The sequence below is a fragment of the Streptomyces sp. NPDC058052 genome, from assembly GCF_042885515.1.
Classification (GTDB): domain Bacteria; phylum Actinomycetota; class Actinomycetes; order Streptomycetales; family Streptomycetaceae; genus Streptomyces.
The window spans coordinates 1-54,505 of the sequence record NZ_JBHVRX010000045.1 but is presented as its reverse complement, the minus strand read 5'-3'; the positions used below and the strand labels follow the sequence as shown (position 1 = coordinate 54,505).

The window sequence follows — 54,505 nt, the reverse complement described above, 5'->3', positions numbered from 1 at the left end:
GGGGCATACCGGCCGCGGGGCGCGGGGCCGGGGACGTACCCGGCTGCGGGCGGGGAGCCGGGGCCGACGCGGGGCGCGGGGCGGCGGCCGGGGCCGGGTGGGCGGCCGGGGGCGGGTCCGACTGCGGGCGCGGGGCCGGGGGCGTGTCCCGGTCCTGGCGGGGGGACCGGGCGGAGGCGGGCCGCCGCGGGGTGGCCGGCTCCGGGGCCGGCGGGGTGAGGTCGGTGGTGAGGGTCGAGAGGGCGCTCGTGGGGGGCCGGGGGGTCTCGGGGGCCGGAGGGAGGGTCTCGGTGACGCGGGGCGCGCGGGGGTTCTGTTCGCTGGTCATCCCGCCCCCTGCTCCTGCCGACAATGCCCGTCACTCTACGGGCTGTTCCCCGCCGCGCGGGAACCCAGGGGTACCCACCCCCCTGACGGTCTGGCAAGCTCGGGCCATGACTCCCCGTGCCGCCGACCGGGCCCGGTACGACCGGGCCACCGCCGCTCTGGACGCGCCGCTCGCGATCGTCGATCTGGAGGCGTTCGACGCCAACGCGGACGATCTGGTGCGGCGCGCGGGCGGCAAGCCGATCCGGGTGGCGAGCAAGTCGGTGCGGTGCCGGGCGCTGCTCGACCGGGTCCTGGCGCGGGACGGCTTCGCCGGGGTCATGTCGTTCACGCTCGCCGAGTCGCTGTGGCTGGCGCGGGCCGGGTTCGAGGACGTCCTGCTCGCCTATCCGTCGGCCGACCGCGCGGGCTTCGGGGAGCTGACCCGGGACCCGAAGCCGGCCGCCGCCGTGACCGTGATGGTCGACGACGTGGCGCAGCTGGACCTCATCGACGCGGCCCGGGCGGGCGGCACCGAGGAGGTACGGGTCTGCCTGGAGATGGACACCTCGCTGCGCCTGCTGGGCGGCCGGGTGCGGATCGGCGCGCGCCGGTCGCCGCTGCGGACGCCCGCGCAGCTGGCCGAGCTGGCCAGGTCGGTGGTGCGGCGTCCGGGGTTCCGGCTGGTGGGACTCATGGCGTACGAGGGGCATGTGGCGGGGGTCGGGGACGCGGTCACCGGCCGGCCGCTGCGCTCGCGGGCGGTGCGGGCGATGCAGGCGGTGGCCCGCCGGGAGCTGGCCGAGCGGCGGGCGGCCGTGGTCGGAGCCGTACGGGCGGTGGCGCCGGAGCTGGAGTTCGTGAACGGCGGCGGCACCGGCAGCGTGCAGCACACCGCCGCGGAGGCGGCCGTCACCGAGATCGCCGCCGGGTCCGGGCTCTACGTCCCCCGGCTCTTCGACGACTACTCCTCCTTCCGCGGCCGGCCGGCCGCGCTCTTCGCGCAGCCCGTGGTGCGGCGGCCGGGCGTCGGGATCGTCACCGTGCTCGGCGGCGGCTACCCGGCGTCCGGCGCGGCCGGCCGGGACCGGCTGCCCGTCCCGTATCTGCCGGAGGGGCTGCGCTACGAGCCGCAGGAGGGCCCGGGCGAGGTGCAGACCCCGCTGCTGGGCTCGCCGGCCGACGATCTGCGGATCGGCGACAAGGTGTGGTTCCGGCACGCGAAGGCCGGCGAGCTGTGCGAGCGGTTCGAGGCGCTGCACCTCGTGGAGGGGGACCGTGTCGTGGACACGGTCCCCACCTACCGGGGCGAGGGCCGCACCTTCCTCTGACTCCCTGTGACTCCCTAGAGGGGGGTCACGTAGGCGCCGGAGATGCCGCCGTCGACGAGGAAGTCGGCGGCGTTGACGAACGAGGAGTCGTCGCTGGCGAGGAAGGCGACGGCCGCCGCGATCTCGTCCGCCTCGGCGAACCGTCCGACCGGGATGTGGACGAGCCGGCGGGCGGCCCGCTCCGGGTCCTTGGCGAAGAGCTCCTGGAGCAGCGGGGTGTTGACCGGCCCGGGGCAGAGCGCGTTGACCCGGATGCCCTCGCGGGCGAACTGGACGCCGAGCTCCCGGGACATGGCGAGGACGCCGCCCTTGGAGGCGGTGTACGAGATCTGGCTGGTCGCCGCGCCCATGATCGCCACGAACGAGGCGGTGTTGATGATGGAGCCCCGGCCCTGGCGCCGCATGTACGGCAGGGCGGCCTTGCAGCACAGGTAGACGGAGGTGAGGTTGACGTCCTGGACGCGCTTCCACGCCTCCAGGCCGGTCTCCAGGATGGAGTCGTCGTCGGGCGGGGAGATGCCGGCGTTGTTGAAGGCGACGTCGACGGAACCGTAGGTCTCGAAGGCGACGCGGAAGAGCGCCTCGACCTCCTCCGGGTCGGTGACGTCGACCTTGACGAAGGTGCCGCCGACGGCCTCGGCGGCCGCCTTCCCGGCCCGCTCGTCGATGTCGCCGCAGACGACGTTCGCGCCCTCGGAGGCGAGGCGGCGGGCGGTGGCGAGGCCGATGCCGCTGCCGGCGCCGGTGATGACGGCGGTGCGGCCGACGAGCCGGCGGCAGACGATCTCTTCGCTGGTCGCGTTGTTGCTCACAGTGCGGGACCCTCCGTGCTGATGAAGACGTTCTTGGTCTCGGTGAAGGCGGTCAGGGCGTCGGGGCCGAGTTCACGGCCGAGTCCGGACTGGCGGAAGCCGCCGAACGGGGTCCAGTAGCGGACGCTGGAGTGGGAGTTGACGGAGAGGTTGCCGGCCCGGACGGCGCGGGAGGCGCGCAGGGCGCGGCCGACGTCGCGGGTCCAGATCGAGCCGGACAGGCCGTACGGCGTGGCGTTGGCGAGCCGGACGGCGTCGGCCTCGTCCTCGAAGGGGAGGACGACGGCGACGGGTCCGAAGATCTCCTCGACGGCGCAGGGGGCGTCCTCGGGGACGCCGGTGAGGACGGTCGGCGGGAACCAGAAGCCGGGGCCCTCGGGGGCCTTGCCGCGGATGGCCTCGGCGTCCTCGGGGACGTATCCGCGGACCCGGTCGAGCTGGGCGCGGGAGATCAGCGGCCCCATCCGGGTGCGCGGGTCGAGCGGGTCGCCGACGACGGTCTCCTCGATCGCCGGGGCGAGGAGTTCCATGAAGCGGTCGTACGCGCTCCGCTGGACGAGGATGCGGGTGCGGGCGCAGCAGTCCTGGCCGCTGTTGTCGAGGAAGGCCATGGGGGCGGCGGCCGCGGCGGCCTCGATGTCCGCGTCGGCGAAGACGATGTTGGGGCTCTTGCCGCCGAGTTCGAGGGTGAGGCGTTTCACCTGGTCGGCGGCGGCGGCCATGATCCGCTTGCCGGTGCGGGTGGAGCCGGTGAAGACGATCTTGGCGATGCCGGGGTGGGTCACGAGGGCGTCGCCGGCGACGGGGCCCTCGCCGGGGAGGACCTGGAGGAGGTGCTCGGGGAGTCCGGCCTCCAGGGCGAGTTCGGCGAGGCGCAGGGCGGTGAGCGGGGTGGTCTCGGCCGGTTTGAGGATCACGGCGTTGCCGGCGGCGAGGGCGGGTGCGGCGGCCCAGGCGGCGATCGGCATCGGGAAGTTCCAGGGCACGATGACGCCGACGACGCCGAGGGGTTCGAGGAGGGTGATGTCGAGGCCGCCGGGGACGGGGATCTGGCGTCCGTTCAGGCGCTCGACCCCTCCGGCCGCGTAGTCGAGGAGGTCGCGGACGTTCCCGGCCTCCCAGCGGGCGTTGCCGATCGTGTGGCCGGCCTCGCGGACCTCCAGGAGGGCGAGTTCCTCGCGGTGATCGTCGACGACGGAGGCGAAGCGGCGGAGCAGCCGGGCTCGGTCGGCGGGGGCCGCGGCGGCCCAGCCGGTCTGGGCGGCGGCGGCCCGGGTGACGGCGGCGTCGACGTCGGCGGGGCCGGCCGCGGGGACGGTGGCGACGACGTCCTCCGTCGCCGGGTTCAGTACCTGGAGCTCGGTGAGCAAGGGCTCGGTCCTCTCGGGGGTGTTCAGAGGCGTTCGAAGGAGCGGCGCAGTTCCCAGTCCGTGACCGCCGCGTCGAAGGCGGCGAGTTCGACGCGGGCCATGGTGCGGTAGTGGGCGACGACCTCGGGCCCGAACGCCTCCTTGGCGATCTCGCTGGTCTCCCAGAGTTCGGCGGCCTCGCGCAGGGTGGTGGGGACGTGGGCGTGGTCGGCGGTGTAGGCGTTCCCGGTGCAGGGCGGCGGGAGTTCGAGGCCCCGCTCGATGCCGTGGAGGCCGGCGGCGATCATCGCGGCGACGGCGAGGTAGGGGTTGACGTCGCCGCCGGGGACCCGGTTCTCGAAGCGGGTGGAGGGGCCGTGGCCGACGACGCGGAGGGCACAGGTGCGGTTGTCGTGGCCCCAGGCGACGGCGGTGGGGGCGAAGGAGCCGGGCTGGAAGCGTTTGTAGGAGTTGATGTTGGGGGCGAGGAGGAGGGAGAGGTCGCGGAGGGAGGCGAGCTGCCCGGCGAGGAAGTGCCGCATCACCGGGGACATGCCGTGCGGGTCGTCGCCGGCCATCACGTTGCGGCCGTCGGCGTCCTGGAGGGAGAGGTGGATGTGGCAGGAGTTGCCCTCGCGCGCGTCGTACTTGGCCATGAAGGTGAGCGAGACGCCTTCCTGGGCGGCGATCTCCTTCGCGCCGGTCTTGTAGACGGCGTGCTGGTCGCAGGTGACGAGGGCCTCGTCGTAGCGGAAGACGATCTCGTGCTGGCCGGGGTTGCACTCGCCCTTGGCGGACTCGACGGTGAGGCCGGCGGCGGCCATCTCGTTGCGGATGCGGCGCAGCAGGGGTTCGACGCGGCCGCCGCCGAGGATCGAGTAGTCGATGTTGTACTGGTTGGCCGGTGTGAGGCCCCGGTATCCGGAGTCCCACGCCTGCTCGTAGGTGTCCTTGAAGACGATGAACTCCAGCTCGGTGCCGACGTGGGCGGTGAGGCCGTGGGCGGCGAGCCGGTCCAGCTGCCGGCGGAGGATCTGGCGGGGCGCGGCGACGACGGGCGAGCCGTCGGCCCAGGTCAGGTCGGCGGTGACCAGGGCGGTGGCCTCGTTCCAGGGGACGCGGCGGAGGGTGGCGAGGTCGGGGCGCATGGCGAAGTCGCCATAGCCGCGGTCCCAGGAGGACATCGCGTAGCCGTCGACGGTGTTCATCTCGGTGTCGACGGCGAGGAGGTAGTTGCACCCCTCGGTGCCGTGGGCGAGGACCTCGTCGAGGAAGAAGGGGGCGGCGAAGCGCTTCCCCTGGAGCCGGCCCTGCATGTCCGGGAAGGCCAGGACGACGGTGTCGATCGCGCCGTCCGTCACGAGGGAGCGCAGTTCCTCGACGGTCAGCGGGGGTGTGCGGTCTGCCACGGGACGACTCTCCTCGTTCGGCCTGCCGGGAGTCATAAGGTATGGGGCGAGACCATTGCTTGGGAAGTGTCAGGGGAAGGGGCGACCAGAAGTGATCCGTACGAGTGAACCGGCCGGTCCCGGCGACCGGTTGACGCCGGTGCTGCGACCGGTCCGGGCCGGCAACGGCTTCGAGGAGGCTCTGGAGCAGATCCTCCAGGTGGTCCGGCTGGGCCTGGTCCCGGACGGCGAACGGCTGCCCGCCGAACGGGAGCTGGCCGAGCGGATGGGGATCAGCCGGGTGACGCTGCGCGAGGTCCTGAAGGTGCTCCAGGAGCAGGGCCTGGTGGAGAGCCGGCGCGGCCGGTACGGCGGCACGTTCGTGCTGCCCCGGCCGCAGGACCCCGACGAGGCGGAGCTGCGCCGGCGCGTCGCCGCGGTCGACATGGAGGACGCGCTGCGCTTCCGGGAGGTCCTGGAGGTGGGCGCGGCCGGCCTGTGCGCGGCGCACGGTCTGGACGCGGCGGGCGGGGAGCGGCTGCGGGCGGCGCTGGCGGCCACCCACGACGCGCCGCTGGCCGACTACCGCCGCCAGGACACGCTGCTCCACCTCACGCTGGCCGAACTCTCCGGCTCGCCCAGCCTGACGGCCCAGTACGCGGCGGTCCGCGCGACCGTCAACGACCTGCTGGACTGCATCCCGCTGCTCGTCCGCAACCTGGAGCACTCCCAGCACCAGCACACGGCCCTGGTGGAGGCGGTCCTGGAGGGGGACGCGGACGCGGCGCGCGAGGTGACGCGGGAGCACTGCGCGGGGACGGCGGCGCTGCTGCGCGGCTTCCTGGCGTGAAAGGTATGTCCGCGGTCCATTGAGGGGCGCGGCGGCCTAGAGTCGGCGGCATGTTCCACGCGTCCCGCGCGCACGGCGGGCATCGCACGCACCGCAGCTACCGCACGCACCGCACGTACCAGGAGGCAGCCCCGTGACCGAGCCGCTCATCGGCGTGACGACCTATCTCGACCGGGCCCGCTGGAGGGCCTGGGACATGCCGGCGGCGCTGCTGCCCGCGCGGTACCCGCGGTACGTGCGGGAGGGCGGCGGGCTCGTGGTGATGCTGCCGCCGGACGAGCCGGCCGCGGCGGCGGCGGTGCTGGCCCGGCTGGACGGCCTGGTGGTGGCGGGCGGGGCGGATGTGGAGCCCGTGCGGTACGGGGCGGAGCCCGACCCGCGGACCGGCCCGCCGGCGCGGGAGCGGGACGCCTGGGAGCTGGCGCTGATCGACGCGGCGCTCGCCTCCGGCACCCCGCTGCTCGGCATCTGCCGGGGGATGCAGCTGCTCAACGTGGCGCTGGGCGGCACGCTGACGCAGCACCTCGACGGGCACGTGGAGGCGGAGGGGGTGATGGGGCGGCACCCGGTGACGCCGGTGCCGGGGACGCTCTACGCCTCGCTCGTCCCCGAACCGGCCGACGTACCGACCTATCACCACCAGGCCGTCGACCGGCTTGGCGCGGGACTCGTGCCCTCGGCGTACGCGGAGGACGGCACGGTGGAGGCGGTGGAACTGGCGGAGCCGGCCTGGGCCCTCGGGGTGCAGTGGCACCCGGAGATGGGCGAGGACCCGAGGGTCGTACGGGGACTCGTCCGGGCGGCGGCGGGCGTACGGGTGTGAGACGGGGGCGCGGGGCGGGCGTACGGGTGTGAGACGGGGGCGCGGGGCGGCCGGGGTGGGCGGTCCGGCCGCCCCGCGGTTCGGGGGCCGCGGTCAGGCGGCGGGGAGGGTGGCCGCGACCGTGCGCCGGCCGAGGACCACGTAGAGGAGGGTGGCGACGGCCATGCCGACGGGCAGCGAGAGGTCCATGCCGAGGGCGGAGGCGACCGGGCCCGTGTAGACGCTGTCGACGCACAGGGCGCCGGCCGCGGCTCCGCCGAGCAGGGCGGTCACGCCGGCCGGGTTGACGCCGCGGGTGTACCAGAAGGGGCTGCCGGGGGTCTCGTCGGAGAGGGCGGCCACGTCGTAGCGGTTGCGGCGGAGCAGGATGTCCGTGGCGTAGACGCACATCATCGGGCCGGTGAGGACCGTGATCACCTGGAGGGCGTTGCTGACGGTGTCCAGGAAGTTGGAGACCAGCAGCCCGTACAGGGTGAGGGCGACGGCGACGGCCCCGTCGAAGAGGACGCTGACCGTGCGGCGGACGCGCAGGCCCACGGCCTGGAGGGCGAGGCCGGCGCTGTACGCGGTGAGGGCGTTGATGGCGATGGTGCCGAGGACCAGGGAGAGCAGGAAGACCGGCACGAACCAGCCCGGCAGGATCCCCTGGAGCGCCGTCTGCGGGTCCGACATGTCGACGGCGGTGGCGGCGAGGGCACCGAGCGAACAGACGGCGACGCTGGGCAGGAAGGCGCCGAGCGCGTTCCACAGCACGATCGCGCGCGGGGAGCTCTCGCGGGGCAGGTAGCGGGAGAAGTCGGCGCTCGTGGTGTACGAGAGCGGGCCCGAGGCGATCATCGTGAGGCCCGCCAGCAGCACCGCCCACAAGGGGGCGCCGGAGAGCGGCTCGGCGGGCGCGTACGAGAAGTCGGCGTGCCGGACGACGGCCACGGCGACGACGGCGAACGCCCCGCTGAGGACCAGGGTGATCGGCAGGTACAGCTTGATGATCAGGGCGTGGCCGTAGACGCTGATCGCCAGCGTGAGGGCGGCGATGACCACGATGACCGCGACCTTCACCGGGGTGTTCGCCGGGATGCCGGTCTTCTCGACCAGGGCGAAGGCGGCGGTCGCGGCGGCGGCCAGGTTGAGCGCGAAGTAGCAGACGGAGACCAGCCAGCCGCCGACCGCGTTGTTCACGCGGTTGCCGAGGACGCCGTAGAGCGTGCGCGTGATGACCTCGCTGGGCGCGCCCGCGGCCGGCCCCGAGGTGGCGAGGACACCGCTGAGGACCCAGAAGAGGTTGCCGACGACGATCACGCCGATCGCCTGCCAGAGCGTGAGGCCCATGAAGACCAGTGCGCCGCCGATGACGAGGCTGAGGTAGTTGACGTTCGCCGCGGCCCAGACGGTGAACAGCTCGCGGGGGTGCCCGTGGCGTTCGCTGTCGGGGATGTGGTCGATGCCATGGGCCTCGATGCGGCTGGGCCCGTCGCCCGCCGGCAGGGGTGCCGGCCCGCGCTCTGTCCCGGAGCGCGGGTCGGGGATCGTGGAAGCCATGCGGCCCTCCGGTGCGTGATTGCCCACCTGGTTGCTTATTGGTCGCACACTCAATAGCATCCCCGGTATGTCGTCAAGCGTCCAGCGCAAGCGAATTCGGAAATCACCCGAGGCCCGGCGGGCGGAGATCGTGGCGACGGCCGCCCGGATCGCCCTGACCGAAGGGCTGGAGTGCGTCACCCTGCGGCGCGTCGCCGAGGAGCTCGCCGTCCGGCCCGGCCTGATCAGCCACTACTTCCCCTCGGCCGAGGACCTGGTGGCCGAGGCGTTCTCGGTCGCGGCCCTCGGCGAGCTCGACTCGCTGCTGCCGGCCGAGCGCCCGGACGGCACCCCGGCGCAGTACCTGGCCCGGTACTTCGCCCTGTCGTCCGGCGACGCCTACGACGACATCAGCCGCCTCTGGATCAACGCCCGGCACCTGAGCCGCTACCGGCCCGTCCTGCGCGACCGGGTCACCCGAATGGAGCTGGCCTCCGACGACCGGCTGGAGGAGCTGATCCGCGACGGCGTCGACCGCGGCGAGTTCCGCACCGACGACCCCCGGGCCGCCGCCATCCAGGTCCTGGTCGTCCTGGACGGCCTCGGCGCCCACGCCAACTCCGACCGCACCGACCGCCCCCCGTCCGTCACCCGCCTCGCCCTCAGCACCGCCGAACGCGCCCTCGACCTCCCCCACGGAACCCTCGACGCCCCCGGCGCCACGGGGATCCTGCCGCTCACCTTCTCCCCCACGGAGGCGGCCGAAGCGGCGGTACCGCGCCTGGCCGCGGCCGCGGCGGCGGCGACCGCCGGGGACGGAGCGACCGCCGGGGACGCGGCGACCGCCGAAGCCTGACGGCGGAGGCCGTCCGGCCGCGCGGGCGGGAGCGCCTGGCGCGCACGCCCTCGGGCCGGCGGACGTCCGGCCGACGCGTACGCGTCACGCATGCCGTACGCGACACGCATGCCGTACGCGACACGCGTGCCGTACGCGCCGGGCATGCCGTACGCGTGGGGCGTGGCGGACCCGTCCGGCGTGGCGGACCCGTCCGGCGTGGCACACCCGTCCGGCGTGGCACACCCGTCGGGCGTGGACGCCCGCGTCGGACATCGGGGCCGGCCTCGGACCTCGGCGCCCGCCACGCGCCGGCGCCCGGGCGCCGGCGTGCGTCCACGCGTCGCCATGCGTCCACGCGTGGCCGTGCGTCCAGGCGTGGCCGTGCGTCCAGGCGTGGCGCGCGCCCGCACCGCCCGTCCCGTGATCACCCTTCTCGTACCACCACCGCAAGGAGTCCCACCGTGTCCACCCGACTCGTCCTCCACTCCGCCCGTCTGCTCGACCCCGCCACCGGGGCCTTCCTCGCGGCGAGCGCGCTCGCCGTGGGCACGGACGGACGGATCTCCGCGCTCGGCGACGACCGCGAGGTGCGGGAGCTCGCCGGGCCGGCGACCACCGTCGTCGACCTGAAGGGCGCCGTCGTCACCCCCGGTCTCGTGGACGGGCACATCCACCCCGTGAGCGGCGCCGAGCTGACCGGCGGCCTCGACCTCTCCGGCTGCGCCGACCTCGCCGGCGTACGGGAGGCCCTGGCGCGCGAGGTACGCGGCCTCGGCCGGGGCGACTGGCTGTTCGCCTGGGGTCTCGACCCGAACGTCTTCGGCGACGAGCCGGTCGGGGTCGCCCCCTTCGACACCGTCCTCGACGGGGTGCCCGCCTTCCTGCTGCTCTTCGACGCGCACTCCGCGCTCGCCTCGCGCCGTGCCCTCGAACTCGCCGGCGTCGACGGCCCGCGCACCTTCGACCAGGCGTCCGCCGAGATCGTGTGCGACGCCGACGGGCGCCCCACCGGACTGCTCCAGGAGGACGCCGCCTGCGAGCTGGTCGAACGCGTCGCCCCGCAGCCCACCCGCGCGGAGCGCCTGGAGCGGCTCGCCGGGGCGCTGGACGCGATGGCGGCGGCCGGCCTGACCGGCGGGCACGTCATGGACGCCAACGGCGACAGCCTCGACCTCTTCACCGAACTGGACGCCGCCGGCCGGCTGCCGCTGCGGCTCCGGGTGGCCCCCTGGTGCCAGCCCGGCACCGACGCGCCCGGCGTGGCCGAGCTGATCGCCCTCCAGGGGCGCGGCGGCGCGCTCTGGCAGGTCGCCGGCGTGAAGCTCTTCATGGACGGCACCATCGACAACGGCACCGCGTGGCTGGAGAAGCCCGACTGCCACGGCGAGTCCACCCACGCCTTCTGGCCGGACCCGGAGGCGTACACGGAGATCATCGGCGCGCTGCACCGGGCCGCGGTGCCGACAGCGACCCACGCCATCGGCGACGCCGCCGTCCGGCACGTCCTCGACGCCGTCGAGAAGGCGCGGGCGGGCGGCGGCGACCCGGCCGTACGGCACCGGGTCGAGCACATCGAGACGGTCCCGGACGACACCCTCGGCCGCTTCGCGGAGCTGGGCGTCATCGCCTCCATGCAGCCCACCCACTGCTGCGACTTCACCCGCGCCGACCACACCGACAACTGGTCCCGCCGGCTCGGCGAGGAGCGGGCCGGGCGCGCCTGGCGCTGCCGCGACCTGGTGGACTCCGGGGCGACCGTGGTGCTGGGCTCGGACTGGCCGATCGCGCCGTTCCCGCCGCTGGGCGTGCTGGCGGGCGCCGTGCACCGCCGCCCCGGCCGGGACCTGACGCAGCCGCCGCACGGCCCCGAGCAGGCGCTGACGCCGCTGGAGGCGCTGCGCGGCCTGACGACGGGCGCGGCGCACGCGGCGGGCGAGGAGCGGATCTCCGGCCGGCTCGCGCTCGGCCACCGCGCCGACCTGACGGTCCTCGCGGCCGACCCGCTCACCACGCCGGCCACGGAGCTCCCGGACGTCCCGGTCCTGCTGACGGCGGTCGACGGCCGCATCACGCACCGGGCGCCGCAGCTGTAGGACACCCGCCGCCCTCAGCCGCCCGGCCGCGCCCTCGTCAGGGAGAGGAGGTCGCGGGCCGGGCCCGTGGGGCGGTGGCCCGTCGGCCAGACGGCCCGCAGGTCGCGGGCGAGCCGCGCGCCCTCGACCGGCACCGCGACCAGGCGGTGCGAGGACAGCTCCTCGGCGATCGCGAGCTCGCTGAGGACCGCCGGGCCCGCGCCGCTGACCGCCGCCGCCTTCACGGCGGTGGTGGAGGCCAGTTCGAGCAGCGGGCGGGCGAGCCCGCCGTGCCCGGCGAGGGCCGCGTCGAGGACCTGCCGGGTGCCCGAACCGTGCTCGCGCAGCACCAGCGGAGTCGCGGCCAGCTCGGCCGGGTCGATCGGGGCGCGGCGGCGGGCCCACGGGTGGGAGGGCGCGGTCACGACCGCGAGCCGGTCGTGGGCGACGACGGTCCCGTCGAGCCCGTCCGGCACCGCGAGCCCCTCCACGAACCCGAGGTCCGCCTCCCCCGCGAGCAGCCGCTCCGCGACCACCGCCGAGTTCCCCGCCTGGAGCGACACCGCGGTGTCCGGCCGCTCGGCGCGCAGCGCGATCAGCCAGCCCGGCAGCAGGTACTCGGCGATCGTCATGGACGCCACCACCCGCAGCCGCGAGTCCCGGCGCCCCCGCAGCGCCTGCACCCCCGCGTCGAACGCCTCCGCGGACTCCACGATCCGCCGCGCCCAGTCGGTGACCAGCGCACCCGCGTCGGTGAGCCGGGAACCGCGCGGGGAGCGGTCCACGAGCGCCACGCCGAGCTGGCGCTCCATGGAACGGATCCGGCTGCTGGCCGCCGGCTGGGTGATGCCGACCTCCCGGGCCGCGGCCCCGAGGCTGCCGTGCCGGGCGACGGCGAGGAGCAGTTCCAGGGCGCCGAGGTCGGGGACGCGGTGCGACAGGTGCGCGGTCACGGCCTCACCCGCGGCGCCCGCTCCCGTACCTCCGCCGGCCCCCGTACCGCCGCCACCCGCTCCCCCGCCCCCGCCGGCGGCCGTGATCGCCGCCGCGGCCGTCGTGGTCCCGGCTCTCCCGGCTCTCCCGGCCCGCCAGGCTCCCCCGCCCGTGCCGCCCCGCTCCGCCCCCGTGCCGCCGTCCCGCTCCCTGCTCATAAAGCCAGCTTATGACGTCATAGCCCCATGATCCCTGGTGGGGGCGGTGACCTGCGGCGACGGTGGAGTCATGGCAAGCCTCGCACCCTCCCGCCCCCTCCTCGGCGCCACCACCCCCCGCGCCCGAGCGACCCGGTCGGTCCGTCACCTCGGACCCAACTGGTACGCCTCCGTGATGGGCACCTCCGTCGTCGGCACCGCGGGCGCCGCGCTCCCCGTCACCGTGCCCGGTCTCCGTACCGTCTGCACCGCCGTCTGGGCGCTCTCCCTCGCGATGCTGCTGACCCTGCTCACCGCCCGGGCCGCGCACTGGCTGCGCCACCGCGACCAGGCCCGCGCCCATCTCCTCGACCCGGCCGTGGCCCCCTTCTACGGCTGTCTGTCGATGGCGCTGCTCGCCGTCGGCGGCGGCACCCTGACGCTCGGCAGGGACTGGATCGGCCTCCCCGCAGCCGTCGCCCTCGACACCGTCCTGTTCACCGCGGGCACGGTGGTGGGACTGGCCGCGGCCGTCGCCGTGCCGTACCTGATGGTGGTCCGGCACAGGATCGAGCAGGCGTCCCCCGTCTGGCTGCTGCCCGTCGTCGCGCCGATGGTCTCCGCCGCGCTCGGCCCGCTGCTCCTCCCCCACCTGCCCGAGGGGCAGGCCCGGCAGACCCTGCTGATCGCCTGCTACGCGATGTTCGGCATCAGCCTGCTCGCCACCCTGGTGATGCTGCCGCTGGTCTTCGGCCGGCTCGTCCTCGACGGCCCGCTGCCGCTCGCGCTCACCCCGACGCTCTTCCTCGTCCTCGGCCCGCTCGGCCAGTCGACCACCGCCGCCAACGCCTTCGCCGACGCCGCCGCCGGGGTGCTCCCCGACCCGTACGCGCACGGCTTCGCCGCCTTCGCCGTCCTCTACGGCGTGCCGGTCATGGGCTTCGCGCTGCTGTGGCTGGCGCTGGCCGGGGCGATGGTGGTGCGGGCCCGGCGTGCGGGCATGGGCTTCGCGATGACCTGGTGGGCCTTCACCTTCCCGGTCGGCACCTGCGTCACCGGCGCCGAGGGACTCGCCCGCCACACCGGCCTGGACGCCTTCCGCTGGCTCGCGATCGCCCTGTACGCGTTCCTCGCCGTCGCCTGGCTGGTGGCCGGCGTCCACACCGTGCGCGGCCTGGTCAGCGGAGCGCTGCTCGCAGGTCCCGCGCCAGCACCCGCGCCGCCGGCGCCAGCGACGGCCCGTACCAGGTGAGCATCCGCCCGTCGACGAGCGCGGCCGCGGCCCCGGGGAACGCCTCGGGGCCGTCGTCCGCGGTGAAGCGGTACGGCTCGTCCGGGAGGACCACCAGCGCGGGCCGGGCCCCGGTCAGCTCGGCGAGCGGCACCCGCGGATAGCGCTCGGGATGGTCCGCGTACAGGTTGCGGACGCCGAGGCGGGCGAGCAGGTCGCCGGCGAAGGTGTCCCGCCCCAGCACCATCCAGGGCCGCCGCCAGACCGGTACGACGGCGGTGATCCCGTCCGCCACCGGCTCCACGGCCGCCCACGCCTCCTCCGCCTCCGCCAGCCAGCGCGGACGGCGGGGCGCGCCGCAGGCGGCGAGGACCTCCCCGAGGGCGGTGAACCCCTGGTCGAGGGTGCGGATCTCGGTGACGAGCACCTCGGCGCCGGCGTCGCGCAGCGCGTCGAGGTCGACGGCCCGGTTCTCCTCCTCGTTGGCGAGGACGAGGTCGGGGCGGAGCGCGAGCACCGCGGGCACGTCGGGGTTCTTGGTGCCGCCGATCCGGGCGACACCGAGCCCGGCCGGGTGGCTGCACCAGTCGGTGGCGCCGACCAGCAGCCCCGGCGCGGTGACGGCGACCGCCTCGGTGAGCGACGGCACCAGCGAGACGACCCGCGGCGTCCGCCCCCTGAGCCGCGTCACTCCTCCTCGACCTCGACGTGGTCGGCGACGGCGACGACGAGGAGGCGGGTGCCCGGTTCGGTGGCCCGCCAGCGGTGCCGGACGCCGCCGGAGAGGTACAGGGAGTCGCCGCGGACCAGCCGGTGGGCGCGGCCCTCGGCCTCGACCTCGGCGGCGCCGTCGGCGACGTACAGCAACTCGTCGTTGCGGTGCTGGAATTCGCGGCCCGCGTCCTGCTCGCCGGTGAACTCCAGGGCGTGCAGCTGGTGCCGGCCGCGCACCAGGCGCCGCACGCCATCCGGCATCGCGGCGGTGCCCTCGCCGGCGCGGACGACGTCGACGGTGCGGGCGGCCTCGGCGACGGCGAGGAGTTCGGCGGCGGTGGTCTGGAGGGCCTCGGCGACCAGTTCCAGGGAGCGGCGGCTGGGGCGCGCCCGCTCGTTCTCGATCTGGCTGAGGAAGGGCACGGAGAGGCCGCTGCGGGAGGCGACGACGGCCAGGGTGAGCTGGAGGGCCCGGCGGCGCCTCTTGACGGCCGCGCCCACGCGGGGTGCTTCCTTCTCGTCCATGGCGGCTCCCTCCCTCTGCTGGTGCCTCGTCGCGAACCGGCCGGTTACCTGCACCTTACGCAGCTTTGGGCCGGGGTTTCGCGTCGTGACGGAAAGGCTGCCGAAAGGGGTGGCCGCCGATCACGTTCGGCGACCACCCCTGTCCGGCGGGTGAGGTCCGGTGTCACTGCGGGGCGAGCCGCTCCGCGAGTCCGGGCTGTCCGTCCAGCCAGGTGCGGACGGCCTGCTGCTCCTTGCCCTTGCCGGTGTCCTGGATCTCCTTCTCCAGGCCGGTCAGCTGCTCCTCGGTGAGCTCGAAGTCCTTCAGCCAGGCGCCCACCTCGGGGTTGTCCTCGCTGAAGCCCTTGCGGGCCAGGGTGTGCACGCCGTCGCCCTCGCCCCAGACGCCCTTCGGGTCCGCGAGCTTGGTCAGGTCGTGGGCCGAGTAGGCCCAGTGGGGCGACCAGAGGGTGACGACGACCGGTTCCTCGCGCTCGTAGGCGCGCTTCAGCTCGGCGAGCATGCCGGGCGTGGAGCCGTCCACGACCTCGTACTCGCCCTCCAGGCCGTACTCCTTCAGGACCTTGTCCTTGAGGATGCCCATCATTCCGGCGCTGGGCTCGATGCCGACGATGCGGCCCTTGAAGCGGTCGCCCTTGCCCTTGAGGTCGGCGAGGGACTTCACATCCTTCACGTACGAGGGGACGGACAGCTCCAGCGAGGTCGGGCCGTACCAGGAACCGAGGTCCTCCAGCTTGTTCCCGTACTTCTCCAGGTACTGGGCGTGGGTGACGGGCAGCCAGGCGTCGGTCTGGAAGTCGAGCTGTCCGCCGGCCAGACCGGTGTAGAGCGCGCCGGCCTCCAGCTGCTTGGTCTCGACCTCGTAGCCGCGGCGCTCCAGGAGCTCCTTCCACAGGTAGGTGGAGGCGATGCCCTCGTCCCACGGGATGTAGCCGATGCTGATCTTCTTGCCGTGGCCGGCGCCCGCGCCGGAGGCCGTCGTCGAGGTGGAGCCGGAGCCGCCGAGGAAGCCGGAGCCGCCCGCGACGAGCGCGAGGACGACGATGCCGACGAGCGCGGTGACGGGCTGCGGGCGGTGTGCCCACAGCTGCGCGGTGCGGCGCCTGGCGGTGGCCGCGCGGGCCTTCGCGAGGGCCCGGCGGCCGAGCGGGGAGACCTGGCGGCCCAGGGCGCCGGTCATGCGGTCGAGGTACATGGCGAGGACGACGATGGAGACGCCGGCCTCGAAGCCGAGGCCGATGTCGACGTTGCCGATGGCCCGGTAGACGGCGCCGCCGAGCCCGCCGCCGCCGACCATGCCGGCGATGACGACCATGGACAGGCCCAGCATGATGACCTGGTTGACGCCGGCCATGATGGTCGGCACGGCGAGCGGCAGCTGCACCCGCAGCAGGGTGTTGCGCGGGGTGGTGCCGAACGCCTCGGCGGCCTCGACGAGTTCGGAGTCGACCTGCCGGATGCCCAGCTCGGTCATGCGGACGCCGGGCGGCAGCGCGAAGACGATGGTGGCGATGATGCCGGGGACGACGCCGACGCCGAAGAAGATGATGCCGGGGATGAGGTAGACCATCGCCGGCATGGTCTGCATGAAGTCGAGGACGGGCCGCAGCACGGTGCTGACCGTCTTCGACCGGGCCGCCCAGATGCCGAGCGGGACGGCGATCACCAGGGTGACGAGGGTGGCGACGAGGACCAGCGAGAGCGTCGCCATCGCCTCGTCCCACAGCTGGACGGCGTCGACGAGCGCGAACCCGGCGAAGGCGAGCAGGCCGGCGGCGAGGCCGCGCAGCCACCAGGCGACGACGGCGAGGATGCCGGCGAGCAGCAGTGGCTGCGGCGCCGACAGGACGGCGTCGATGCCGTCGTACAGGCCGGTGATGCCGCCGCTGACGGCGTCGAACAGCCAGGAGAACTGCGCCTGGAGCCAGTCGACGGAGCTGTCGACCCAGGAGCCGAGGGGAAGCCTAGGCATGGACGGTCACCTCCTCGGCGGTCAGCCCGCCGAGCACGGCGAGCAGCTTCTCCTTCTGTACGACTCCGAGGGCGGAGCCGCCGGGTTCCCGGACGGTCACCGGGTGCGGGCCCGCGGCGGCGAGGGCGCACAGGTCGGCGAGGGGGGTGTCGGGGCCCGCGACCGGGGCGTCCGGGGAGACCGGCCCCTCGGGGTCGGTCATGACCGCGGAGGCGGTGAGCACCCGGGAGCGGTCGACGTCCTGGATGAAGGAGGCCACGTAGTCGTCGGCGGGCCGGACGAGGATGTCCTCGGCGGTGCCGAGCTGCACGATCCGGCCGCCGCGCATGACGGCGATGCGGTCGCCGAGGCGCATGGCCTCGTTGAGGTCGTGGGTGATGAACACGATGGTCTTCTTCAGCTTCTTCTGGAGCACGAGGAGCTGGTCCTGCATGTCGCGGCGGATCAGCGGGTCGAGGGCGCTGAAGGACTCGTCCATGAGCAGCAGGTCGGCGTCGGTGGCGAGCGCGCGGGCCAGGCCCACGCGCTGCTGCATGCCGCCGGAGAGCTCGTCGGGCCAGGACTGCTCCCAGCCGGCCAGGCCGCACAGGGCGAGCGCCTCGGTGGCGCGGGTCTCGCGCTCGGCGCGCGGGACGCCCTGGACCTCCAGGCCGTAGCCGGCGTTCTCCAGGACGGTGCGGTGCGGGAAGAGCGCGAAGTGCTGGAAGACCATGCTGATGCGGCGGGAGCGGACCTCGCGCAGCGCGCGGGGGGAGAGCGCGGTGAGGTCGTCGCCGTCGTGGAGGACGCGGCCCGCGGTCGGTTCGAGCAGGCCGTTGAGCATGCGCAGGAGGGTCGACTTGCCGGAACCCGAGAGGCCCATGACCACGAAGATCTGACCCGGTTCGACGACGAAGGACGCGTCGACGACGGCTGCGGTGACGCCGTCCTCGCGCAGCGCGTCGCGGTCGGCGCCCGCCACGAGGGCGCGGACCGCGTCGGATTCGTCGGCGGGGCGTCTGCCGAACACCTTGAACAGGTGGTCGGCCTGGAGCCTGGACACATTCACCTCACGGGTAGCAGGGAAGAACGGCCCGCCACCCCCGCGACCGGGCCGTGGAGCGCGGCGGTGTCTGCCCGCCCACCCGTCGCGTACGGGGCCCACTGCTCGGGGCCCCTTACCGGGTCCGCTCCGGGCTCGCGCCTGCCCCGGCCCCCGGGAGGCAAACGCGAAGGTGACGGGGGTCACGGCGGCGCGGGAGCGGGGTGGGGGATGGCCGCCGGGGGGCGCGGGAGCGGGGTGGGGAGCGGGGGGTGCGGGATGGCCGCCGGGGGGCGCGGGGACTCCGGGACGGGACCCGGTGCGGGCGGCTCCGCCCCGCTGTCGGTGGGGTGCGGCATGATCGGGGTGTGACGCGACGCCTGATGCTCCTGGACACCGCCAGCCTCTACTTCCGCGCGTACTTCGGCGTGCCGGACTCGGTCCGGGCCCCGGACGGGACGCCGGTCAACGCCGTGCGGGGGCTGCTCGACTTCATCGGCCGGCTGGTGCAGGACCACCGGCCGGACGACCTCGTGGCCTGCTGGGACGACGACTGGCGGCCGCAGTGGCGGGTGGACCTGATCCCCTCGTACAAGGCGCACCGGGTGGCCGTGGAGACGGCGACCGGGCCGGACGAGGAGGAGGTCCCGGACACGCTCTCCCCGCAGGTCCCGGTGATCGAGGAGGTCCTCGCGGCGCTCGGCATCGCCCGGATCGGCGCGGCGGGGTACGAGGCGGACGACGTGATCGGCACCCTGTCGGAGCGGGCGAAGGGCCCGGTGGACATCGTCACCGGCGACCGGGACCTCTTCCAGCTGGTCGACGACGAGCGGGCGGTCCGCGTCCTGTACCCGCGCAAGGGCGTCGGCGACTGCGACCTGGTGGACACGGACCTGATCCGCGCGAAGTACGGGGTCCGCCCCGACCAGTACGCCGACTTCGCCGCCCTCCGCGGCGACGCCAGCGACGGCCTGCCCGGCGTGAAGGGCATCGGCGAGAAGACGGCCGCCCAGCTGATCACCGAGTACGGAGACCTCGCGGGCGTCCGGGCGGCCGCCGAGGACCGCACCTCGAAGCTCACCCCCGCCAAGCGGCGCGGGATCGTGGAGGCGGCCGCCTATCTGGACGTCGCGCCGACGGTGGTCCGGGTGGCGCGGGACGTGGCGCTGCCGGAGTTCGACCCGGCGCTCCCGGCCGCGCCGCGGGACCCGGCGGCGCTGGAGGCCCTGGCGGTCCGCTGGAACCTCGGCGGGGCGGTGTACCGGCTGCTGCCGGTGCTCGCGGGCGGCCACACCGGGACGTGACCGGCCGGGGGATGCTAACTTAGGCATACCTAAGTCTCAGGTGTGCCGCACGGCACCACCCCCAGGCAGTCAGGAGAGTCCGCCGTGGCAGAGCAGCCGGCCCGCAAGGCCCCCCGGGCCACCGAAGCGCACGTGGTGCGCACCGAGCGGATCACCCCGCACATGGTGCGGGTCGTCCTCGGCGGCCCCGGCCTGGACGGCTTCGACGCCGGTGCCTGGACGGACCACTACGTGAAGCTGCTCTTCGCCCCCGAGGGGGTGACCTACCCGGAGCCGTTCGACATGGAGCGGATCCGGGCCGAGCGGCCCCGCGAGGAGTGGCCGACCACCCGCACGTACACCGTGCGCGCCTGGGACCCGGTCCACCACGAGCTGACCCTGGACTTCGTGGTCCACGGCGACGAGGGGCTGGCGGGCCCGTGGGCGGCCCGCGCGCGGGTCGGCGAGACGGTGCGGTTCCTCGGCCCCGGCGGCGGCTACACCCCGGACCCGGCGGCGGACTGGCACCTCCTCGTCGGCGACGAGAGCGCCCTGCCGGCGATCGCCGTGGCCCTGGAGCGGCTGCCCGCGGGAGCGAAGGTGCACGCCTTCGTCGAGATCGAGGACGCGTCCGACGAGCAGAAGTTCGCCACCGAGGCGGGCGTCGAGGTGACCTGGCTGCACCGCTCCGGCCGCCCGGTCGGCGAGGCGCTCGTCGAGGCCGTGCGGGCCCTGGACTTCCCGGCGGGCGACGTCCACGCGTTCGTCCACGGCGAGGCCGGTTTCGTGAAGGAACTCCGCCGCCATCTGCGCATGGAGCGCCAGGTGGAGCGCGAGCGGCTCTCCATCTCGGGCTACTGGCGCCTGGGCAAGACGGACGAGGGATGGCGCGCGATCAAGCGCGAGTGGAACGAGCAGGTGGAGCGGGAGCAGGAGCCCTCGCAGGCCGCCTGAACGACCTGAAGCACCCGGGAGGGGGCGGGAGCCGGCACGGCTCCCGCCCCCTCCTCCGTGTCACTCGGCCCGCTCCCCCTTGCCCCCGAAATGGCGGGCCGAGGCGTCGATCTGGGCGAGGCGGCGGAGCGCGGCGAAGAGCGCGTCGCCGAGGACCGTGCCGACGGCGACGCTCTCGACCAGCTCCTCGCGGGCCACGTGGCGCGCGACGTACTCCAGGTCGGCCCCGGCGACCCGCTCGGCCGCGTCCGCGTAGGCGCCGAGCACCTCGCCGAACCGCTCGTGGCCGACGGACTCCAGGGCGGCGAGGGCGATCGCCAGCGCCTCGGCCGCCGGACTGCCCGGATAGCAGCGCCACTCCCGCTCCTGGATGAGCGCGTCGACCCGCTTGCGCGCCTCGACCAGCCCGCCGCCGTCCTCACCCTCCTCCGGGGGCGCGCCGCCGTAGCCGGGCACCATCCGCTCGGCGGCCTCGCCGAGCAGCTCGTGGACGGGCCGGTCGGGGTCGTCGACGGCGGCGATCACCTCGCGCACGGCCGCCACGGACAGCCCGCCCACGTCGATCAGGGCGCGGATCAGGCGGAGCCGCCGCACATGCGTCTCCTCGTACGTGGCCTGGTTCGGGCTCGTCAGCCGGCCGGCCGGGAGCAGCCCCTCCCGTACGTAGAACTTGATCGTGGGGATCGACACCCCGGTCCTGCGGCTCAACTCACCGATGCGCACCGCGCGTTCACCTTTCCACTGCCTTCCCGGCCTTGCCGGACACCCCTCCATCATAGATAGTGGCACTATCAGATAGCGGCAAGCGCCACTATCCATACTGCTTCCGGGGGGATCCGTATGTCCACGCGCGCACCCATGCCCGACTCCACCGCCACCTCCCCGCCCCCGAACGGCCGGCTGCACCGGCCCCTCCTCTGGTTCGCCGCCGCGATGGCCGTCTTCGCCCTCGTCAGCGCGGGCGGGATCCTGCTCGACGACCGGACCCTGGTCGGCGCCCCGATCTGGTCCAAGCCCTTCAAGTTCGCCGTGTCGTTCGTCGCCTACGGCCTGTCGCTCGCCTGGATGCTGAGCCTGCTGCCGCGCGGCAGGCGCGCCGGCTGGTGGGCCGGCACGGTCGTGACGGCCGCCAGCACCCTGGAGATGGTGCTGATCACCCTCCAGGTCGTCCGTGGCAGGCAGAGCCACTTCAACCAGGAGACCCCCTTCGACGCCGCGGTCTTCCAGGCCATGGGCCTCACCGTCGTCATCCTCTGGCTGGCCGCCCTGGCCATCGCCGTCCTCCTGCTCCGCGCCCGCTTCCTCGACCGCGCCACCGCCTGGGCGGTCCGCCTCGCCTCGCTGATCGCCCTCGCCGGCGCCGCCGTCGGCTTCCTCATGGTCCAGCCCACCCCCGCACAGCGCGCCGCCACCGACCCGTCGATCGTCGGCGCCCACAGCGTCGGCGTCCCCGACGGCGGCCCCGGCCTCCCGGTCACCGGCTGGGCCGCCACCGGCGGCGACCTCCGCATCGCCCACTTCTTCGGCATGCACGCCCTCCAGCTGCTCCCCCTGGTCCTCCTCGCCCTCACCGCCCTGGCCCCCCGCTTCCCCCGCCTCGCCGACTCCCTGCTCCGCCTCCGCCTCGTCCTCACCGCCTCGGCCGCCTACGCGGCCGGCTTCGCCCTCCTCACCTGGCAGGCCCTCCGCGGCCAGCCCCTCCTCCACCCCGACGCCACGACGCTCACCGCGGCGGCCGCGATCGCGCTCGTCACGGTGGCGGGAGCCGCCCTCTCCCTCCGGGGGGCTCCCCCCTCCCCCTCCCCCACCCACCCCTCCCTCCCCCACCCCACCCCCGACCCCACGCGCCGGCCGCCTACCCTGGCGCCATGACCTCAGCCGACCTCGCCCTGGGCGCCGTCCTCGGATCCGCCGTCGGCGACGCCCTGGGCGCGCCCTTCGAGTTCGGCCCGCCCGGCGCGTTCCGCGCCCGATTCCCGGACGGTGCCGGGAAGTTGTGCGGGGGCGGCGGCTGGGATCCGGGCGAGGCCACGGACGACACCCAGATGGCCGTGCTCGTCGGGGAGTCGCTGCTCGAACAGGGCGGTCTCGACCTGCCGGACGTGTTCGACCGCTTCCGGCGCTGGGCGGCGGCCGACCCCAAGGACATCGGCCTCCTGACGGAGCGGGTCCTGCTGGGCGGCGAAGCGTGGGACCTGGCCGCGGCCCTGGACTTCCAGGTGGAGGGCCGCGGCGCCGGCAACGGCTGTCTGATGCGGGCCTCCACGTCCGCCGTCCGCTTCGCTCCCCTGGGCCGTGCGGCCACCATGGAGGCGGGCCGCCGGCTCGCCGCCCTCACCCACGGGGACCGGGCGGCCTGGGAGGGCACCGCCCTCCTGCACGAGCTGGTCCGCGTGGCCCTGCTCGGCGAGGACCCGCTCGCGGCGATCCCGGAGGCCCTGGCCCAGGTGGACCCGCGTCACCGGGAACGCTGGGCGGTCGCCCTGGCACCCGGCTGGCGGCCGGAGGACGCGACGGAGTTCAACGGGGCCGTCTGGCCCTGCCTCGGCTCCGCCGTGTGGGCGCTGCGGACCACCGGGACCTTCGAGGAGGCCCTGGTGGCCGCCGTGGACCTCGGCGGGGACACGGACACGGTGGCGGCCGTCACCGGCTTGCTGGCGGGCGCCGTCCACGGTGCCGGGGCGATCCCGGACCGCTGGACGGCGACGCTGCACGTCCCGCTCCCCGGCTTCGGCGACCGCGTCCTCGACGCGGACGACCTGCGTGCGCTGGCGCGCGCCCTCGCCGCCGCGTGACCGCCGGGGTCAGCCGCGCGCGGTGATGCCGTTCACCCCCGCCTCCGGGAGCGGACCGTGGCCGCCACCTCGCGGTCCGGCTGGAGGGTGAGGCTCGGGACGGGGCGTATCTCCTCGGACTCCACGTCCAGGTCGTAGCGGCGGGCGAGGACGGCGAGGACGAGGACGGCCTCGACGAGGGCGAAGCGGGTGCCGAGGCAGACGCGGGGGCCGCCGCCGAAGGGGTACCAGGCGTATTCGGGGATCTTCTCCGCCGGCCCGGCCTCGTCGTCGGTGAGCCAGCGCTCGGGGCGGAACGTGTCGGCGTCCCCGTACCAGCGGGGGTCGCGGTGGGTGGCCCACTGGCTGGACCAGACGCGGGTGCCGGGCGGGATCGGGGTGCCGCCCAGGGTGGCGCCCTCCTTGGCGATGCCGGTGAGGAGCCAGATCGTGGGGTAGAGGCGGAGGGTCTCCTTGATGACGGCCTGGGTGTAGGTGAGGGAGGCGTAGTCGTCGTAGCCGGGCTCGTGGTCGCTGAGGACCCGGTCCAGCTCCTCGGTGAGGGCGCGCCGGACCTTCTCGTTGCGGGAGAGGAGGTACCAGGCCCAGACGAGGGTGGAGCTGGTGGTCTCGTGGCCGCCGATGTAGAGGGTGACGGTCTCGTCGCGGATCTCGCGGTCGGAGAGGTGGGCGCCGGTCTCGTCCCGGGCAGTGAGGAGCCTGCTGAGAAGGTCGGGGCGGTCCTCCCCGCCGTCGCGGTGGGCGGCGACGAGGCGGGAGACCTCGGCGTCGATGACGGCGGTGGCCCGCTTGATGCGGGCGCGCCCGGGGGTGGGGATCCAGTCGGGCAGGAGGGCTCCGATGCCGCTGAGTTCGGCACCGATCTCCTGCTGGGCGACGTCCATGGCGCGGCCGATGGCTTCGGCGTCGGCGGCGGTGTCCGCGCCGAAGATCGTGCGGACGGCGATGAGCTGGGTGAGGGCGGCCATCTCCTTCTTGATGTCGACGCGCTGTCCGTCGGTCCAGCGGTCGGCGAGGGCGACGGTGCACTCCGCCATGGTGGCCGCGTAGGAGCGGACCTGCTTGGGGCGGACGGAGGGCTGGACCAGGGAGCGCCTGCGGCGCCAGTCGCGGCCCTTGGCGACGACCACGCCGTTGCCGAGGAGGGTGCGGATGGCGATGCCCAGGTCGGGCTGGTCGAAGGTGTTCTCGACCTCGGTGAGGAGTTCTCCGATGGTGTCCGGGTGGGCGATGAAGAGGGCGGGGCTGGGGCCGAAGCGCCAGCGGACGAAGTCGCCCCGCCGCCGGAGCTGTTCGAAGAAGGCGAGGGGGTCCTTGCCGAAGGCGGGCAGGTTGCCGAGGAGCGGTACTCCGCGTGGTCCTTCGGCGATGGTGATCCCGGCCTCGGCGCCGGCGTGCGTGGTCACGTAGGTCCCCTCCCCAACTCGCTGTGTCGGTGTGCGAGTCCATGCAAGCGGAAGGCTCCCCTGGGGCGCCACCCCTGTGGACGACGCCCTGTGGACAACGTGCGGAGGGCGGAGAGAAGGGCCCGTGGTGGATCCACCACGGGCCCTTCTCCTGGTGCTTGAGGGGGCGTCAGCCCACCGAGCTGTACGCCACGACGCCGCGCAGGAGCCCGTCCACGGCCTTGCGCGCGTTCTTCGCGACCGTGCTGTTCTCCTTCGGTGCCGCGGCGGCGATCTGTCCGAGGACGTCGATGACCTGCTTGCACCAGCGGACGAAGTCGCCGGCGGGCATCTCCGCCTCGCGCAGGACCTCGTCGAGGCTCTTGTCGGAGGCCCACTGGTAGGCGGCCCAGGCGAAGCCGAGGTCGGGTTCGCGCTGGCCGACGCCCTCCGCCTGGTTGATCTTGAACTCTTCCTCCAGGGCGTCGAGCCGGCCCCAGATGCGGACCATCTCGCCGAGCGCCGCCTTGGCCTGGCCGCCGGGCACCTTCGGTGCGACGGCGTCGTCGGCCTGCCGGGCCTCGTAGACGAGGGCGGAGACGCAGGCGGCGAGTTCGGCGGGGGCGAGCCCCTCCCAGACGCCTTCGCGGAGGCATTCGCTGGCGAGCAGGTCGAGTTCGCCGTAGAGGCGGGCGAGCCGCTTGCCGTTCTCGGTGACCTCGTCGGCGCGGAGGTAGTCGAGTTCGGTGAGGAGTGCGACGATCCGGTCGAAGGTGCGGGCGATGGTGTTGGTCCGGCCCTCGATGCGCCGCTCCAGCTGCTTGGTGTCGCGCTGGAGGCGGTGGTAGCGCTCGGCCCAGCGGGCGTGGTCCTCGCGCTCGTCGCAGCCGTGGCAGGGGTGGGCGCGGATGGCGGTGCGCAGGCGGGCGATCTCGCGGTCGTCGGCCGCGCCGGAGCGCTGCTTGCGCTGCCGGTCGGGGTTGATGTGCCCGGCCTTGGAGCGCAGGGCGGAGGCGAGGTCGCGGCGGGACTGCGGGGAGCGGGGGTTGAAGGTCTTGGGGATGCGCATCCGCTCCAGGGCTTCCACCGGGACGGGGAAGTCGATGGAGGCGAGGCGCTTGACCTGCCGCTCGGCGGTGAGGACGAGGGGCCGGGGCCCGTCGTGGTGCTCGAAGCCGCGGTGGCCGTTGGTGCGGCCGGCGGGGATGCCGGGGTCGAGGACGAGGGCGAGGCCCGCGAACTTGCCGGTGGGGACGTGGATGACGTCTCCGGGCTTCAGCTTCTCCAGGGAGGCGGCGGCCTGGGCGCGGCGCTGGGCGGCGCCCTGCTTGGCCAGGTCCGTCTCGCGGTCCTTGAGGTCGCGGCGGAGGCGCGCGTACTCCTCGAAGTCGCCGAGGTGGCAGGTCATGCCTTCGCGGTAGCCCTCCAGCCCCTCCTCGTTGCGCTGGACCTGGCGGGAGATGCCGACGACGGAGCGGTCGGCCTGGAACTGGGCGAAGGAGGTCTCCAGGAGTTCCCGGGAGCGGTGGCGGCCGAACTGGTCGACCAGGTTGACCGCCATGTTGTAGGAGGGCCGGAAGCTGGAGCGCAGCGGGTAGGTGCGGGTGCCGGCGAGGCCGGCGAGGTGGTCGGGGTCGAGTCCGCGCTGCCAGAGGACGACGGCGTGGCCCTCGACGTCGATGCCACGGCGGCCGGCGCGGCCGGTGAGCTGGGTGTACTCGCCGGGGGTGATGTCGGCGTGCTGCTCGCCGTTCCACTTGACGAGCTTCTCCAGGACGACCGTCCGGGCGGGCATGTTGATGCCGAGGGCGAGTGTCTCGGTGGCGAAGACGGCCTTGACGAGGCCGCGGACGAAGAGCTCCTCGACGACTTCCTTGAAGGTGGGGAGCATGCCGGCGTGGTGGGCGGCGATGCCGCGCTCCAGGGCTTCGAGCCACTCGTAGTAGCCGAGGACGTGGAGGTCCTCGTCGGGGATGGCGGCGGTGCGGGCCTCGACGATCTCGCGGACGCGGAGGCGGGCGGCGTCGTCGTTGAGCCGCAGGCCGGCGTAGAGGCACTGCTGGACGGCGGCCTCGCAGCCGGCGCGGCTGAAGATGAAGGTGATGGCGGGGAGGAGGCCCTCGTTGTCGAGGCGGTCGATGACCTCGGGGCGGCCGGGGGTCCAGATGCGGGAGCGCTGGCGGCGCTCGCGCTCGCGGTCGGCCTCGCGGACCATCTTGCCGCGGCGGCGCTCGCGGGGGTTGTAGGTGCGCGTGTTCTCGGTCCGGGCGAGGCGGAGGAGGTCGGGGTTGAGCTCGCGGCGGGAGGCGCCGCGGCCGCCGTGGTCGGTCTCCTCCTCGAAGAGGTCGTACATCCGCCGGCCGGCGAGGACGTGCTGCCAGAGGGGGACGGGGCGGCTCTCGGAGACGATGACCTCGGTGTCGCCGCGGACGGTGTCGAGCCAGTCGCCGAACTCCTCGGCGTTGGACACGGTGGCGGAGAGGGAGACGAGGGTGACCGATTCGGGGAGGTGGATGATCACTTCCTCCCAGACGGCGCCGCGGAAGCGGTCGGAGAGGTAGTGGACCTCGTCCATGACGACGTAGCCGAGGCCGGAGAGGGCCTGGGACCCCGCGTAGAGCATGTTGCGGAGGACCTCGGTGGTCATGACGACGATGGGGGCGTCGCCGTTGACGCTGTTGTCGCCGGTGAGGAGGCCGACCTTGTCGGGGCCGTACCGCTTGGCGAGGTCGGCGTACTTCTGGTTCGACAGCGCCTTGATGGGGGTCGTGTAGAAGCACTTGCGGCCCTGGGTGAGGGCGAGGTGGACGGCGAACTCGCCGACGATGGTCTTGCCGGAGCCCGTGGGGGCGGCGACGAGCACGCCCTTGCCCGCTTCGAGAGCCCGGCACGCCTCGATCTGGAAGGGGTCCAGTCCGAACTCGTACATCTCTCGGAAGGGGGCCAGTGCGGTGGCCTGCTCTGCGTTGCGCGCGAGGGCTGCCGCGTACGCCTCGGCTGGGGTGAGGTCCTCTGTCATCTTGTCATCGAGCCTACCCGCCCCCTCTGACAGTGACGCGATCTTTATCGAGGGGATCCCGGCGGGGGTGTCAGGGGGCCAGGACGGTGAGGGCTCCGGGTACGGCGTCGGCGGTGAGGGGCAGCGGTCCGAGCGGTTCGCCGTCCGCGTAGCCGGTGGTGGCGGGGGCGTCGAGGGTGATCGAGCGGACGCGGTACGTGGTGACGGCGGGGTGGTCGAGGTGGGTGCCGCGGTAGACGCGGGGGAAGACCTTGAGGAGGGTGGTGCGGGTGACGTCGCCGACGACGGTGACGTCGAGGAGACCGTCGTCGGTGCGGGCGCCGGCGCAGATCCGCATGCCGCCGCCGTAGGAGGTGCCGTTGCCGACGGCGACGAGGGTGGCGTCGGTCTCGACGGTCAGTCCGTCGAGGACGAGCCGGTAGGGGACGGGGCGGAAGGCGGCGAGTTCGGCGAGGATCGCGAGGTCGTAGCGGAAGCGGCCGGCGGGGAGCCGCATGCGGTTGCCGCGGTCGTTGACGCGGGAGTCGAAGCCGGAGGCGAGGACGGTGCCGTACCAGCGGGGTCCGGCGGGGGTCGTGACGCGTCCGAGGTCGAGGGGGCGGGTGGCGCCGTCCCGGAGGAGCGTGGCGGTGAGGCGGGCGGCGGCGGCCGGGTCGCGGACGGGGAGGCCGAGGGTGCGGGCGAAGTCGTTGCCGGTGCCGACGGCGATGACGCCGAAGGGGGTGGTGGTGCCGGCGACGGCCTGGAGGGCGAGGGAGACCATGCCGTCGCCGCCGACGGCGACGAGGGCGCCGGTGCCGTCGGCGACGGCCTCGCGGGCGCGGCGCAGGGCGTCGGCGGGGTCGGTGCCGAGGAGGGTGCGGACGGTGTGGCCGGCGGCGCGGAGGGCGTCCGCGGCGGGGCGGGCGGCGTGGGTGCCGCTGCCTCGGCCGGCGGTGGGATTGACGAAGAGCGTGATGTCGCTGGACATGGCGAAGGTCCCCCCGGACGGAGTCTGGGGGGACCTTACAAGACCTGGCTGCCGGTGTGACCGCCGGTACGGCGGTGGGCGGGGTCAGGTGATGTCGTCGTAGCCGCCGGTGCGGTGGGCGCGGGCTCCGTCGGTGTCGCCGGTGGCCTGCTCGGGCAGGGCGCGGGCGGCGGGGACGGGGTCGAGGCTGCCGACCGGTTCGGGGGCGAGGTCGAGGACGGACGCCTCGTCGTCGGAGAGCGCGGCGTCGGGGTTGCGGCGGGCCCTGCGGCGGTCGTTGAGGATCGAGATGCCGACCGCGATGAAGTACAGGAGGATGATCGGTCCGGCGAGGGCGATCATGCCGAGGGGGTCGGTCGAGGGGGTCGCGACGGCGCCGAAGACGAAGGTGCCCATGACCATGGCGCGCCACCAGCCGGCCATGCGCTTGCCGGTGACCACGCCGGTGAGGTTGAGCATGATCAGCAGCAGGGGCAGTTCGAAGGCGAGGCCGAAGACGAGCACCATCCTGGTGGTGAAGTCCAGGAGGTCGTCGAGGGAGAGGAAGTTCGACGCGACGTCGGGCGTGATGCTGATGAGGACGCGCACGCTGACGGGCATGATCAGGTACGCCGTGTAGGCGCCGGCCACGAAGAGGGGGACGGCGACGGCGGCGAACCAGTAGGTGTACTTCTTCTCGCTCTTGTGGAGGCCGGGCGCGATGAAGGCCCAGAGCTGGTAGAGCCAGACCGGGCAGGAGACGATGAGGCCGGCCAGCATGATCACCTTCACCGTGGAGGTGAAGGGGGAGAGCATGGTCTGGTAGGCGATGACGACGCAGCGTCCGCCGGTGTTCTCGGACAGGGAGGTGTCCGGGGGGCACTTCGGTACGGGGGACGACAGAAGGTCCATCAGCTGCTGGCTGAAGAACGTCGCCACCACGGAGGCGACGACGATCGCCAGCATCGCCTTGGCGAGGCGGTTGCGCAGCTCACGGAGGTGATCGGCGAGTGGCATCCGCCCCTCGGGATCCTTCTCCTTCTTCATGCGGGCAGACTTGGGCAACCCACGTCCTCATCTCGTGCGGGCAGGCCGCGGTGCGGCGTACGTGCGGGGCGGACGGGTCAGCGCTGGGTGGAGTCCGACGCCTCGGTCACGGGGCGGCCGCCGGTCACGTCGCCGGGGGCGGCCTTGATGGTGCGCTGGGCGGAGGCGGTCTGCTCGGCCGGCGCCTCGGCGGGAGCGGCGGCGGACTCCTGGTTCTCCGACTTCATGGCCTTGGCCTCGCTCTTCAGGATGCGGGCCGACTTGCCCAGGGAGCGCGCCATCTCCGGGAGCTTCTTGGCGCCGAAGAGCAGCACGACGACCAGCAGGATGAGGCTGATCTCAAGGGGACCGATCTGACGGAACATGGCTGTGGTCTCTCTTCTCACCGAGGCGGCATGGGTGCGTGCCCGGCCGGTCGGACATGCGTCCGGCCACCGCGCTGTCTGCGATCGTAACCCGCAGGAGTAAACGTCGGGCAATGCCCGTGCATACTCCCGATTGCGTCCGGGGAGCCCTGATCAGGCCGGATCTTGGCAGCGTACGGCAGTCGGATCAGGGCAGGGAACGGCCGGTTCGGGCCAGTCCGGTGGCCGCGGTCTCCAGGTCGTCGGCGGCGCGCTGGATGCGCTCTGTGGTGACGGCCACTTGGCGGCCGAGGCGCCGGACCTCCAGGAAGACCTTGACGGCGAGGACGCCGAGGACGGCGAGGCCGAGGAAGCCGAGGGCGATCGCGAGCATGGGCCAGAGCATGGGCCGAGCCTAGCCCTTGGGGGGTGGGGTGCCGGTCAGGCGGTGGTGTGGAGGCGGAGGGTGCGGACGCCGCCGCCGGTCAGGAGTTCGACGATGCGTTCGCCGGCGGGCTTGCGGACGGCGCTGCCGCATTCGGGGCAGGTGAAGGAGTAGAAGGTGGTGCGGCGGCTGGCTCCGATGGCCAGGCGGAGGGCTCCGGCGGTGAGTTCGAAGCGGCAGCGGCAGTCGGGGCAGGCGGCTTTGAAGAGGACAGGGACCACTGAAACCGACATGTCAGAAATCACAGACATATCCTTCTACTCTCCTCGCCTCTGATCCGCTGCACCTTCAGGAAACCCGCCCCGTCCGGCCCCTCCCCCGTCGAGGGGACGGGCCGTCCGCTCCCGTACGGGGACGGCTCACACGCCCTCGTACGCGGCGAGCGCGGCCGTCGCCGCCTCCCGGGCGCTGTCCGCGAGAACGGCCGGCGAGACGATCCGCCCGTCGCTGCCGAGCCGCAGCGCGAGCCGCTTCAGCGAGGCCGGGTCGGGGGTGCGCAGGGTGATCCGCAGCCCGCCGCCGGGCAGCTCGTCGGCGCGGTCGTGCGGGTAGTACTCGGCGACCCAGCGGCCGCCGGGGCCGACCTCGACCACCACTTCGGGGTCGTCGGCGGAGGGCTGGACCAGCCCCTCGGAGAGGTCCCTCAGCTCCAGCTCCGGCGGCGCGGCGGCCTCTTCCAGGATCCGGATCTCGGCGACCCGGTCCAGGCGGAAGGTGCGGCGCGCCTCGGAGAGCCGGCACCACGCCTCCATGTAGGTGTGGCCGACGGCGAAGAGGCGGATGGGGTCGACCTCCCGCTCGGTGAGCTCGTCGCGGGCGGGTGAGTAGTAGCGCACCCAGAGCCGCTTGCGCTCGGAGATGGCCCGGTCGACCTCGGCGAAGACGCCGCCCTCGGACTCGAAGGTGACCGAGAGGCGGGCGCTGGCGCCGGCGGCCTCGCCCGCGGCGGCCTCCAGCTTGGCGGTGGCGCGGACCAGCGCGTCCCGGTCGCCCTCGCGGAGTCCGGGCAGGGTGGCGACGGCGCGGGCGGCGACGAGCAGCGCGGTGGCCTCGTCGGCGGCGAGCCGCAGGGGCTCGGCGACGTCGTCCGGGTTGTGCCACCAGATCCGGTCGCCGTCGGTGTCGATGTCGAGCAGGTCGCCGCCCCGGAAGCTGGTGCCGCACATGGGCAGCACGTCGAGGTCGGAGATCAGCTCGTCCTCGGTGATGCCGAAGGCGCGCGCCACGTCGGCGACGTGGGCGCCGGGGCGCTCGCGGAGGTAGGTGACGAGGGAGAGCATCCGCCTCGTCTGGTCGATCGCGTTGGCAGCCATGCGGTTCGTCTCCCCCTCAGCCCTTGGCGACGGCGCGCAGCCGCTCCACCACGTCGGCCCGCAGGTCGGCCGGTTCCAGTACGACGACGTCGGGGCCGAACTCGACGAGCCAGGCGTCGAGGCCGTGCCCGTACGGGATCTCCAGCTCGTCCCAGCCGTCGGCGCCCTCGCGCACCTCGACGGCTCGGGCCCGCAGCGGGTAGCCGCAGCCGGCCCGGAGCCGGATCCGGGCGGAGCGGGTGGCGGTCTCGCCCGCCCAGCTCTCCACGGTCTCGCGGACGGTGACGGCGTCGGGCACGGGCGCGGTGAAGGCGCCGGCCCGGGAGCGGACCTTGCCGGTGATGCGGGAGAGGCGGAAGACGCGCTCGGCGCCGCGGTCGCGGTCCCAGCCTGCCAGGTACCAGTGGCCGCGCCAGCACTCCAGCGTCCAGGGCTCGACCTGGCGGGGCTCGGGGCGGGCGGCGTTGGCCTTGCGGTACTCGAAGGAGACGGGGCGCCGGTCGCGGCAGGCGAGCATCAGCGGCTCGAAGGCGGCCTCGTGGACCGGGATGCGGGGTTCGAGGGCACTGGGCTGGATCTCGTACGTGTCCTCGGCCTCGGGCATGCCGGCGGCGCGGAGCTTCTGGAGGGCGCCGCTGGCGGCTCCGGCGAGGCGGGCCTGCTGCCAGACCCGGGCGGCGAGGCCGAGCGCGGCGGCCTCCTCGGCGTCCAGGGTGATGGGCGGGAGGCGGTTGGAGTCGCGGCGGGCGAGGTAGCCGGTCTCGCCGTCGAGGTTCTCGACGGTCTCGATGACCAGGCCGAGCTCGCGGAGGTCGTCCTTGTCCCGCTCGAACATGCGGTTGAACGCCTCGTCCCCGCTGGCCTCCATGTACGCCTCGATGGAGCCGCGCAGTTCGCGCTTGCTCAGCGCGCGGCGCGTCCCGAGCAGGCACAGCGCGAGATTCATGAGCCGCTCGGCCTTGGCAATCGCCATGGACGCCCTGCACCCTCTTCCCCGGTTCCGTTCTCGGACGTCCGACCGTACCGCCCCGGGGTGTCCGGACAAAAGCCGAGGGCCCCCGCCGTGGAGGCGGGGGCCCTCGTCAGGTGCGTGGAGCCGGGTCAGGGCTTCTTCACGGCGACCAGGTCGCAGACGAAGATCAGCGTCTCGCCGGGGGCGATCTTGGCGCCGGCGCCGCGGTCGCCGTAGGCGAGGTGCGCGGGGATGATCAGCTGGCGGCGGCCGCCGACCTTCATGCCCTGGACGCCCTTGTCCCAGCCCTGGATGACCTGGCCGACACCGAGCTGGAAGGGCAGCGCCTCGCCGCGGTTCCAGGAGGAGTCGAACTCCTCGCCGGTGCTGAAGGAGACACCGACGTAGTGGACCTTGACCAGGTCACCGGCTTCGGCGGTCTCGCCGTCGCCCGGCCAGATGTCCTTGATCTCCAGGTCGGCCGGCGGCTCGCCGCCCGGGAAGTCGACCTCGGGCTTCTCGATGCTCACTGCAGTGTGCTCCTCATACGGGTGGAACCGCGCGGACGATGGCCCGCGCGACCCGGACAACCTACCTCGCGGCGGGCCGGATCGCGCGGGAACCGGCTACTGCTTGGCGAGGATGTCCACCGTGAAGACAAGGGTGGAGTTGGCCGGGATCTTGCCCTGGGCCTTGTCGCCGTAGCCGTCGGCCGGCGGGACGACGAGCAGCACGCGGCTGCCGACCTTCTTGCCCTCCAGGCCCTTGGTCCAGCCCGGGATGACGTTGGCGAGCGGGAAGGAGGCCGCGGCGCCGCGCTCGTAGGAGCTGTCGAACGGCGTGCCGTTCCAGAGCACGCCCTGGTACTGGACGGTCAGGGTGTCGGTGGCCTTGACCGCCTCGCCCTTGCCCTCGATGACGTAGTTGGAGACGAGCGTCTTCGGCGCGTCGGCCTTCGGCACGGTCAGCGAGGGGGCCTTGCCGTCGGTGTTGGTGCCGACCTTGGGCAGGTCCTTGTTCTCCTGGGCGACGACGGTGCCCTCGGCGGACTTCGGGATGACGGTCGCCTTCAGGATGTCGACGACGAAGACGAGGGTGGCGTTGCCCTTGATGGCGGGAGGGGAACCCTGCTCGCCGTAGGCGAGCTCCGGCGGGATGCCGATCTCCAGGCGGCTGCCGACCTTCTGGCCCTTCAGGCCCTGGTCCCAGCCCTTGATGACCTCTCCGGCACCGAGGGTGACGGTGAACGGCTCGCCGCGGTCGAAGCTGTTGTCGAAGGGGGTCGTCGAGTCCCACGCCTGACCGAGGTAGTTCACCTGCAGGACGTCGCCGTCCTTGGTGACCGGGCCGTCTCCCTCGCTGATGACGTTGACCTTGAGGTCCTTGGGCGGGTCGCCCTCGCCCTTCGAGAGGGTCGGCTTCTCGCCGAACTTCTCGCCCGCGGTGATGGCGGGCAGCCCGTTGGTCATCGAGGCGTTATCGGAGCCCTTGGTCTCGCTGCCGCACGCCGCTGTGACCAGCAGCAGCGGGACGACGAGAAGGCCGGCAAGTCGGCGCACGTGTTCCTCAGATCTCAGACGGCACAGTAGTTGTCCCGACACTCTAGGGGACCGGGCTGTGACGTCCAGGGCCCCGCGCGTCGCACGCGCGGGGCCCCGACCTGCTCTTCCGATCGTCCTACATGCCGGCGATCAGCTTCTCCACCCGGTCGTCGACCGAGCGGAACGGGTCCTTGCACAGGACCGTGCGCTGCGCCTGGTCGTTGAGCTTGAGGTGGACCCAGTCGACGGTGAAGTCCCGGCGCTGCTCCTGGGCGCGGCGGATGAAGTCGCCGCGGAGCCGGGCCCGGGTGGTCTGCGGGGGCACGGACTTGCCCTCGAAGATCTTCACGTCGTTGCAGATCCGCGCCGCCTGCCCGTTCTTCTGGAGCAGGTAGTAGAGCCCGCGGCGGCGGTGGATGTCGTGGTAGGCGAGGTCTATCTGGGCGACCCGCGGGTTCGACATGGTCATGTTGTGCTTGGCCCGGTAGCGCTCGATGAGCTTGTACTTCATCACCCAGTCGATCTCCGTCTGGATGCGGTCCAGCTCCTCCTGCTCGATCGCGTCGAGCGTGCGGCCCCACAGTTCGAGGACCTGGGCGACCGTCCCGGAGCGGATGCCGCGGCGGTCGACGAAGTCGGACGCCTTCTCGAAGTACTCGCGCTGCACCTCCAGCGCGGACGCCTCGCGGCCGCTGGCCAGGCGCACCTTGCGCTGGCCGGTGATGTCGTGGCTGACCTCGCGGATGGCCCGGATCGGGTTCTCCAGGGTCAGGTCGCGCATCACCGTGCCGGCCTCGATCATGCGCAGCACGAGGTCGGTGGCGCCGACCTTGAGCAGCATGGTCGTCTCCGACATGTTCGAGTCGCCGACGATGACGTGGAGGCGCCGGTAGCGCTCGGCGTCGGCGTGCGGCTCGTCCCGGGTGTTGATGATGGGCCGGGAGCGGGTGGTGGCGGAGCTGACGCCCTCCCAGATGTGCTCGGCGCGCTGGGAGACGCAGTAGACGGCGCCGCGCGGGGTCTGGAGCACCTTGCCCGCGCCGCAGATCAGCTGACGCGTCACCAGGAACGGGATGAGGATGTCCGCGAGACGGGAGAACTCTCCGTGGCGGGCGACGAGATAGTTCTCGTGGCAGCCGTAGGAGTTTCCGGCGGAGTCGGTGTTGTTCTTGAAGAGATAGACGTCGCCCGCGATTCCCTCCTCGTGCAGGCGGCGTTCGGCGTCCACGAGAAGACCTTCGAGAATGCGCTCGCCGGCCTTGTCGTGGGTGACGAGTTCGATCACGTCGTCGCATTCCGGTGTGGCGTATTCCGGATGCGAACCCACGTCGAGGTACAGGCGGGCGCCGTTCCGCAGGAAGACGTTGCTGCTGCGGCCCCATGACACGACTCGGCGGAAGAGGTACCGCGCCACTTCGTCAGGAGACAGTCGGCGCTGTCCCCTGAACGTGCACGTGACGCCGTACTCGTTCTCCAGCCCGAAAATGCGGCGGTCCATGTCTGAACATTACGCCTGACGGCCTGTGCTGAAACCGGGTTGGACGTTCCCGTTTCGATCATTTTCCGATCAGAGGGCGTTCTTTTCCGTGTGTACCGGGGCGGCGGCGCCCCCGCTCGCGGCGTGTCGCGTCCGGCGGCCGGGCGCGTCGGGGTCGTTCAGCACCCGGCCGGTGGCGAGCAGCACCAGCAGGGCGACCACGCCGCCGGCGCCGGCCACCGCGAACCCGGCCACGGTCCCGGCGAGTTCGACGGCGGGCCCGGCGGCGGCCGAGCCGAGGGCGGCGCCGACGCCGAAGGTGGTGACCAGCCAGGAGAACGCCTCGGTGACGGTGCCGGCCGGGGCGTGCCGGTCCACCACGATGAAGGCGCAGGCCAGCACGGGGGCGAGGAAGACGCCGGCGAGGGCCGAGAGGGCGGCCATGGCGATCGGGCCGGGGGTGAGCGTCAGGGGCAGGTAGCAGAGCGCGAGGAGCGCCACGAGGACGCGCAGCCGGCGCTCGGGCGCGCCCGCCCACTGCCGGGCGCCGTAGAGCACGCCGCCGAGGAGGGCGCCGAGGCCGAGGGCGGCCATCAGCCAGCCGTAGACGGACGGGGTGCCGCGGTCGTCGGCGTAGGCGACGGCGGCGACGGTGATGGAGCCGAGGGCGAGGCCGACGAAGAAGAACGAGCCGAGCAGGGCGAGCAGCCCGGGCGAGCGCAGCGCGCCGAGCCAGTGGGCCTCGCGGGGTGCGGAGCGCCAGGCGCGGGAGGGCGCGGAGAGGACCACCGAGAGGGCGCCGAGGACGCCGATGAGGTTGATGACGAGGAGGGCGGCGGCGGGCGACCACAGGGCGACGAGGAGGGTCACCAGGAGCGGGCCGATGGTGAACATGACCTCCTGGGCGACCGCGTCGAGGGCGTAGGCGCGGTGGACCCGGTCCTCGCGGCCGAGGACGCTCGGCCAGAGGGCCCGCAGGCCGCCCTCCAGGGGCGGGGTGAAGAGTCCGGCGATCGCGACGGCGGCGTAGGCGAGGGGGAGGTTGCCGATGCCGGCGAGGGCGAAGAGGGCCATGCCGAGGGCGGAGAGGAGGGCGGCGGGCAGCTGGACGCGCGGCTGGCCCTTGAGGTCGACCGCGCGGCCGAGGAGCGGCTGTCCGACGGCGTTGGCGAGGCCGTACGCGGCGACGAGGCCGCCCGCGAGGGTGTAGCCGCCGCCCTGGTCGCGGACGAAGAGGGTCATGGCGATGGGGCCGGTGCCGTTGGGCAGCCTGCCGACCAGGGTGCCGGTGAGCAGGCGGAGCGCGTGCGGCGCCCGCAGGATGTCGCGGTAGCCGCCGTGTGCCGTGGCCTCGGTGGCCATGCGGGTCTCCCCTCCGTCGGCTCCCGCCGAGGTTTTACGTATAACTTCTGCCGTCATACGTACCATGGCGGCGTGACGCGGGTCCACCCCGCGGCCCGCGCACCACCGACCAGCGCCCCACCGACAGCGTCCGACGCGGAGGCCCCGTGCAGACCCCCGAACCCCCCGGCGGACCCCGTCCGACCAGCAGGGACGTCGCCCGGGTGGCGGGCGTCTCGCAGGCCACCGTCTCCCTCGTCCTCGGCGACAAGTGGCGGGGCCGTGTGTCGGAACGCACGGCCGGCACCGTCCGGGACGCGGCCCGCGCGCTCGGCTACCGGCCCAACCTCGCGGCCCGCAATCTCCGCCTCGGCCGCACCCGGACCGCCCTGCTCGTCGTGCCGGCCCTCACCAACGAGTTCTTCGCCCACGTGTACACCGGCGCGGCGGCCGTCGCCGCCGACCACGGCTTCGGCGTCGTGCTCTACCCCTCCCCCGACGGCGTCGGCCCCGCCCGCGACCCCTTCGCCTCGGCCCAGGCGGCCCTGGACGGCGTGCTGGCCTCCTCGATGGCCACCGACGCCCTGGAGGCGTTCCGCGGCAGCGACCTGCCGCTCGTGATGCTCGACAGCGACCCGGCGGGCCCCGGCGCCGCCGCCCACGTCAACCTGGACGTCGCCGAGGGCATGCGGCTGGTCACCGCCCATCTCCTCGCCCTCGGCCACCGCAGCTTCCTGCACCTGGCGTCGGCGGCCCCCTCCTGGACCTTCGACGTGCGTGCCGCGGCGCTCGCGCACGCCCTCGCGGGCGCGGAGGTACGCACCGTGCGGTCGCCGCTCACCGTCGCGGCCGCGCGGGAGGCCGCCGGGGCGGCGCTCGCCGCGCCCGGACCCCGCCCCACCGCGGTGATCTGCGACGACGACATCCTCGCGGCCGGCGTCTGCAAGGCCGCGTGGCGGCTCGGCCTGCGCGTCCCGGAGGACCTGTCGGTCACCGGCTTCGACGACATGGCCCTGGCGACGGCGGTCGAGCCGGAGCTCACCACGGTCCGGCTGCCCGCCGAGGAGTTCGGCCGCCGGGGCATGGAGGCGCTGCTCGCCGTCCTGGCGGGCGAACCGGCCCGCGCGGACGTCCTCCCCGTCGAGCTGGTCCCGCGCGGCTCCACGGGCCCGGCACCGGCCGTCTGAGCCCCGGAACGCGCGGAGGGGCCCGGTCCTGGTGGACCGGGCCCCTCCGCGTGGCGGGTGGGTCTACTCCTCGGGAGCCTCGTCCGAGGGCTCGTCCGTCTTCGTGATCGCCGCGTTGTCCGCCTCCAGGAGGCGGACCAGCTGGCGGCCGACGATCCGCTTGAACTTGCGCTGCTGCGGACGCGTCCGGTCCAGGACCGCCACCTCGAGGCGCTCGGCGGGGATCTCCCGCTCCGTGCCGTTGGTGTCCCGGGAGAGCGCCTGCACGGCCAGCTTCAGCGCCTCCGCGAGCGACATCCCGTCCCGGTGCCGCTGGTCCAGGAAGGAGCTGATCTGCTCCGCGTTGCCGCCCACCGCGACCGAGCCGTGCTCGTCCACGATGGAGCCGTCGTGCGGCAGCCGGTAGATCTGGTCGCCGGCCGGCTCGGAGCCGACCTCGGCGACCACCAGCTCCACCTCGTACGGCTTCTCGCCGGCGCTGGAGAAGATGGTGCCGAGCGTCTGCGCGTAGACGTTCGCCAGGCCGCGCGCGGTGACGTCGTCCCGGTCGTACGTGTACCCGCGCAGGTCGGCGTAGCGGACGCCGCCGATGCGCAGGTTCTCGTACTCGTTGTACTTGCCGGCGGCGGCGAAGCCGATCCGGTCGTAGATCTCGCTGAACTTGTGCAGGGCGCGGGACGGGTTCTCGCCGACGAAGACGATGCCGTCGGAGTACTGGAGGACCACGAGGCTGCGGCCGCGCGCGATGCCCTTGCGGGCGTACTCCGCGCGGTCGGCCATGGCCTGCTGGGGTGAGACGTAGAACGGTGTGGACACCGGCGCTCGTCCCTTTCTTCTGGGCTGTGAGGGGGCGACGTACGGATCAGAGCAGGGCGGCGCGCGGTCCGTCCGGCTGCTCCAGACGCCGCTCGGTGACCGAACGGGCGAGCTCGGAGGACTCCGCCTCGGAGAGCCTGCGGAAGCCCTCGTCGGTGATGACGGTGACGATCGGGAAGATCCGGCGGGCCAGGTCCGGGCCACCGGTCGCCGAGTCGTCGTCCGCCGCGTCGTACAGCGCCTGCACGACCAGGGTGGTCGCCTGCTGCTCGGTGAGGTCCTCGCGGTACAGCTTCTTCATGGAGCCGCGGGCGAAGATCGAACCCGAGCCGGTGGCGGCGTACCCGTGCTCCTCGGAGCGGCCGCCGGTCACGTCGTACGAGAAGATCCGGCCCTTCTCCCGGCCCTCGTCCCAGCCCGCGAAGAGCGGCACGACGGCGAGGCCCTGCATGGCCATGCCGAGGTTGCTCCGGATCATGGTGGAGAGGCGGTTCGCCTTGCCCTCCAGGGAGAGCGTGGCGCCCTCCACCTTCTCGAAGTGCTCCAGCTCCAGCTGGAAGAGCTTGACCATCTCGACGGCGAGACCGGCGGTGCCGGCGATGCCGACCGCGGAGTACTCGTCCGCCGGGAACACCTTCTCGATGTCCCGCTGCGCGATCATGTTGCCCATGGTGGCCCGCCGGTCGCCCGCGAGGACGACGCCCCCGGGGAAGGTGGCGGCCACGATGGTGGTGCCGTGCGGAGCCTCGACGATCCCGTCCGGAAGCTTCCGGTTCCCCGGCAGCATCTCCGGCGAGTGGTCGGCGAGGAAGTCGATGAACGAGGAGGAGCCCGGCGTCAGGAAGGCCGCCGGCAGACGCCCGATGCTACGAGGGTTGGCTTCCACGCGATTCCTTCCGGGTGGGTGAGAAGGGCCCGCCCCTGGCTCGCGCGGGCCGATCTTGATTGCTGTGTACGGACCATACCCGTGCGACGGCCTGTCATCCGTCCCCGGGCCCACGGCTTCTCCACGGGGCTCCGGGGACGGGAACGACAGGTGCGGAGCGGCTACTCGCCGCCCTTCTGCACGAAGGACCGCACGAAGTCCTCCGCGTTCTCCTCGAGCACGTCGTCGATCTCGTCGAGGACGGAGTCCACGTCGTCGCTCAGCTTCTCCTGGCGCTCCTTGAGGTCGGAGTTCGCCTCCGTGGTCGTCTCCTCGACCTCTTCCGTGGAACGCGTCGCCTTCTGCTGTCCGCCGCCGGTGTCCTTGGTCGCCATTTCCTCACCCCGCTCGAATCGGATCGCTCGGACTGGTGCTGCCGGGCCCTGCAAGATCAGACCCTACAATCCGGGTCCGACATCGGCCCCCGCATTTCCGCAACGTCCGGGCACTGTTTCCATGATTCCCAGGGACCCGGCATTTCAGGCCCCCGTCCAGGTCTCGAATCAGCTGCCGGAGAGAACCCTGACGAGTTCCTCCGCGGTGCGGCAGCGGTCCAGGAGCGCCGCCACATGGGCCTTGGTGCCGCGCAGCGGCTCCAGGGTCGGGACGCGCTGGAGCGAGTCGCGGCCCGGCAGGTCGAAGATCACCGAGTCCCAGGAGGCCGCGGCGACGTCGTCGGCGTACTGCTCCAGGCACCGGCCCCGGAAATAGGCCCTGGTGTCCTCCGGAGGCGCCGTCTCGGCCCGCTCCACCTCGGTCTCGTCCAGGAGCCGCTTCATGCGCCCGCGGGCCACCAGACGGTTGTACAGGCCCTTGTCGGGCCGTACGTCCGCGTACTGGAGGTCCACCAGGTGCAGCCGGGCCGCGTCCCAGTCCAGGCCGTCCCGGCGCCGGTAGCCCTCCATCAGCTCCCGCTTGGCGATCCAGTCCAGCTCGCCGGCGAGGCTCATCGGGTCGTTCTCCAGCCGGTTGAGCGTGTCCTCCCAGCGGGAGAGGACGTCCTTGGTCTGCTCGTCCGCGTCCGCCCCGTACCGCTCGTCCACGTACTTCCTGGCCAGCTCGAAGTACTCCATCTGGAGCTGGACGGCGGTGAGCGTCCGGCCGCTGCGCAGCGTGACGAGGTACTGGAGCGAGGGGTCGTGGGAGACGTGGTGGAGGGTGCGGACGGGCTGGTCGACGGCGAGGTCGACGGTGATGAAGCCGTCCTCGATCATGGAGAGGACGAGGGCGGTGGTGCCCAGCTTGAGGTAGGTGGAGATCTCGGAGAGGTTGGCGTCCCCGATGATCACGTGCAGCCGGCGGTACTTCTCGGCGTCGGCGTGCGGTTCGTCGCGGGTGTTGATGATGGGCCGCTTGAGGGTGGTCTCCAGGCCGACCTCGACCTCGAAGTAGTCGGCGCGCTGGCTGATCTGGAAGCCGTCCTCGCGCCCGTCCTGGCCGATGCCGACCCGGCCCGCGCCGGTGACGACCTGGCGGGAGACGAAGAAGGGCGTGAGGTGGCGCACGATGTCCGAGAAGGGGGTCTCCCGCTTCATCAGGTAGTTCTCGTGCGTGCCGTAGGAGGCGCCCTTGTTGTCGGTGTTGTTCTTGTAGAGGTGGATGGGCTGGGCGCCGGGGAGCTGGGCGGCGCGCTCGGCGGCCTCGGCCATGATCCGCTCGCCGGCCTTGTCCCAGAGGACGGCGTCGCGCGGATTGGTGACCTCGGGGGCGCTGTACTCGGGGTGGGCGTGGTCCACGTAGAGGCGGGCGCCGTTGGTGAGGATCACATTGGCGAGGCCGATGTCCTCGTCGGTGAGCTGGCTGGAGTCGGCGGCCTCGCGGGCGAGGTCGAAGCCGCGGGCGTCCCGCAGCGGGTTCTCCTCCTCGAAGTCCCAGCGGGCGCGGCGCGCCCGGTGCATCGCCGCGGCGTAGGCGTTGACGATCTGGGACGAGGTGAGCATGGCATTGGCGTTCGGGTGTCCCGGGACGGAGATCCCGTACTCCGTCTCGATGCCCATTACTCGCCGTACGGTCATGCGGCCCTCCTTGCCCGGCGGCGCTCAGTGCGCGACTCGGCGGTACCGAAGAGCCTAGAGCGGCTCCGCGCTGGTGGGGAGATCACTTGCGGTAATTTCCCGGCGTGGCCGGGAGGATTTCCGGTACGAATGCGACGGCTGCGGATGCCCGGTTTCCGGACATCCGCAGCCGGTGTGCGTCCCTACAGGTACTGACCGGTGTTGGCCACCGTGTCGATGGAGCGTCCCGTGTCCGCGCCCTGCTTTCCGGTGACGAGGGTGCGGATGAAGACGATCCGCTCTCCCTTCTTTCCGGAGATCCGGGCCCAGTCGTCGGGGTTGGTGGTGTTGGGCAGGTCCTCGTTCTCCTTGAACTCGTCCACGCATGCCTGGAGGAGATGGGAGACGCGGATGCCCTTCTGGTTCTGGTCGAGGAATGCCTTGATGGCCATCTTCTTGGCCCGGTCGACGATGTTCTGGATCATCGCGCCGGAGTTGAAGTCCTTGAAGTAGAGGACTTCCTTGTCACCGTTGGCGTACGTGACTTCGAGGAAGCGGTTCTCCTCGCTTTCGGCGTACATCTGCTCGACGACGGACTGGATCATTCCCTGGGCGGCGGCGGCCTTGGAGCCGCTGTGCTCGGAGACGTCGTCCGTGTGGAGCGGAAGGTTGGCGGTGAGGTACTTCGCGAAGATGTCCTTCGCGGCCTCGGCGTCCGGACGCTCGATCTTGATCTTCACGTCGAGCCGGCCGGGGCGGAGGATCGCGGGGTCGATCATGTCCTCGCGGTTGGAGGCGCCGATCACGATCACGTTCTCCAGGCCCTCGACGCCGTCGATCTCGGCGAGGAGCTGGGGGACGATGGTGTTCTCGACGTCGGAGCTGACGCCGGATCCGCGGGTGCGGAAGAGCGACTCCATCTCGTCGAAGAAGACGATGACGGGGGTGCCCTCGCTCGCCTTCTCACGGGCACGCTGGAAGACCAGGCGGATGTGCCGCTCGGTCTCGCCGACGTACTTGTTGAGGAGCTCGGGGCCCTTGATGTTGAGGAAGTAGGACTTCCCCGCGGGCTGGCCGGTGACCTCGGCGACCTTCTTGGCCAGGGAGTTGGCGACGGCCTTGGCGATGAGCGTCTTGCCGCAGCCCGGCGGCCCGTAGAGCAGGATGCCCTTGGGCGGCCGCAGTTCGTGCTCCTTGAACAGGTCGGGGTAGAGGTACGGGAGCTCGACCGCGTCGCGGATCAGCTCGATCTGGTTGCCCAGACCGCCGATCTTGTCGTAGTCGACGTCCGGGACCTCTTCGAGGACGAGTTCCTCGACCTCGCTCTTGGGCACGACCTCGTAGACGTAGCCGGACCTGGAGTCGAAGAGCAGGGCGTCGCCGGGGCGGATGGTGACGTCCAGCAGAGGCTCGGCGAGCCTCACCACCCGCTCCTCGTCGGTGTGCCCGACCACCAGGGCGCGCTCGCCGTCCTCAAGGATCTCCTTGAGGGTGACGATGTCCCCGGCGCGCTCGAACTCCATGGCCTCGACCACGTTGAGCGCCTCGTTGAGCATGACTTCCTGGCCGCGCCGGAGCTCGTCGAGCTCGACGCTGGGACTCACGTTCACCCGGAGCTTGCGGCCCCCGGTGATGATGTCGCAGGTGCCGTCCTCATTGGCGTGCAGGAAGACACCGAAACCGGCCGGCGGCTGCGCGAGCCGGTCGACCTCCTCCTTGAGGGCCACGATCTGGTCGCGTGCCTCACGGAGCGTGTTCGCCAGCCTTTCGTTCTGCGCGGACACGCCGGCCAGGTTCGTCTGCAGCTCGACGATCCGCTCTTCGAGAATCCTCGTGTGTCGCGGAGAGTCGGCGAGCTTGCGGCGCAGGACGGCGATTTCCTGCTCGAGATAGGCAACCTGGCCGGCAGGGTCTTCAGACCCCCGCCCCGGCCGGATGCCGCGGTTGATGTCGTCGTCGTGGGCTGCCACGGTCCTCACCTCCTCCAAGGGGAGCTGGACGCATCCTGACCCTACCTGCGTGGGTGATGATTGAAACCCCTAGATCAAAAAGACTCCGGGGTGTGTCCGATCTTCACCCTTGCGCTTCCCCTCTCGCCAGGGGAATACCCACCCTTCACGCTCTGAAAGCGGGCAGTTGTATCGTCATCAGGGGTCAACACCCGCGGGTCGCGGCCTCAATTGTCCGCGCGGAGCAGAAACGGCAGAAGAGATGAGCGTGCAGCACGAGTCGCCGGCCGAAGGGGCCGAGGAGGCCCTGGAGGTCTGGATCGACCAGGATCTGTGCACCGGGGACGGGATCTGCGCGCAATACGCCCCCGAGGTCTTCGAGCTGGACATCGACGGGCTCGCGTATGTGAAGAGCGCCGACGACGAACTGCTCCAGGACGCGGGGGCGACGACGCCCGTCCCGCTGCCGCTGCTGCAGGACGTGGTGGACTCGGCGAAGGAGTGCCCGGGCGACTGCATCCATGTGCGGCGGGTCCGGGACCGCGTCGAGGTCTACGGCCCCGACGCGGAGTGACGGTCAGACGCCGCGTGCCTCCGCGCCCGCGGAGCGGACGAAGGCGCCGCCGGTCCATTCCCAGCTGACCTGCTCCTTCTCGTCGGGGCAGCAGCTGGGGACATCGGGGGACGAGTAGCCGAGCAGGGTGGCGCGGACGGCTCCGTCGCGGATCGCGAGGCCGGTGACGCTGCGCTGCTCGCGCGGGTCGACGAGGGTGGCCACCACGCGCGCGGGGGTCTTGCCGCCGCGGCCGAGGGTGAGGACGTACAGGCCGGCGGGCGGGGTTCCGGATCCGGCTTCGCAGTGTACGACCGCAACGGTCTCGGGGTTCCTGTCGCCGTCCAGGTCGCCGGTGACGCTCCGGTCGACCCGGTGGGCCGCTCCCCCGCAGTCGAGCGGGTACACGGCCGTCGCGGGGTCCGGGGCGGCCGCGGGACCCGGGGCCTCGGGGGCGGGTGCGGCGGTGGTGGCGGGACCGGCCTCGGCCGCGCGGGGCGACAGGGCGCCGGCCAGGGCGACGACCGCGGCGGTCGCGGTGGCGGTGGCCAGCCAGTGCAGCGGCCGGGCGTGGGTGTGTGCGAGGTCCACGGGGTCCGGGGCGGCGGAGGGCTGCACGCGAGACGTCTCCTGTGAGGGTCGTGCCGAGGGGTTGCGGGCATCGTGCCACACGTCACAGGGCGGCGGAACAGCCGGGGGGTGTCGAACAGGGGTGCCGAACACGGCGACGCCGCCGTCCGGTTCCCCGCGGTGCGGGGTGGTCGGGCGGCGGCGTCGGCCGGGTCCTGTCGGAGTGTCAGCCCTTGTTGGGGCCGTCGTAGTCCTCGCCGTAGGCGCCCTTGGCGGGGCGGCGGCGGCGCATCGGGGGCTCCACACCGTCCGCGAGGCGGCGGGCGGTGACGAGGAAGCCGGTGTGGCCGATCATGCGGTGATCGGGGCGGACGGCCAGGCCCTCGACGTGCCAGTTGCGGATCATGGACTCCCACGGCTGCGGCTCGGCGTAACAGCCGATCTCGCGGATGGACTCCACGGTGCGGGCGAGCTGGGTGGTGGTGGCCACGTAGCAGCAGAGGATGCCGCCCGGGACGAGCGACTTGGAGACGGCCTCCAGGCACTCCCAGGGGGCGAGCATGTCGAGGATGACCCGGTCGACGTCGGTGTCGGTCAGGTTGTCCTGGAGGTCGCCCACGGTCAGCTGCCACGCCGGGTGGGGGCCGCCGAAGTAGCGCTCGACGTTGCCCTTCGCGATCTCGGCGAAGTCCTCACGGCGCTCGTAGGAGTGCAGCATGCCGCTGTCGCCGATGGCGCGGAGCAGGAAGCTGCTGAGCGAGCCGGAACCCACGCCGGCCTCCACGACGCGCGCGCCGGGGAAGATGTCGGCGAAGGCGAGGATCTGTCCCGCGTCCTTCGGGTAGACCACGGCGGCGCCGCGGGGCATGGACAGGACGTAGTCGGGGAGCAGGGGGCGCAGCGCGAGGTAGGCCACGTTTCCGGTGGTGCGGACAACGCTGCCCTCGGGAGCGCCGATCAGCTCGTCGTGCGGGAAGGAACCCTTGTGGGTGTGGAAGTTCTTTCCCTCTTCGAGCGTGAACGTGTAGTGGCGGCCCTTGGGGTCGGTCAGCTGAACCTGGTCCCCGACCTTGAAGGGCCCGCGTCGGCGGGCGGCACCGGTCGGTTCGGACATGTGAACAAGAGTACCGGGCTCAGGAGGAGGGTCGTGCCATGGCCTTCACGAAGGCGCGCTCGACGTCCGTGGTGGCGAGGACCCCGTAGATCTCGCCGGTCTCCTCGACGACGAGGTACTCGGTGGCGGGGGTGGCGCGGAGGTGGTCGAGCAGCGGCTGGCCGGTGAGTTCGGCGGGGACGCGCATGCCGGGGTTGAGGTCCTGGGCGAGGGTGGTGACGGCGACCCAGGGGCGGCGGTGCTGGGGGACGGCGGCGATGGCGGTCTCGCGGACGATGCCGGTGGGGCCGCCGGTGCCGTCGACGACGACGAGGGCGCGGGCGCCGGCCTCGTTGGCGCGGCGGAGGGCCTCGGAGAGGGGGGTGTGGGGTTCGACGGGGATGGCCCGGCGGGTGAGGGCGCGGGCGCGCAGGTCGGGGAGGTGCTCGCGGAGGCGGGCCATGCGGAGGCTGTTGCCGGCGCCGGTCCAGATGATCGCGGCCAGGATGGCGGCGAGGAGGGCGTCGGTGACGGTGGTGAAGCCGTCGATGTCGGCGGTGGAGTTGCCGAGCCAGCCGGTGCGGGTGAGGAGGGGGAGGCCGATGAGGACGGTGACGGCGAGCGCGCGGCCGACCCAGGCGGCGGCGACGGTGCCGCTCATCGGCTTGCCGGTGATCTTCCAGACGACGGCGCGGAGCATCCGGCCGCCGTCGAGGGGGAGGCCGGGGAGGAGGTTGAAGATCGCGACGATGAGGTTGGAGATCATCAGGCCGGCGAGGAGGACGCCGGGCACGGTGCCGGGTTCGACGGCGTGCATGGCGAGGTAGAAGAGGCCGGCGAGGACGAGGGAGAGGAGGGGGCCGACGAAGGCGAGGACGAATTCGCGGCCGGGGGTCTCGGACTCCTTCTCGATCTCGGAGACGCCGCCGAAGAACTGGAGCTGGATGCGCCGCACGGGGAGCTTGAAGCGGAGGGCGGCGATGGTGTGGGCGAGCTCGTGGACGAGGACGGAGGCGTAGAAGGCGACGGCGAAGAAGAGGGAGACGAGGTAGCGGGCGGTGCCGAGGTCGGGGAGGACCCGTTCGATCTGGTCGCCGAAGACCCAGGTGATGAGGGCGGCGACGAGGAACCAGCTGGGAGCGACGTAGACGGGCACGCCGAAGGGCCGGCCCATGAGGATCCCGCCGCCGGGTTCCTCGGTCCGCTGCGGCTTGGGCTCGTCCTGGTTCACGGGTTCCTCTCGTCGCCGGGGGTGACCGCGCCGGTGCGTCTCGGGTCGATCATGCAGCGCGACGGGTCATGCGTCGATGGTATGCGGCTCGCTGTCGGTGGCGGGTCGTAGGGTCTGTGTCATGAGTACGAGCGAGCGGCTCCCGGAGGGGCCCCGGGCGCCCATGTCGCTGTCTCCCTCGCGGGCGAGCGACTTCATGCAGTGTCCCCTGTTGTACCGGTTCCGGGTCATCGACCGGCTGCCGGAGAAGCCGAGCGCGGCGGCGACGCGGGGGACGCTGGTGCACGCGGTGCTGGAGCGGCTCTTCGACGATCCGGCGGCGGAGCGGACGGTGCCGCGGGCGAAGGCGATGATCCCGGGCCAGTGGGACCGGCTGCTCGAGTCGCGGCCGGAGCTGGGCGAGCTGTTCGCCGACGATCCGGCGGGCGACCGGCTGGGGCAGTGGCTGGCGGAGGCCGAGTCGCTGGTGGAGCGGTGGTTCACGCTGGAGGATCCGGCGCGGCTCGAACCGGCGGAGCGCGAGCTGTTCGTGGAGACGGAGCTGGAGTCGGGGCTGCGGCTGCGCGGGGTGATCGACCGGGTGGACGTGGCGCCGACGGGCGAGGTGCGGATCGTCGACTACAAGACGGGGAAGGCGCCGCGGCCGGAGTACAGCGAGGGCGCGCTGTTCCAGATGACGTTCTACGCGCTGGTGGTGTGGCGGCTGAAGGGCGTGATCCCGCGCCGGCTGCAGCTGGTCTATCTGGGCAGCGGGGACGTGCTGACGTACGACCCGGCGGAGGCGGACCTGCGGCGGGTGGAGCGGAAGCTGCACGCGCTGTGGGACGCGATCCGGACGGCGACGGAGACGGGCGACTGGCGGCCGCGGCCCACGAAGCTGTGCGGCTGGTGCGATCACCGGGCGGTGTGTCCGGAGTTCGGCGGGACTCCCCCGGTGTACCCGCTGGAGATCGTTTCCGCGCGCCCGCCGGAGTCGGGCGAAGAGGCGCAGGGCAGAATGGGCGGGGACCGGCCCGCCTCGTGAAGGAGCCCCTGTGACGATTCGCGTCCTCCTGGTCGACGACCAGCCGCTGCTGCGCACCGGCTTCCGGATGATTCTGGAGGCGGAGCAGGACATCACGGTGGTGGGCGAGGCCGGTGACGGTCTGCAGGCGCAGGACCAGGTGCGGGCCCTCCAGCCGGACGTGGTGCTCATGGACATCCGGATGCCGCGGATGGACGGCGTGGAGGCGACCCGGCAGATCACCGGCCCCGGCCGGGACGGGCCGGCGAAGGTGCTGGTGCTGACCACCTTCGATCTCGACGAGTACGTGGTGGAGGCGCTGCGGGCGGGGGCGAGCGGCTTCCTGCTGAAGGACGCCCCGGCGAACGAGCTGGTGCAGGCGATCCGGGTGGTGGCGGCGGGCGAGGCGATGCTGGCCCCGTCGATCACGCGGCGGCTGCTCGACAAGTACTCGGCGCATCTGCCGACGGGCGAGGAGCAGGTGCCGGACACGCTGGGCACGCTCACCGACCGTGAGGTGGAGGTGCTGAAGCTGGTGGCCCGCGGGTTGTCGAACGCGGAGATCGCGGCGGATCTGTTCGTCAGCGAGACGACGGTGAAGACGCACGTGGGGCATGTGCTGACGAAGCTGGGGCTGCGCGACCGGGTGCAGGCGGCGGTGTACGCGTACGAGAGCGGTCTGGTGCGTCCGGGGGGCAACGGCCAGTAGGGCGACGGCGGACGGAAGGGCCCGGTGCGTTCGGCGTGCACCGGGCCCTTCCGCGTTCGCCGCGGGGGTCAGCTCTTGCGGAGCTCCCAGAAGCGGAAGACGGTCGAGGCGTCGAGGGTCCATTCGAGGCCGGTGACGCCGTCGCGGGTGACGGCGTACTGCTTGCCCTGCCAGAGCGGGAGGAGGGGGACCTCCTCGGCGACGGCGTCCTGGATGGCGCCGTACTCCTCGTCGGTGGCGGAGCGGTCGGCGGTGGCGGCGGTCTTCGGCAGGAGGGTGCCGGTGATCGTCTTGTTCTCGTAGTGGTTGGAGAGGACGTTGCCCTCGCCGAAGAAGGGGGCGGTGAAGTTGTCGGCGTCGGGGTAGTCGGGGACCCAGCCCTTGACGTAGACGCCGTACTTGCCGGCGGCGATGTCCTCCTCGTACTGCTCGAAGGGGACGGACTTCACGTCGGCGTCGAAGAGGCCGCCGGCGTTGAGCTGGGCGGCGATGGCCTTGAGCTCGGCGTCGGTGGAGGGGCCGTAGCGGCTGGGGGTGGACCAGAGGGTCAGGGTGACCTTGTCCTTGATGCCGGCGCTGCGGAGGGCCTTCTTGGCCTTGGCGGCGTCGGGGGCACCGTAGGTGTCGAAGAAGGCGGTGTTGTGGCCGTTGATGCCGGCCGGGACGATCGAGTAGAGCGGGGTGGCGGTCGACTTGTAGACGTCCTCGACGAGGGCGTCGCGGTCGACGAGCTGGGCTATCGCCCTGCGGACGGCGGGCTTGCCGACGACGGGGTCCTTCACGTTGAAGACGAGGTGCTGGACCTCGGCGCTGCCGCCCTGGACGACCTGGACGTCGCGGTCCTCGGTGGAGGTCTCCAGCGCGGAGATGTCGGCGGCGGACAGGCCGCGGTAGGCGACGTCGACGTCGCCGTCGGTGAACGCCTTGGCGAGGGCGGTGCGGTCGCCCTGGTAGAGCTTGAGGGCGACGCGGTCGTTGCGGCGTTCCGCGGTGCCCTGGTAGCCGGTGTTCGCGGAGAAGACGGCCTCGGTGTCGCTGAAGGAGTCCAGCTTGTACGGGCCGGAGCCGACGGCCTTGCCGTCGGTGCGGAGGGCGTCGGCGGGGTACTCGCGGTGGTCGACGATGGAGCCGGCGCCGGAGGCGATCTTGCTGGGGAAGGTGGCGTCCGGGACCTTGAGACGGAAGACGACGGTCCGCTCGTCGGGGGTCTCGATGGTGTCGATGGTGGAGAGCAGCGGCGCCGGGCCGGAGGGGTCGGCGATCTTCAGGGCGCGCTCGAAGGAGAACTTGACGTCCTCGGAGGTGAGCGGGTTGCCGTTGGAGAACTTCAGGCCGGGGCGGAGGGTGCAGGTGTAGACGGTGCTGCCGTCGCCGAAGCCGCACTGTTCGGCGGCTTCGGGCTCGGGCAGGGAGCCGCCCTTCGGGAAGGCGAGGAGGGACTGGAAGACGTTGTTGAACAGCAGCCAGGAGCCGGGGTCGTAGCCGGCCGCGGGGTCGGTCGCCATGATCTCGTCGGACATGCCGACCCGGATGGCGTCGGCCGAGCCGGAACCCTGGCCCTGCTCGGTGCCGCAGCCGCCGAGGAGGGCGGCGGAGAGCCCCGCGGCGAGCGGGGCGGTCAGCCACTTGTGGTGCGTCTTCACAGAACTTGCCTCGTGATCTCTTGCCAGGCCGGCCGCGCGTGGCTGCGCGGCCGGTACAACGAAGGGGTCAGGCGGTGGTGCCGCGGCTCAGCTCCCAGAGCAGCAGGTCGGAAGAGGTGTTGAGGGCGTACTCGACACCGTTGATGTCGTCGCGGGCGGCGACGTACTGCTTGCCCTGCCAGAGCGGCAGGACGGGTACGTCCTGGGCGACGATCTTCTGGATCTGCTGGTAGACGGGGTTGGCGGCGGTGCGGTCGGCCTGGCGGCGGGACCGCGGGATGAGCTGGTCGCGGACGGTCTTGTTGACGTACGGGGTGCCGAGGAAGTTGTCGCTGTCGAGGAAGGGCGCGACGTAGTTGTCCGGGTCCGGGTAGTCGGGGAACCAGCCGAGGCCGTAGACGGCGTAGTCGCCGCGGCGCTGGGCCGGGCGGAACTCGGACCAGGCGGTGCCCTTGACGGTGACGTCGAAGAGTTCGCTCGCGATGAGCTGGTTCTTCAGGGTCGCGAACTCCTGGGCGGTCTCGGCGCCGTAGTGGTCGGTGGTGTAGTTCAGGGTCAGCTTGACCGGGGTCTTGACGCCGGCCTTGCGGAGGATGGAGCGGGCGCGGTCGGGGTCGCCCTCGCCGTACTCCTCGTAGAAGGGGGTGGCGTGGCCGGCGATGCTGGAGGGGATGAGCGAGTAGAGCGGCTCGGCGGTGGGGCCGTAGACCCGGTTGACGAGGGCGCCGCGGTCGACGACGGCGGCCATGGCCTGGCGGACGGCCTTCTCCTCGACGGCGGGGGCCTTGGTGTTGAAGCCGAGGTAGCGGATCTCCAGGCCGGGGACCTCGGAGACGCGGATGCCGTCGGTGGGGGTCTCGGTGAGGTCGCGGATCTGCTCCTGGGAGAGGGAGCGGGCCATCATGTCGATGTCCTTGCTCTCCAGGGCCTTGCCCATGACGCCGGCGTCGGCGTAGGCGCGGAGTTCGACCTGCTCGTTGCGGGGCGTGATGTCGCCCTTGTAGCGGGGGTTGCGGGAGAAGACGAAGCGGGTGGCCTGGTCGCCCTCCTGCTCGGCCTTGAGGGTGTACGGGCCGGAGCCGTCCACCTGGAAGCCCTCGCGGAGCGCGTCGGCGGCGTACTTGTCCTTGCTGAGGATGCCGGCGACGGGCGTGGAGAGCTTGTACGGGAAAGTCGCGTCGGGGGCGTTGAGGTGGAAGACGACCTCGCGGTCGCCCTTGGTCTCGACGGTGTCGATGGTCGACAGGAGGGCGGCGGCGCCGTTGTCGGACTTGATCTTCCGGACCCGGTCGATGGAGTACTTGACGTCCTCGGCGGTGACGGGGCTGCCGTCGGCGAAGGTGAGGCCGGAGCGCAGGACGCAGCGGTAGCTCTCGCTCGCCGTGTCGGAGAAGCCGCAGCTCTCGGCCGCCTCGGGGACCGGCTGGCCGCCGCCGCGGGGGACGTGGACCAGGGTCTGGACGGTCTGGCGGAGGATGTTCCAGGCGCCGGTGTCGTAGGCGTAGGCCGGGTCGAGGGGGGCCGGGGCCTCCTCGGTGGCGACGAACTGGTCGGTCGTTCCGACGACGATGGCTCTGCCGTCCTCTCCCGTGCCACAGGCGGCGAGCAGCGGGGCGAGCAGTCCGGCAACGGCCGGCAGCACCAAGGTCTTGCGGTTCATCAAGGGACGTTCTCCTCAGCCGGCCTGGGGTACAGCGGTCATGACGACACTCCGCCGCCGCCGCCCGGTCGGGGCGGGAGCGATCGGGCCGGGAAGTTGCGATCGGTCCTGTGTTCTCGGCGACTTGGGTATGCGCCGGTGCACGCGGTGATAGCGGCGAAGTACTCGCGAAAGATTAGTGGGCGGCGCCGCTATTGCCGGACGGGGTGGCCGGTGGGGGGTAATCGCAGGGTGATCATGAATGCGGTCGGTTCGATAGTCATGCGGTGCGCGAGGCGGACGGTTCCGAGCGAATCGGGACACAGGGGTGCGGCGGACGTCCGCATTCCGGGCATGGAACGCGGTCAGGCCACCCCTCGATGAGCACGCTGGGTGACCAAGGTCACGCGGCTGCAATTCGATGGGTGGCCTGATCCAATTGCACGGAAGTCGTGCGGGGGCGGGCGGGAGAACGTCACGGAAGGCGGTCTCGGCGAATACCCGGGGTAATGCTCAGAGAAAGCTCAAATTCCGCTCAGATTCCGGATACGAGGGTCCTCAGGAAGGGGACGTCGACCTCTTCGAGGGAGCGGACCACGACCCGGCCGGGGAGGGCGGGGATCGGCGCGACGGAGGGCACGGCGACGACCCGGCAGCCGGCCGCCTCGGCGGCGGCGACACCGGTCGCGGTGTCCTCGATGACGGCGCACAGGGCGGGGTCGGCGCCGACGCCGCGGGCGGCGGTCAGGTACGGCTCCGGGTGCGGCTTGGTGCGGACGACCTCGTCGCCGGCGACGGTGAGGTGGAAGCGGTCGCGGCCGACGGACTCCAGGACGCGGTCGATGATCCGCCGGTGGGAGGCGGAGACGAGGGCGGTCGGGATGGAGTGGCGGGCCAGTTCGGTGAGCAGCCGCTCGGCGCCCGGCATGAGGGGGACGCCGCGCTCGATGCGCTTCTCGAACTTCTCGTTGAGCAGCACCGTCAGCTCGTCGAGGGTGATGTCGGCGCCGGTCGACTCGATCAGGTAGCCCGCGCTGCGGGTCATGGGACCGCCGACGACGATGTCCTTCCATGCCTCGTCGAGGCGGTGCCCGAGGTCGGCGAAGACCTCGACCTCGGCGTCCCACCAGAAGCCCTCGGTGTCGACGAGGGTCCCGTCCATGTCGAGGAAGACCGCCTGCAGGGCGGAGCTTCCGTTGGCGTGGAACAGGGACGCGGGGACCGTACTGGTCATCCGGCACACCTCCATGGAGGGACGGAAAGGCCGGCCCCCACTCCCGGTACGGGGAGGAGGACCGGCCTGCACTGGACCGACAAGTGTACGTCTCGATCACCGCCGGTGCCGCGATTTACGGTCCGGCGTCAGCGCGTGGTCACCGGACGGTCACCGGGCGTTGAAGTACTTCGCCTCGGGGTGGTGGATGACGATGGCGTCGGTGGACTGCTCGGGGTGGAGCTGGAACTCCTCCGAGAGGTGCACGCCGATCCGCTCCGGCCGGAGCAGCTCGGCGATCTTCGCGCGGTCCTCCAGGTCGGGGCAGGCGCCGTAGCCGAGCGAGAAGCGGGCGCCGCGGTACTTGAGCGCGAACATGTCCTCGACGGCCTCGGGGTCCTCGCCGCCGAAGCCCAGCTCGGCGCGGACGCGCGCGTGCCAGTACTCGGCGAGGGCCTCGGCCAGCTGCACGGAGAGGCCGTGGAGTTCGAGGTAGTCGCGGTAGGAGTCGGAGGCGAAGAGTTCGGCGGTGGCCTCGCCGATCTTCGAGCCGACGGTGACGACCTGGAGGCCGACGACGTCGGTCTCGCCGGACTCCTCGGGGCGGAAGAAGTCCGCGAGGCAGAGGCGGCGGCCGCGGCGCTGGCGGGGGAAGGTGAAGCGGGTCCGCTCGTTGCCGGAGTCGTCGAGGATGATCAGGTCGTCGCCCTTGGAGACGCACGGGAAGTAGCCGTGGACGACGGCCGCCTCCAGCAGGTTCTCGGTGTGCAGGCGCTCCAGCCAGCCGCGCAGCCGCGGCCGGCCCTCGGTCTCCACCAGCTCCTCGTACGTCGGCCCGTCGCCGGCGCGGTTCTGCTTGAGGCCCCACTGGCCCTTGAAGAGGGCGCCCTCGTCGAGCCAGGAGGCGTAGTCCTTGAGCGGGATGCCCTTGACGACGCGGGTGCCCCAGAACGGCGGGGTGGGGACGGGGTTGTCGGTGGCGACGTCGGAGCGGCCGCCGGGCTCGGGCTCGTCGACCTGGAGGGCGGCGGTGCCCTTGGCGACCCGGCGCTGCTTCAGCTCGGGGAGCACGGCTCCGGGGACGCCGCGCTTGACGGCGACGAGGGCGTCCATGAGCCGCAGGCCCTCGAAGGCGTCGCGGGCGTAGCGGACCTCTCCCTGGTAGATCTCGTGGAGGTCCTGTTCGACGTAGGCGCGGGTGAGGGCGGCGCCGCCGAGGATCACGGGGTACTTGGCGGCGAGGTCGCGCTGGTTC

General features: G+C 72.8%; 49 protein-coding genes and 1 pseudogene. 14 read left to right on the top strand and 36 right to left on the bottom strand.

Features of this window, described 5'->3' with window-relative positions:
• Positions 1–328 (bottom strand): annotated as a pseudogene (locus ACFVU3_RS36610) (hypothetical protein); the annotation flags it as partial.
• Between the two features lie 106 nt (positions 329–434).
• On the opposite strand from ACFVU3_RS36610, the gene ACFVU3_RS36605 reads away from it, so the two are divergent.
• Positions 435–1,637, top strand: a complete 1,203-nt coding sequence (locus ACFVU3_RS36605) for an amino acid deaminase/aldolase (RefSeq protein ID WP_390073102.1) — start codon at positions 435–437, stop codon at positions 1,635–1,637.
• 14 nt (positions 1,638–1,651) lie between these two features.
• Here the strand turns inward: ACFVU3_RS36605 and ACFVU3_RS36600 are convergent, their stop codons facing one another.
• From ACFVU3_RS36600 to ACFVU3_RS36590, 3 genes are read right to left on the bottom strand one after another with little or no spacing between them, the layout of a single operon-like run.
• Entirely contained in the window at positions 1,652–2,449 is a 798-nt protein-coding gene (locus tag ACFVU3_RS36600) for a 3-oxoacyl-ACP reductase (protein ID WP_390073101.1), read from the bottom strand.
• Positions 2,446–3,819: an aldehyde dehydrogenase family protein gene (locus ACFVU3_RS36595; protein WP_390073100.1), complete on the bottom strand. Its 1,374-nt coding sequence runs from the start codon at positions 3,817–3,819 to the stop codon at positions 2,446–2,448. The genes ACFVU3_RS36600 and ACFVU3_RS36595 overlap by 4 nt, the downstream gene beginning before the upstream one ends.
• A 23-nt stretch (positions 3,820–3,842) precedes the next feature.
• Positions 3,843–5,207: a glutamine synthetase family protein gene (locus ACFVU3_RS36590; protein WP_390073099.1), complete on the bottom strand. Its 1,365-nt coding sequence runs from the start codon at positions 5,205–5,207 to the stop codon at positions 3,843–3,845.
• 91 nt (positions 5,208–5,298) lie between these two features.
• On the opposite strand from ACFVU3_RS36590, the gene ACFVU3_RS36585 reads away from it, so the two are divergent.
• Together ACFVU3_RS36585 and ACFVU3_RS36580 are read left to right on the top strand one after the other, a co-directional pair.
• Positions 5,299–6,036, top strand: coding sequence for a FadR/GntR family transcriptional regulator (locus ACFVU3_RS36585; RefSeq protein ID WP_390073098.1), 738 nt, complete (start codon positions 5,299–5,301; stop codon positions 6,034–6,036).
• 133 nt (positions 6,037–6,169) lie between these two features.
• The gene (locus ACFVU3_RS36580; protein WP_390073097.1) at positions 6,170–6,859 is read left to right on the top strand and encodes a gamma-glutamyl-gamma-aminobutyrate hydrolase family protein; all 690 of its coding nucleotides are present in this window, start codon (positions 6,170–6,172) and stop codon (positions 6,857–6,859) included.
• A gap of 93 nt (positions 6,860–6,952) precedes the next feature.
• Here the strand turns inward: ACFVU3_RS36580 and ACFVU3_RS36575 are convergent, their stop codons facing one another.
• Positions 6,953–8,398: a purine-cytosine permease family protein gene (locus tag ACFVU3_RS36575; RefSeq protein WP_390073096.1), complete on the bottom strand. Its 1,446-nt coding sequence runs from the start codon at positions 8,396–8,398 to the stop codon at positions 6,953–6,955.
• 67 nt (positions 8,399–8,465) lie between these two features.
• Here ACFVU3_RS36575 and ACFVU3_RS36570 point away from each other — a divergent pair, with 67 nt between their 5' ends.
• The gene (locus ACFVU3_RS36570; protein ID WP_390073095.1) at positions 8,466–9,233 is read left to right on the top strand and encodes a TetR/AcrR family transcriptional regulator; all 768 of its coding nucleotides are present in this window, start codon (positions 8,466–8,468) and stop codon (positions 9,231–9,233) included.
• A 443-nt stretch (positions 9,234–9,676) separates the two neighbouring features.
• Positions 9,677–11,308, top strand: a complete 1,632-nt coding sequence (locus ACFVU3_RS36565; RefSeq protein WP_390073094.1) for an amidohydrolase — start codon at positions 9,677–9,679, stop codon at positions 11,306–11,308.
• Positions 11,309–11,322: 14 nt separating this feature from the next.
• On the opposite strand, the gene ACFVU3_RS36560 is transcribed toward ACFVU3_RS36565, so the two are convergent.
• Positions 11,323–12,438: a LysR family transcriptional regulator gene (locus ACFVU3_RS36560; protein WP_390073093.1), complete on the bottom strand. Its 1,116-nt coding sequence runs from the start codon at positions 12,436–12,438 to the stop codon at positions 11,323–11,325.
• A gap of 70 nt (positions 12,439–12,508) precedes the next feature.
• On the opposite strand from ACFVU3_RS36560, the gene ACFVU3_RS36555 reads away from it, so the two are divergent.
• Positions 12,509–13,669: a TDT family transporter gene (locus tag ACFVU3_RS36555; protein ID WP_390073092.1), complete on the top strand. Its 1,161-nt coding sequence runs from the start codon at positions 12,509–12,511 to the stop codon at positions 13,667–13,669.
• Here ACFVU3_RS36555 and ACFVU3_RS36550 read toward each other — a convergent pair.
• The 4 genes from ACFVU3_RS36550 to ACFVU3_RS36535 all read right to left on the bottom strand — a co-directional run bounded on the left by ACFVU3_RS36550 (position 13,596) and on the right by ACFVU3_RS36535 (position 17,901).
• A complete protein-coding gene (locus ACFVU3_RS36550) occupies positions 13,596–14,339 on the bottom strand; it encodes a helical backbone metal receptor (protein WP_390073091.1) in 744 nt (247 codons plus the stop codon). The two genes, ACFVU3_RS36555 and ACFVU3_RS36550, sit on opposite strands and share 74 nt — an antisense overlap.
• The gene (locus ACFVU3_RS36545; RefSeq protein WP_390073090.1) at positions 14,336–14,887 is read right to left on the bottom strand and encodes a helix-turn-helix domain-containing protein; all 552 of its coding nucleotides are present in this window, start codon (positions 14,885–14,887) and stop codon (positions 14,336–14,338) included. The genes ACFVU3_RS36550 and ACFVU3_RS36545 overlap by 4 nt, the downstream gene beginning before the upstream one ends.
• A gap of 163 nt (positions 14,888–15,050) precedes the next feature.
• Positions 15,051–16,859 (bottom strand): ABC transporter permease/substrate binding protein, encoded by a 1,809-nt coding sequence (locus ACFVU3_RS36540; protein ID WP_390073089.1) that lies wholly within the window; start codon positions 16,857–16,859, stop codon positions 15,051–15,053.
• Positions 16,852–17,901, bottom strand: coding sequence for a glycine betaine/L-proline ABC transporter ATP-binding protein (locus tag ACFVU3_RS36535; protein WP_390073088.1), 1,050 nt, complete (start codon positions 17,899–17,901; stop codon positions 16,852–16,854). Before ACFVU3_RS36535 ends, ACFVU3_RS36540 begins: the two co-directional genes overlap by 8 nt.
• Before the next feature lie 362 nt (positions 17,902–18,263).
• Between ACFVU3_RS36535 and ACFVU3_RS36530 the strand changes: the two genes are divergently transcribed.
• Together ACFVU3_RS36530 and ACFVU3_RS36525 are read left to right on the top strand one after the other, a co-directional pair.
• Complete coding sequence (locus tag ACFVU3_RS36530) at positions 18,264–19,184, top strand: 5'-3' exonuclease H3TH domain-containing protein (protein WP_390073106.1); 921 nt, start codon at positions 18,264–18,266, stop codon at positions 19,182–19,184.
• Positions 19,185–19,268: 84 nt separating this feature from the next.
• Entirely contained in the window at positions 19,269–20,117 is an 849-nt protein-coding gene (locus tag ACFVU3_RS36525) for a siderophore-interacting protein (protein ID WP_390073087.1), read from the top strand.
• Positions 20,118–20,177: 60 nt separating this feature from the next.
• On the opposite strand, the gene ACFVU3_RS36520 is transcribed toward ACFVU3_RS36525, so the two are convergent.
• On the bottom strand, positions 20,178–20,840 hold the full coding sequence (locus ACFVU3_RS36520; protein ID WP_390073086.1) for a MerR family transcriptional regulator: 663 nt from the start codon (positions 20,838–20,840) through the stop codon (positions 20,178–20,180).
• Positions 20,841–21,050: 210 nt separating this feature from the next.
• On the opposite strand from ACFVU3_RS36520, the gene ACFVU3_RS36515 reads away from it, so the two are divergent.
• Both ACFVU3_RS36515 and ACFVU3_RS36510 read left to right on the top strand, forming a co-directional pair.
• Positions 21,051–21,989 (top strand): hypothetical protein, encoded by a 939-nt coding sequence (locus ACFVU3_RS36515; RefSeq protein WP_390073105.1) that lies wholly within the window; start codon positions 21,051–21,053, stop codon positions 21,987–21,989.
• Positions 21,986–22,912, top strand: coding sequence for an ADP-ribosylglycohydrolase family protein (locus tag ACFVU3_RS36510; RefSeq protein ID WP_390073085.1), 927 nt, complete (start codon positions 21,986–21,988; stop codon positions 22,910–22,912). Before ACFVU3_RS36515 ends, ACFVU3_RS36510 begins: the two co-directional genes overlap by 4 nt.
• Before the next feature lie 32 nt (positions 22,913–22,944).
• Here ACFVU3_RS36510 and ACFVU3_RS36505 read toward each other — a convergent pair whose 3' ends face one another.
• The 13 genes from ACFVU3_RS36505 to ACFVU3_RS36445 form a co-directional block, all read right to left on the bottom strand.
• Positions 22,945–24,318 (bottom strand): cytochrome P450, encoded by a 1,374-nt coding sequence (locus ACFVU3_RS36505; protein ID WP_390073084.1) that lies wholly within the window; start codon positions 24,316–24,318, stop codon positions 22,945–22,947.
• 169 nt (positions 24,319–24,487) lie between these two features.
• Positions 24,488–27,316 carry a DEAD/DEAH box helicase gene (locus ACFVU3_RS36500; RefSeq protein ID WP_390073083.1) on the bottom strand — a complete coding sequence of 943 codons (2,829 nt, stop codon included), beginning with the start codon at positions 27,314–27,316 and terminating at the stop codon, positions 24,488–24,490.
• A 70-nt stretch (positions 27,317–27,386) separates the two neighbouring features.
• Complete coding sequence (locus ACFVU3_RS36495; protein WP_390073082.1) at positions 27,387–28,286, bottom strand: diacylglycerol kinase; 900 nt, start codon at positions 28,284–28,286, stop codon at positions 27,387–27,389.
• A gap of 84 nt (positions 28,287–28,370) precedes the next feature.
• Positions 28,371–29,282: a twin-arginine translocase subunit TatC gene (gene tatC, locus ACFVU3_RS36490; RefSeq protein ID WP_390073104.1), complete on the bottom strand. Its 912-nt coding sequence runs from the start codon at positions 29,280–29,282 to the stop codon at positions 28,371–28,373.
• A 107-nt stretch (positions 29,283–29,389) separates the two neighbouring features.
• Entirely contained in the window at positions 29,390–29,677 is a 288-nt protein-coding gene (gene tatA, locus ACFVU3_RS36485) for a Sec-independent protein translocase subunit TatA (RefSeq protein WP_390073081.1), read from the bottom strand.
• 187 nt (positions 29,678–29,864) lie between these two features.
• Positions 29,865–30,062, bottom strand: coding sequence for a hypothetical protein (locus tag ACFVU3_RS36480; RefSeq protein ID WP_390073080.1), 198 nt, complete (start codon positions 30,060–30,062; stop codon positions 29,865–29,867).
• Positions 30,063–30,097: 35 nt separating this feature from the next.
• Positions 30,098–30,334, bottom strand: coding sequence for a hypothetical protein (locus ACFVU3_RS36475; RefSeq protein ID WP_390073079.1), 237 nt, complete (start codon positions 30,332–30,334; stop codon positions 30,098–30,100).
• Between the two features lie 126 nt (positions 30,335–30,460).
• Entirely contained in the window at positions 30,461–31,414 is a 954-nt protein-coding gene (locus tag ACFVU3_RS36470) for a helix-turn-helix transcriptional regulator (protein ID WP_390073078.1), read from the bottom strand.
• 16 nt (positions 31,415–31,430) lie between these two features.
• Positions 31,431–32,387 carry a helix-turn-helix transcriptional regulator gene (locus tag ACFVU3_RS36465; RefSeq protein ID WP_390073077.1) on the bottom strand — a complete coding sequence of 319 codons (957 nt, stop codon included), beginning with the start codon at positions 32,385–32,387 and terminating at the stop codon, positions 31,431–31,433.
• 128 nt (positions 32,388–32,515) lie between these two features.
• Positions 32,516–32,896, bottom strand: a complete 381-nt coding sequence (locus tag ACFVU3_RS36460) for an FKBP-type peptidyl-prolyl cis-trans isomerase (RefSeq protein WP_390073076.1) — start codon at positions 32,894–32,896, stop codon at positions 32,516–32,518.
• Between the two features lie 96 nt (positions 32,897–32,992).
• Positions 32,993–33,925, bottom strand: coding sequence for an FKBP-type peptidyl-prolyl cis-trans isomerase (locus ACFVU3_RS36455; RefSeq protein WP_390073075.1), 933 nt, complete (start codon positions 33,923–33,925; stop codon positions 32,993–32,995).
• Positions 33,926–34,043: 118 nt separating this feature from the next.
• Positions 34,044–35,405, bottom strand: coding sequence for a Pup--protein ligase (gene pafA / locus ACFVU3_RS36450; protein WP_031013984.1), 1,362 nt, complete (start codon positions 35,403–35,405; stop codon positions 34,044–34,046).
• Positions 35,406–35,474: 69 nt separating this feature from the next.
• Entirely contained in the window at positions 35,475–36,746 is a 1,272-nt protein-coding gene (locus ACFVU3_RS36445) for an MFS transporter (protein ID WP_390073074.1), read from the bottom strand.
• Between the two features lie 146 nt (positions 36,747–36,892).
• On the opposite strand from ACFVU3_RS36445, the gene ACFVU3_RS36440 reads away from it, so the two are divergent.
• A complete protein-coding gene (locus tag ACFVU3_RS36440) occupies positions 36,893–37,912 on the top strand; it encodes a LacI family DNA-binding transcriptional regulator (RefSeq protein WP_390073073.1) in 1,020 nt (339 codons plus the stop codon).
• A 63-nt stretch (positions 37,913–37,975) separates the two neighbouring features.
• Here ACFVU3_RS36440 and prcA read toward each other — a convergent pair whose 3' ends face one another.
• From prcA to arc, 5 genes are all read right to left on the bottom strand, one after another.
• On the bottom strand, positions 37,976–38,728 hold the full coding sequence (prcA, locus tag ACFVU3_RS36435) for a proteasome subunit alpha (RefSeq protein WP_390073072.1): 753 nt from the start codon (positions 38,726–38,728) through the stop codon (positions 37,976–37,978).
• 46 nt (positions 38,729–38,774) lie between these two features.
• Complete coding sequence (prcB, locus tag ACFVU3_RS36430; RefSeq protein ID WP_390073071.1) at positions 38,775–39,614, bottom strand: proteasome subunit beta; 840 nt, start codon at positions 39,612–39,614, stop codon at positions 38,775–38,777.
• 161 nt (positions 39,615–39,775) lie between these two features.
• Positions 39,776–39,988, bottom strand: a complete 213-nt coding sequence (locus ACFVU3_RS36425; protein WP_390073070.1) for a ubiquitin-like protein Pup — start codon at positions 39,986–39,988, stop codon at positions 39,776–39,778.
• A gap of 168 nt (positions 39,989–40,156) precedes the next feature.
• Positions 40,157–41,668 carry a depupylase/deamidase Dop gene (gene dop, locus ACFVU3_RS36420; protein WP_390073069.1) on the bottom strand — a complete coding sequence of 504 codons (1,512 nt, stop codon included), beginning with the start codon at positions 41,666–41,668 and terminating at the stop codon, positions 40,157–40,159.
• A 182-nt stretch (positions 41,669–41,850) separates the two neighbouring features.
• Positions 41,851–43,617 (bottom strand): proteasome ATPase, encoded by a 1,767-nt coding sequence (gene arc, locus ACFVU3_RS36415; RefSeq protein WP_390073068.1) that lies wholly within the window; start codon positions 43,615–43,617, stop codon positions 41,851–41,853.
• A 241-nt stretch (positions 43,618–43,858) separates the two neighbouring features.
• Here arc and ACFVU3_RS36410 point away from each other — a divergent pair, with 241 nt between their 5' ends.
• On the top strand, positions 43,859–44,170 hold the full coding sequence (locus ACFVU3_RS36410) for a ferredoxin (RefSeq protein ID WP_390073067.1): 312 nt from the start codon (positions 43,859–43,861) through the stop codon (positions 44,168–44,170).
• Positions 44,171–44,173: 3 nt separating this feature from the next.
• Here ACFVU3_RS36410 and ACFVU3_RS36405 read toward each other — a convergent pair whose 3' ends face one another.
• The 3 genes from ACFVU3_RS36405 to ACFVU3_RS36395 form a co-directional block, all read right to left on the bottom strand.
• The gene (locus tag ACFVU3_RS36405; protein ID WP_390073066.1) at positions 44,174–44,767 is read right to left on the bottom strand and encodes a hypothetical protein; all 594 of its coding nucleotides are present in this window, start codon (positions 44,765–44,767) and stop codon (positions 44,174–44,176) included.
• Positions 44,768–44,945: 178 nt separating this feature from the next.
• Positions 44,946–45,833 carry a tRNA (adenine-N1)-methyltransferase gene (locus tag ACFVU3_RS36400; protein WP_031013975.1) on the bottom strand — a complete coding sequence of 296 codons (888 nt, stop codon included), beginning with the start codon at positions 45,831–45,833 and terminating at the stop codon, positions 44,946–44,948.
• A 19-nt stretch (positions 45,834–45,852) separates the two neighbouring features.
• Positions 45,853–46,986 carry a site-2 protease family protein gene (locus ACFVU3_RS36395; RefSeq protein WP_390073103.1) on the bottom strand — a complete coding sequence of 378 codons (1,134 nt, stop codon included), beginning with the start codon at positions 46,984–46,986 and terminating at the stop codon, positions 45,853–45,855.
• 178 nt (positions 46,987–47,164) lie between these two features.
• Here ACFVU3_RS36395 and ACFVU3_RS36390 point away from each other — a divergent pair, with 178 nt between their 5' ends.
• Together ACFVU3_RS36390 and ACFVU3_RS36385 are read left to right on the top strand one after the other, a co-directional pair.
• Positions 47,165–48,067 (top strand): RecB family exonuclease, encoded by a 903-nt coding sequence (locus ACFVU3_RS36390; protein WP_390073065.1) that lies wholly within the window; start codon positions 47,165–47,167, stop codon positions 48,065–48,067.
• A 10-nt stretch (positions 48,068–48,077) separates the two neighbouring features.
• The gene (locus ACFVU3_RS36385) at positions 48,078–48,755 is read left to right on the top strand and encodes a response regulator (protein WP_390073064.1); all 678 of its coding nucleotides are present in this window, start codon (positions 48,078–48,080) and stop codon (positions 48,753–48,755) included.
• A 68-nt stretch (positions 48,756–48,823) separates the two neighbouring features.
• Here the strand turns inward: ACFVU3_RS36385 and ACFVU3_RS36380 are convergent, their stop codons facing one another.
• From ACFVU3_RS36380 to ACFVU3_RS36365, 4 genes are all read right to left on the bottom strand, one after another.
• A complete protein-coding gene (locus ACFVU3_RS36380; protein WP_390073063.1) occupies positions 48,824–50,398 on the bottom strand; it encodes an ABC transporter substrate-binding protein in 1,575 nt (524 codons plus the stop codon).
• A 67-nt stretch (positions 50,399–50,465) separates the two neighbouring features.
• Positions 50,466–52,058: an ABC transporter substrate-binding protein gene (locus tag ACFVU3_RS36375; RefSeq protein WP_390073062.1), complete on the bottom strand. Its 1,593-nt coding sequence runs from the start codon at positions 52,056–52,058 to the stop codon at positions 50,466–50,468.
• Between the two features lie 514 nt (positions 52,059–52,572).
• Positions 52,573–53,271: an HAD family hydrolase gene (locus ACFVU3_RS36370; protein WP_390073061.1), complete on the bottom strand. Its 699-nt coding sequence runs from the start codon at positions 53,269–53,271 to the stop codon at positions 52,573–52,575.
• 150 nt (positions 53,272–53,421) lie between these two features.
• Positions 53,422–54,505 (bottom strand): vitamin B12 dependent-methionine synthase activation domain-containing protein (locus ACFVU3_RS36365; protein ID WP_390073060.1); only part of this gene is annotated, 1,084 nt, incomplete at its 5' end.

Excerpts from the sequence above, each read along its gene's own strand:
- ACFVU3_RS36545 (WP_390073090.1), bottom strand. The coding sequence starts at position 14,887 with ATGGACGAGAAGGAAGCACCCCGCGTGGGCGCGGCCGTCAAGAGGCGC.
- ACFVU3_RS36375 (WP_390073062.1), bottom strand. The coding sequence starts at position 52,058 with ATGAACCGCAAGACCTTGGTGCTGCCGGCCGTTGCCGGACTGCTCGCC.
- ACFVU3_RS36465 (WP_390073077.1), bottom strand. The coding sequence starts at position 32,387 with ATGGCGATTGCCAAGGCCGAGCGGCTCATGAATCTCGCGCTGTGCCTG.
- ACFVU3_RS36425 (WP_390073070.1), bottom strand. The coding sequence starts at position 39,988 with ATGGCGACCAAGGACACCGGCGGCGGACAGCAGAAGGCGACGCGTTCC.
- ACFVU3_RS36390 (WP_390073065.1), top strand. The coding sequence starts at position 47,165 with ATGAGTACGAGCGAGCGGCTCCCGGAGGGGCCCCGGGCGCCCATGTCG.
- ACFVU3_RS36480 (WP_390073080.1), bottom strand. The coding sequence starts at position 30,062 with ATGCTCTGGCCCATGCTCGCGATCGCCCTCGGCTTCCTCGGCCTCGCC.
- ACFVU3_RS36395 (WP_390073103.1), bottom strand. The coding sequence starts at position 46,986 with ATGGGCCGGCCCTTCGGCGTGCCCGTCTACGTCGCTCCCAGCTGGTTC.
- ACFVU3_RS36500 (WP_390073083.1), bottom strand. The coding sequence starts at position 27,316 with ATGACAGAGGACCTCACCCCAGCCGAGGCGTACGCGGCAGCCCTCGCG.
- ACFVU3_RS36445 (WP_390073074.1), bottom strand. The coding sequence starts at position 36,746 with ATGGCCACCGAGGCCACGGCACACGGCGGCTACCGCGACATCCTGCGG.
- ACFVU3_RS36410 (WP_390073067.1), top strand. The coding sequence starts at position 43,859 with ATGAGCGTGCAGCACGAGTCGCCGGCCGAAGGGGCCGAGGAGGCCCTG.
- tatC (WP_390073104.1), bottom strand. The coding sequence starts at position 29,282 with ATGCCACTCGCCGATCACCTCCGTGAGCTGCGCAACCGCCTCGCCAAG.
- ACFVU3_RS36605 (WP_390073102.1), top strand. The coding sequence starts at position 435 with ATGACTCCCCGTGCCGCCGACCGGGCCCGGTACGACCGGGCCACCGCC.
- dop (WP_390073069.1), bottom strand. The coding sequence starts at position 41,668 with ATGACCGTACGGCGAGTAATGGGCATCGAGACGGAGTACGGGATCTCC.
- ACFVU3_RS36515 (WP_390073105.1), top strand. The coding sequence starts at position 21,051 with ATGGCCGTCTTCGCCCTCGTCAGCGCGGGCGGGATCCTGCTCGACGAC.
- ACFVU3_RS36575 (WP_390073096.1), bottom strand. The coding sequence starts at position 8,398 with ATGGCTTCCACGATCCCCGACCCGCGCTCCGGGACAGAGCGCGGGCCG.
- ACFVU3_RS36510 (WP_390073085.1), top strand. The coding sequence starts at position 21,986 with ATGACCTCAGCCGACCTCGCCCTGGGCGCCGTCCTCGGATCCGCCGTC.
- ACFVU3_RS36475 (WP_390073079.1), bottom strand. The coding sequence starts at position 30,334 with ATGTCGGTTTCAGTGGTCCCTGTCCTCTTCAAAGCCGCCTGCCCCGAC.
- ACFVU3_RS36570 (WP_390073095.1), top strand. The coding sequence starts at position 8,466 with ATGTCGTCAAGCGTCCAGCGCAAGCGAATTCGGAAATCACCCGAGGCC.
- ACFVU3_RS36370 (WP_390073061.1), bottom strand. The coding sequence starts at position 53,271 with ATGACCAGTACGGTCCCCGCGTCCCTGTTCCACGCCAACGGAAGCTCC.
- ACFVU3_RS36540 (WP_390073089.1), bottom strand. The coding sequence starts at position 16,859 with ATGCCTAGGCTTCCCCTCGGCTCCTGGGTCGACAGCTCCGTCGACTGG.
- ACFVU3_RS36400 (WP_031013975.1), bottom strand. The coding sequence starts at position 45,833 with ATGTCCGAACCGACCGGTGCCGCCCGCCGACGCGGGCCCTTCAAGGTC.
- ACFVU3_RS36495 (WP_390073082.1), bottom strand. The coding sequence starts at position 28,286 with ATGTCCAGCGACATCACGCTCTTCGTCAATCCCACCGCCGGCCGAGGC.
- ACFVU3_RS36555 (WP_390073092.1), top strand. The coding sequence starts at position 12,509 with ATGGCAAGCCTCGCACCCTCCCGCCCCCTCCTCGGCGCCACCACCCCC.
- pafA (WP_031013984.1), bottom strand. The coding sequence starts at position 35,405 with ATGGACCGCCGCATTTTCGGGCTGGAGAACGAGTACGGCGTCACGTGC.
- ACFVU3_RS36530 (WP_390073106.1), top strand. The coding sequence starts at position 18,264 with ATGCTCCTGGACACCGCCAGCCTCTACTTCCGCGCGTACTTCGGCGTG.
- ACFVU3_RS36470 (WP_390073078.1), bottom strand. The coding sequence starts at position 31,414 with ATGGCTGCCAACGCGATCGACCAGACGAGGCGGATGCTCTCCCTCGTC.
- ACFVU3_RS36560 (WP_390073093.1), bottom strand. The coding sequence starts at position 12,438 with ATGAGCAGGGAGCGGGACGGCGGCACGGGGGCGGAGCGGGGCGGCACG.
- tatA (WP_390073081.1), bottom strand. The coding sequence starts at position 29,677 with ATGTTCCGTCAGATCGGTCCCCTTGAGATCAGCCTCATCCTGCTGGTC.